This is a genomic window from Streptomyces sp. NPDC013187, from assembly GCF_042899705.1.
In the GTDB taxonomy this organism is placed as follows: Bacteria; Actinomycetota; Actinomycetes; order Streptomycetales; family Streptomycetaceae; genus Streptomyces; species Streptomyces hawaiiensis_A.
The window spans coordinates 1-57671 of sequence record NZ_JBIBAF010000022.1 but is presented as its reverse complement, the minus strand read 5'-3'; the positions used below and the strand labels follow the sequence as shown (position 1 = coordinate 57671).

Genomic DNA, 57671 nt, shown 5'->3' with positions numbered 1-57671 from the left:
GGTCAGTGTGCTGCCCACCGTGCACCCCGTGGCCCTCGGCGAGCAGGCAGCGCTGCTGCACCACACGAGCGACGGCCGTTTCACGCTCGGTGTCGGACGCGGCGGCCCCTGGGTCGACCTGGAGGTGTTCGGCGCGGGCCTGGAGGCGTACGAGCAGGGGTTCCCGGAGTCCCTGGAGCTTCTGGTGCGGTGGCTGCGCGAGTCGTCCGTGGCGGCCGACGGGGAGCGCTTCCGCTTCCGTGAAGTCCCGGTCGTGCCGCGGCCGTCGGAGGCTCTGGCGGAGGGCGCGGGGCCGGAGCTGGTCGTCGCCTGCACCTCACCGTCGAGCGTACGGCTCGCCGCCGAGCGGGGCCTGTCGATGCTGCTCGGGATGCACGTGGGGGACGAGGAGAAGGCCGAGATGGTCGCGCTGTGGCGGCAGCACGCGCGGGCCTGCGGCCGGTCGCCGGAGGAGATCCTGGGCGCGTCGCATGTGTCGGCCGGCGTCTGCCAGATCGCGGACCGGCGGGTCGACGCGGCGGAGACGCTGATGAAGGCGATGCCGGGCTGGCTGAAGCAGGGCCTGGAGGCGCATGTCACGGTCGACGGGCGCGCGCGCCGGATGCGCGATCCACTGGCCTACACCGAACTGCTCTGCGGGCTCCACCCGGTGGGCACCCCGCGGCTGTGCGCGGACCGGCTGGCGGCGACCAGCGAGCGAACGGGCATCTCCCGCTTCGCGCTGCTCGTCGAGGGCTCCGGGGACCTGGCGGCGACCGAGGAGAACGTGCGGCGGCTGGGCGCCGAGGTGCTCCCCCAACTCGTCTGAGAGCGCGGTGGCTTCCTGGGGGCTTGCCGCTCCGGTACAGAACCGCACCTCCCGCGTACGGAGCGGCAAGCAAGTGGCGCCGCGTCAGCAGTCCCGGAACTCGGGAGACTGGTTCAGCACCTGACTGCGAACCGAGGTGAAACGGTCCAGCTTCTCGTCGACCGAGGAGTCGAGCGGGAACACGGCCACCCGGTGGCAGTTCTGGAAGGCCAGGCGCACACCGAAGTGCCGTTGCAGCGCGCCGCGTATCGCGTCACTCGCAAACGCACGCAGCAGCTGACCGCGTGCCTGCTCGTCCGGCGGGGGCGTCTGGTTGTCGGCGAACGCGCCGCCGTCCACCTTCAGCTGGGCCACCAGTGAGCTGATCATCTCCCACGCATAGGGCAGGGAGGTCCGGACGCAGTCGACGAATTCCGCTTCGTCGACCTCGCCTCGCTCGGCCTGTTCGAGTAGGGCCGGTGAGACGTCGAGCGACATGAGTTCTCCTCTCGCACCCCCGCCCGGCGGGCAGGGGTTGCCGGACAGATAAGGGAGTTCGCGACACCGGACACGCTGCGTACACGCACCGCGACCTCCCGTTCATACGGTAAGCAACGTACGGTGACGGCACCAGGAAGATGCGCAGATGAGACACTCCCGATGAGCACACCATGCACACAATCGGCCATTACCGAACACGTGTTTTCCAGGGCGAATCGCGTCGACAGGTGCCCGTCGAGTAGCGTTGCCGACCATGCGTCTCGTCATTGCCCGCTGCTCCGTGGACTACGCCGGGCGGCTCACCGCCCACCTTCCCTCGGCCCCGCGCCTGATCCTGGTGAAGGCGGACGGCAGCGTCTCGATCCACGCCGACGACCGGGCCTACAAGCCCCTGAACTGGATGTCGCCGCCGTGCACTCTGAAGGAGGGCACCGGCGAGGAGGAAGGCGTCTGGACCGTCGTCAACAAGGCGGGCGAGAAGCTCATCATCACGATGGAGGAAGTCCTCCACGACTCGTCGCACGAACTGGGCGTCGATCCCGGCCTGATCAAGGACGGCGTGGAAGCGCACCTGCAGGAGCTGCTCGCCGACCGTATCGAGACACTCGGCGACGGCTACACGCTGATCCGCCGCGAGTACCCGACGGCCATCGGACCGGTCGACATCCTGTGCCGGGACGCCGACGGCAAGACCGTCGCCGTGGAGATCAAGCGGCGCGGTGAGATCGACGGCGTGGAACAGCTCACGCGTTACCTGGAGCTCCTCAACCGCGATCCCCATCTGGCCCCGGTGCGCGGTGTCTTCGCGGCCCAGGAGATCAAGCCCCAGGCCCGCGTCCTCGCGACCGACCGCGGCATCGGCTGCCAGGTGCTCGACTACGACGCGCTGCGGGGCATCGAGGACGACAAGCTGCGGCTGTTCTGACAGCCGGCACGAAAGCGAACAGACGAGCAGGGCCGGGTCCGTGGAACGGACCCGGCCCTGCTGTCGGGTGCGGGTGTCAGATCACCGTGTCCGGGCCGCTCGGCGTGCCCGTGGTGCTCTGCGGTGCGCTCGCCGTGGTGCTCGTGGGAGCACTGGGCGCCGGGCCGCTGGCCGAGTCGGAGGTGGACGGGCTGGTCGTCGGCGGGGTGGTCGTCGGCGTGGGCTGCCCGGTGTCCGTCGGAGTGGGCGTCGGCGAGGTCGGTGTCGACGAGCTCGTCGGCGGCTTGGTCGAGGAGGCCGGCGGCTTCGGCGAGCTCGGCTTCGGAGAGGACGGCGGCTTGGTCGAGGACGACGGCGGATCCGACGGCGACGCGGAGTCGCTCGGCTCCTGCGAACCGCTCGGGGAGGCCGTCGGCGTCGGGTCGTCCGACGTGCCGAGGGTGCCGTCCGGGCCCGGATCCGTCGGGCGGGCCGGCACCCCGCCGGTGCCGCCGCCGCCGTCGTCCTCCGGCCGGTCGGCGCCGAGGCTGTCGTCGCTGACCCCCTGACTGGCGGACGGGTTGACGCCGACCTGGCCGGAGGGCGGGTTCTTGTCGTTGTCGGAGGTGGCGCCGAGGGTCACCACCGTGCCCAGGACGGCGACGAGCAGGGCGCCGGCTCCGGCGGCCACGAGGTTGCGCCGGGCCAGGCCCTTCAGGCCGCCCCGGGCCGCCCGGGAGGGCCCGGGCGCGGTGCGGTGGGTGACCAGGGCCGGGGAGGGCGGCTGCTGGAGCGTGGGGAAGGGCGCCGGAACACCGCCGGGCGGGGACGCCGACTCCTCGTCACGGGCGTCGGGCACCTCCTCCCCCGCCGTCGGCCCGAGCCCGATCGGGGTACCCGAGCGGTCGGCGACCAGAGCGAGGGCACGGCGGCCGGCGACGGTGCCGCGCTTGTCGGCGAGGGCGCCGCGCAGGCCGATGGAGGCATCCAGTTCGGCGCGGGCCCGGTCGAGCTGCCCCGCGCACAGGGCGAGGACGCCGAGCTCGTGGTGGAAGTAGGCCTCTTCGGCGACGTCCCCGGCGAGCCGCGCCGCCTCGGCGCCGGAGCGCAGGGCCCGCTCCCAGGCGCTCCAGTGCAGTCCGGCGGCGAACGCGGGGGCGGCGGTGCGGGCCAGGTGCACGGCCGCGCTCTCCTCGCCCTCGGCGGGCGGCAGGGTGGCGGGTCCGAGGAGGGCGAGGGCGGCGAGGACCGCGTCGGCCTCGGCGCACACGCGCTCCGGGGTGACCGAGGGGTGCCCGGCCCACCAGGAGTAGTGCTGGGCGGCGCTGCGGGCACCGGCCTCGGTCTCGTCGGCGTACCCGGCGGCCTCCAGCTGGGCCGGCACGCCGGCCGCGAGGCGGTAGCGGGAGCCGACCGGGGAGACCAGACCGCAGGCGGCCAGTTCGCCGAGCGCGGCGTCCGCGTGGGTGTCGCCGACCAGGGCGGGCAGATGCGCCTGGTGCGGGACCTCGCCGCCGAGGGCGAGCGCGAACCGCAAGGTGGCGCGGGCGGAGGCGCTCAGCCGGGAGGCGAGCAGCGGCGCGGGCGCGGCGGCCTCGCCGAGCGCGGGCAGCGGCACGTCGTCGCCGAGGTCGTAGGTCTCGGCGCTGTCGGCCGGCGGCGCGTCCTCGAAGACGCCGAACTCGTCCACGGCACTGGTGCCGGCGCGCAGCCGGTCGCGCTGCCGCAGCAGGGCGCCGGCCTGCACGAAGCGCAGCGGCAGGCCCTCGGACTCGAACCAGAGGTCGCCGGCCCAGTTGGACTCGTCCTCGGTGAGGGTCCGGCCGACGGCGTGCTCGAGCAGGTCGAGCCCTGCCGCGCGCTCCAGCCCGCCGAGGACGACCTCCTCTACGGCGGCGGTGGAGGGGGCCGGCACGTCCGGGGTGGCGCCGAGCAGGAAGGCGCACTCGGGGGTCGCCTCCAGCAGCTCGTCCAGCGCGGCGCCGCCGAACTCCAGGTCGTCGAGGACGACGACCGCGCCGATCTCGCGGACGTGGGTGAGCAGTTCGTCCCGGTCCGGGCGGTGCAGGGGGGCGCTGTACACCGCCTGGAACAGGCCGTACAGCAGGTCCTCGGCGGTGCGTCCGAAGCCGTTGAGTCGGACGACGCCGTCGGGGGCGAGATCGGAGCAGTCCTCGGCGACGAGGTCGAGGAGGCGGGTGCGGCCGGAGCCGGGCGCGCCGGTGAGGCGGGTGGAGCGGCCGCGGGCGAGCAGGCGCACCAGGCGCTCGCGCTCGTCCTGGCGGGCCAGCAGTGGCAGGACGGGCTGCGGGGGGCCCGGCGGGACGGGCGGGCGGGCCGCGCGATCGGCCTCGGCGCGCTCGGCCGCGGTGAGCTTCACGGGCCTGGCGGGCCGTTCGGTGGGCGGGCAGGCCTCTATCTCGCTACCGTCGACGGGGTTGACCGTCAGCAGGAAATCGCCGGCGACGAGCTGCACGGTGCGGGCGAGCGCCGGCGCGTGCTGGGCGAAGTCGGGTGCGAGGGATTCCCTGGGAGGGCGCTGGCGCGGCGCCGGGCCGTCGCCTTCGTGGCCGTACTCCTCGGGTCCCTGGTTGTCAGGATCCATAGGTCCCCCCAAAAGCGTGTGTGTGCTTGGAAAAGCCCCTCCCGGCCTTGCTGCACACCGCGCTGTCGCTTCTGGTCCGGTCCCGCTCGAAGGGTGTCAAGGCAGCGGGCAGCCGAACCCTAAACCTTCGCACAGTATCTACGACAGTCCGGGGTACCGCTCCGTCCGTAACGTCACGGTCTCGTGAGGATTGTGCGCGTCGCACGATGGGGCGACGTACGTCCGGGTCTCCCCGGTCGCCCGGCTCACACCCGTACGAGCCGTCACACGCGGGGAAGCGTCTCCACTCCGATGCCTCCCTCGATCGCCAGGATCCGGTGCAGGCGGGTGGCCACCAGCAGGCGCTGCATCTGCGGCGGTACGTCGCGCAGCACCAGACGCCGGCCGCAGCGGCCGGCCCGCCGGTGGGCCCCCATGATCACACCCAGTCCGGTGGCGTCCCAGGAGTCCAGTTCGGACAGGTCCAGCACCAGGTCCCCGACTCCGTCGTCGACGGCCGAGTGCAGGACCGTACGGGCGTCCGCCGCGCTCCGGACGTCGAGGCGGCCCCCGACGACCAGCTCGGCGTGGTCGCCCCTGATGTACATATGCGCTCCCCGTGCGTGCGAATCGTGCTCCGCGTTCTGGATGTGGGTGATGCAACCTCTGACTGTGTGGAGGAGTCAGAGGTTGCTTCTTGTAAGCGAACCGATACCGAATTCACCCTGGGGTGTGATGAGCCCGGGGCATGTGCGGTTTCAGTGCTTGTAAAAGCCCTGCCCGCTCTTGCGTCCGATGTCACCGGCGTCAACCATCCGGCGCATCGACTCGGGGGCCGCGAACTTCTCGTCCTGGGACTCGGTGTAGATGTTGTTCGTGGCGTGCAGCAGGATGTCGACGCCGGTCAGGTCCGCCGTCGCCAGCGGGCCCATGGCGTGGCCGAAGCCCAGCTTGCAGGCCAGGTCGATGTCCTCGGCGCTCGCCACGCCGGACTCCTGCAGCTTCGCGGCCTCGACGACCAGGGCGCAGATGAGACGGGTCGTCACGAAGCCGGCGACGTCGCGGTTGACGACGATGCAGGTCTTGCCGACCGACTCGGCGAACTCCCGGGCGGTGGCCAGGGTTTCGTCGCTGGTCTTGTAGCCGCGCACCAGTTCGCACAGCTGCATCATCGGCACCGGCGAGAAGAAGTGCGTGCCGACGACCCGTTCCGGGCGTTCCGTCGCCGCCGCGATCTTGGTGATCGGGATGGCGGAGGTGTTGGAGGCGAGGACCGCCTCGTCCTTCACGATCTTGTCGAGCGCGCGGAAGATCTCGTGCTTGATCTCGAGCTTCTCGAAGACGGCCTCGACGACCACGTCCGCGTCCGCCACGGCGTCCAGGTCGGTGGTCGCGGTGATACGGGCCAGGGCGGCGTCGGCGTCGTGCGCTTCCAGCTTGCCCTTGGCGACGAACTTGTCGTACGACGCCTTGATGCCGTCGGTGCCCCGCGTCAGTGCCTCGTCGGTGACGTCACGCAGAACCACCTCCCAGCCCGCCTGTGCGGAGACCTGGGCGATGCCGGATCCCATGAGGCCGGCTCCGATGACGGCGAGCTTCCCTGCCACTGTGCGACTCCCCTGACGCGCTGCTTATGTCTGCCTCTCGGGCGGACACTAGCGCTCGTGAGGGGCTGTGTGACCAGTAAGTAATGCGCGTCACGTCTCACATGACGGACGTCACACCACCAGGGGTCATTCGCCGCCTCGGACGGCGTAGTTGAGCACCTTCTCGCCCAACAGCTCCTCGATGTCGTCGAGAACGACGAGCATCTCCCGCGACACTTCGTCCGGGTTGCGCCCCTTGACCATCTCGCGGCCGATCGCGACGAAAAGGGTGCCGTGGACCCAGCAGATCTGACCGGCGATCAGCCCGGGCAGCGGGTCGCCGGCGGTGGCGCCGGTCTCCTCGCGGAGGGTCGCCTCCAGGTTCTCCTGGAGTTCCTGCTGCATGCTCCACAGCCGGGAGCGCAGCGGTGGCGCCTCTTCGATGCAGCGCATGAAACGGTCGTAGCCCTCGATGAGGCCCATACGGGGCGAGACGGCCTCGATCTCGGCGCGCAGCTCGCGCAGCACCGCCCGGGTGGCCGACTCCCCCGTGTCCCGGCCGCGCACCCAGCGCGAGAGCCGGTCGACGACGCCCTGCGAGCGGTCGAAGAAGAGGTCCTCCTTGGCCGGGAAGTAGTTGTAGACGGTGTTCACGGAGACGTCGGCGGCGTCCGCCACCTCGGCGATCGTCACCGTCACGAACCCGTGCTCCAGGAAGAGCCCGGTGGCGATGTCCGAGATGCGCTGCCTGGTCTCGCGCTTCTTCCGTTCCCTGAGCCCCTCAGCCATGTCCGAATCCTAACTTCCCTGGAGGCTCTGAAAAGTTGGGGTCATTGCAAACTTTAAGAGACTCTGTTTTTCTGGGGTCATGGCAATCATCAGTACGGCCGGGCTGGCCCGTACCTTCCTGACCAAGAACGGCCCCGTGGAGGCCGTGCGCTCGATCGACCTGACCGTCCGCGAGGGCGAGATCCTCGGCTTCCTCGGCCCGAACGGGGCCGGCAAGACGACGACCCTGCGGATGCTGACGACCCTGCTGGAGCCGACCGGCGGGGCCGCCACAGTCGCGGGCCACGACCTGGCCACGGACCCGGCCGGGGTGCGGCGGGCCTGCGGCTACGTGGCGCAGTCCGGCGGCGTCGATCCGCAGATCAGCGTGCGGGAGGAGCTGGTCACCCAGGGGCGGCTGTACCGGCTGACCAGGGCGCAGGCCGTCGAGCGCGCCGGGGAACTGGCCCGCGACCTGGACCTCACCGGGCTCCTCGACCGCAAGTGCGGCGCACTGTCCGGCGGTCAGCGGCGGCGGCTGGACATCGCGATGGCGCTCACCCACCGCCCGAAGGTGCTGTTCCTCGACGAGCCGACGACCGGTCTCGACCCCGGCAGCCGCGCCGACCTGTGGGAACTGGTGCGCCGGCTGCGCGACGAGCACGGCACGACGGTCTTCCTGACCACGCACTACCTCGACGAGGCCGACGCCCTCTCCGACCGGCTGGTCGTCGTGGACCACGGCGTGGTCGTCGCCGAGGGCACCCCGAGCGCGCTGAAGCTGCGGTACGGCGGCTCGCTCGACGCCTCGCTCCAGGACACGTTCCTCGCCATCACCGGCCGCAGCGCCGCGCCGGCCGACGCCGCCCCCGTAGCCGTATAGGAGTCCGGGAATGCTGCTGCACGACACCGCCCTCGTCTACGGGCGCTACCTCCGCCAGTCACTGCGCTCGCGCTTCGCGCTGCTCTTCGGCGTGCTCATGCCGCTGCTGTACCTGCTGTTCTTCGGCCCGCTGCTCACCGACCTGCCGCTCGGCGCGGGAGGCAGCTCCTGGCAGGTGCTCGTCCCGGGCCTGCTGCTCCAACTCGGCCTGTTCGGGGCGTCCTTCGCGGGCTTCTCGATCATCATCGAGAAGGGGCACGGCGTGGTCGAGCGCATGCGCGTCACCCCGGTCAGCCGGCTGGCCCTGCTGCTGGGCCGGGTGCTGCGGGACGCCACGGTGTTCGTCTTCCAGGCCGTGCTGCTGGTGCTGGCGGCGGTGGCGATGGGCCTGCGGGCACCCCTGGCCGGGGTGCTGATCGGCTTCGCCTTCGTCGCCCTGCTCACGCTCTCGCTGGCCGCCCTGTCGTACGCGCTGGCGATGAGGATGGACACCCCGCAGAGCTTCGGCCCCGCGATCAACGCGCTAACCATGCCGTCCATGCTGCTGTCGGGCCTGATGCTGCCGATGACCCTGGGGCCGGCCTGGCTGGACGCCCTTTCGCACCTCATGCCGTTCCGCTATCTGGTGGACGCGGTGCGGGACGCCTACGTCGGCAGCTACGCCACACCCCACATGCTCTACGGCGCGCTGGTGGCCGTCGGTCTCACGGCGCTGTCCGTGACAGTGGGCACACGCGTGTTCCGAACCGCCTGACCCTAACTACGCTGGCCACATGGTCAATCTGACGCGCATCTACACCAGGACCGGCGACCAGGGCACCACCGCTCTCGGCGACATGAGCCGGGTCGCCAAGACCGACCTGCGGATCTCCGCGTACGCCGACGCCAACGAGGCGAACGCGGTGATCGGCACGGCGATCGCGCTGGGCGGTCTGGACGAGGAGCTCGTCAAGGTCCTCACCCGCGTCCAGAACGACCTGTTCGACGTGGGTGCGGACCTGTCGACGCCGGTGGTGGAGAACCCGGAGTTCCCGCCCCTGCGGGTCGAGCAGTTCTACATCGACAAGCTGGAGGCGGACTGCGACCGCTTCAACGAGCAGTTGGAGAAGCTCCGCTCCTTCATCCTCCCCGGCGGCACCCCGGGCGCGGCCCTGCTCCACCAGGCCTGCACGGTCGTACGCCGGGCGGAACGCTCCACATGGGCGGCGCTGGAGGTGCACGGAGAGGTGATGAACCCGCTGACGGCGACCTACCTCAACCGCCTCTCCGACCTGCTGTTCATCCTCGCGAGGACGGCGAACAAGCAGGTCGGAGACGTGTTGTGGGTGCCGGGCGGGGAGCGTTAGAAGCGCCCCGAAAGGGGCGCGGGGCTGATGTCGATCTGCGGCTCCGCCGCGTGGGCGCGACAAGCCACGACTCACCGGCAGCCGAGGAACCGGCCTATCGTCGCACCCTCTCCTTGTCGATCTGCTTCTCGGCTTCCCCCGCGGGAGCCTTCCGCGGCCAGACCAGGTAGCTCAGCGCGACCAGTCCGTGGATCCCGGCCGCACGCCAGGCCACGTAGCGCCAGCTCTCCAGGGAGGTCACGCGGCTCGGGTCGTCCACATACCAGATCGCCAGCTGGAGGAGCACGGTCGCGACGGCGGCGCCCACCAGCGTGCCCAGCCAGACCTTGCCCTCGTACCGGGCCCGGGCCATGCCGTACCGCGGTGGGCCGACCGGCTTCGGGGCGCCGCCCAGCCGGTGGGCGGCGTGGCCGTCCAGCCACTTCACCGTGCGGTGGCCGTGCCCGACGGTGTAGCCGATGTACAGCGCGGCCAGGCCGTGCGTCCAGTTCGGCTCGGCACCGTTCTTCAGGTCCAGCGCGGTGGCGACCAGCAGGACGACCTCCAGCAGCGGCTCGCACAGCAGCAGGCCGAGGCCCAGCCGTGGCATGCGCAGCAGGTAGCGGGCGCCCAGGCCGGCCGCCAGCAGCACCCAGAAGCCGATCTCGCAGGCGGCGATCAATGCGACGATCACGGTTCGCTCCTCTCGGTCACCTCCTCAGGCTCCCGTGCGGCGCGCCCGGAATCGTCGTCGCGACTGACGAAACCGCAGTACATCGAAGGATGCAGCCGGGGACCCTCCGCGGGGATCACGCGCGGGGCGCGACGGCCGTGTTGGATGGTGACATGGCCGTACGACTCCCCCGTCCCCGCCGTTTCGACGTCCACGTCGCGCTGGGCGGCCTGCTCGGCGGGTTGCTGCTGTGGGGCGTGGGCCTGGCCACCCGGCCGCACACCGAGGCGTATGTGCTCCTGCCCGGGCCCTGGCCGGTGCTGCTGCCGCTCGTCGTCATGGCGGGCTGCGAGCTGCTGCGCCGGAGCGCCCCCCGCACCGCTCTGCTGATCGGCACGCCCGCGATCGTCCTGGACACCGTCACCCAGGGCAACCTGGTCACGATCCTGATGTACACCGACCTGATGTACGCGGCCGTGCTGTACGGCCCGCCCGCGTCGGCCCACCGCATCCCGCGGATCACCGGGCTGCTCTCGGTGGCCGCCGCGGTGGTGCCGTTCGCGGTCTGGCGCGAGCCCGAGGCGCTGCTGATCGGCGTGATCACCGGCCTCGTGTCCTTCGGCCCCGCCGCCACCGGCCTGATCGTCCGTACCCACCGCGACGCGGCCGAGGCGGCCCGGCTGCGCGCCGAACAGACCGCGCTGCTCGCCGAGATGGACCGCACCCAGGCGGTCACCGCCGAACGGGCCCGGATGGCCCGCGAGCTGCACGACATGGTCGCCAACCACCTGTCCGCGATCGCCATCCACTCCACCGCGGCGCTGTCCCTCGACGATCCGAAGACCTCTCAGGAGGCGCTTAAGGTCATCCGCGAGAACAGCGTGGAGGGTCTCGCCGAGATGCGGCGGCTGATCGGCATCCTGCGCGACAGCAGCGGCGACGTGGAACCGTCCGCCGCTCCCACGCTCGACGGTCTCGGTGCGCTGGTGGACGGCGCCCGCACCAACGGCCTCGACGTCACCCTCGACGCCGAACGGAGCGAAGTGCCCGCCCCCGTCGAGCTCGCCGCTTACCGCATCGTGCAGGAGTCGCTGACCAACGCGCTCAAGCACGCCGCCCCGGGCCGGGTCACCGTGTCCCTCGCCCGGCGGGACGGCTCCCTCGTCGTCAGCGTGACCAGCCCCTACGGGGACCGGGACGCCCCGCGCGCCCCCGGCTCCGGCGCGGGTCTGGTCGGCATGAGAGAACGGGTGGCCCTGCTGGACGGCACGTTCGAAGCCGCCCCCGAGGACTCGCCCGACGGCAAGATCTGGGTGGTACGCGCCACCCTCCCCGTCAGCCACAGCCTCGAAGGAGACACCGCATGATCCGCGTCCTGGTCGCCGAGGACCAGTCCGCCGTCCGCGCCGGGCTCGTCCTCATCCTGCGCAGCGCGCCCGACATTGAGGTGGTCGGCGAGGCGGCGGACGGCGAGCAGGCGGTGGCGCTGGCCCGCGAGCTGCGGCCGGACCTGGTGCTGATGGACGTTCAGATGCCGCGTCTGGACGGGGTGTCGGCGACGCGGCAGGTCGTCTCCGAGCGGCTCGCCGACGTGCTGGTGCTGACCACCTTCGACCTCGACGAGTACGTCTTCGGGGCCCTGCGGGCGGGTGCGTCCGGCTTCCTGCTGAAGAACACCGAGGCGGGCGAGCTGCTGGAGGCCGTGCGGACGGTGGCGCGCGGGGAGGGGCTGATCGCGCCGGCGGTGACGCGGCGGCTGATCGCGGAGTTCGCCGCGAAGCCCGCCCGGGAGCCCGCGGCCGATCCGGCGGTGCTGGAACAGCTGACCCGGCGGGAGCGCGAGGTGCTGTCCTGTCTCGGCCGGGGTCTGTCCAACGCGGGCATCGCGGAGCGGCTCGACATGGCCGAGGCGACCGTGAAAACCCATGTCAGCAGGCTGCTCGGAAAGCTGGGGCTGCGGAGCCGGGTGCAAGCCGCCGTGCTGGCGCAGGAGTTGGGCGTCTGAATCGAGTTCGGTGCGTGGTGGTCCAGACCTATTGACCGGTGGTTCAGACCTTTCTATTCTCACCGCACCATGAGTGGGCGTGAGGCTCAGTCACGCCCCCACAACTCCATCAAGGAGGCGCAGCATGCGCTTCAGACACAGAGCCGCGGCAGGGTTCGCGACCCTGTTGCTCCCCTTCGCCGGCCTCGTCGGCCTGGCGAGCCCGGCCCAGGCGGCCACATCCGCCACCGCGACCTACGCCAAGACCCAGGACTGGGGCTCCGGTTTCGAGGGCAAGTGGACGGTGAAGAACACCGGCACCACGACCCTCAGCTCCTGGACCGTCGAGTGGGACTTCCCCTCCGGCACCTCCGTCACCTCCTCCTGGGACGCCGACGTCACCTCCTCCGGCACCCACTGGACCGCGAAGAACAAGTCCTGGAACGGCACCCTCGCCCCCGGGGCCTCCGTCACCTTCGGGTTCAACGGTTCCGGCTCCGGCTCCCCCGCCCACTGCAAGCTCAACGGCGGCAGCTGCGACGGCGGCACCACGGAGCCCGGCGACAGCACGCCCAGCGCCCCCGGCACCCCGACCGCCTCCGGCATCACCGATACCTCGGTGAAGCTGTCCTGGTCCGCCGCCACCGACGACAAGGGCGTCAAGAACTACGACGTCCTGCGCGACGGCGCCAAGGTCGCCACCGTGACGACGACCTCGTACACGGACACCGGCCTTACCAAGGGCACCGACTACTCCTACTCCGTCCAGGCCCGTGACACCGCCGACCAGACCGGCCCGGTCAGCGGCTCCGTCCGCGTCCGCACCACCGGCGGCACCACCGAGCCCCCGCCCACCGGCGACAAGGTCAAGCTCGGCTACTTCACCGAGTGGGGCGTCTACGGCCGCAACTACCACGTCAAGAACCTCGTGACGTCGGGCACGGCCTCGAAGATCACCCACATCAACTACGCGTTCGGCAACGTCAAGAACGGCCAGTGCACCGTCGACGACACCTACGCCGCCTACGACAAGGCCTACACGGCCGACCAGTCCGTCAGCGGCACCGCCGACACCTGGGACCAGCCGCTGCGCGGCAACTTCAACCAGCTGCGCCAGCTGAAGGCCAAGTACCCGCACATCAAGGTGCTGTACTCCTTCGGCGGCTGGACCTACTCGGGCGGCTTCGGCCAGGCGGCGCAGAACGCGGCCGCGTTCGCCAAGTCCTGCAAGGCCGTCGTGGAGGACCCGCGCTGGGCCGACGTCTTCGACGGCATCGACATCGACTGGGAGTACCCGAACGCCTGCGGCCTGACCTGCGACACCTCCGGTCCGGCGGCCTTCAAGAACCTCTCGCAGGCCCTGCGGAACGAGTTCGGCCCGAACTACCTGGTCACCGCGGCCATCACCGCCGACGGCTCCTCCGGCGGCAAGATCGACGCGGCCGACTACGGCGGCGCCGCCCAGTACCTCGACTGGTACAACGTGATGACGTACGACTACTTCGGCGCCTTCGACAAGGACGGTCCGACCGCCCCGCACTCCCCGCTCACGTCCTACCCGGGGATCCCGCAGGCGGGCTTCAACTCGGCCGACGCGATCGCCAAGCTGAAGTCGAAGGGCGTCCCCGCCAAGAAGCTCCTCCTCGGCATAGGCTTCTACGGCCGCGGCTGGACCGGCGTCACCCAGTCGGCCCCGGGCGGCTCGGCGACCGGCGCCGCTCCGGGCACGTACGAGGCGGGCATCGAGGACTACAAAATCCTGAAGAACTCCTGCCCGGTGACCGGCACCATCGCCGGCACGGCGTACGCGCACTGCGGCGGCAACTGGTGGTCGTACGACACTCCGGCCACGATCGCCGGGAAGATGACCTGGGCGAAGAACCAGGGGCTAGGCGGCGCGTTCTTCTGGGAGTTCAGCGGCGACACCGCGAACGGAGAGCTGGCGAACGCCATCGACAGCGGCCTGAAGTAGGCCGGATCACAGGAAAGTTCGAAGGGTCGTAGACCCTAGGCGACATTGACGCTCCCCCCAGACTTCGTCCGGGGGGACCCCCACCCAGCGGGTGAACGTGCCTACGCCACGTTCACCCGCTGTCCGGGCGGGGCTGCCTCCAGCCACGCCAGAAAACCGGTCAGCGCGTCTTCGCTCATCGCGAGTTCCAGACGCGTGCCCCGGTGCACACAGGCCAGGATCACATGGTCGGAGAGGAGCGCCAGCTCCTCCTCGCCCTCCGGCACCCTGCGGCCGGCCACCTCGATCGCGGACCGCTCCAGGACGCGGCGCGGACGCGGCGAGTACGAGAAGACGCGGTACCACTCGACTCGGTCACCGTTGTACCGGGACACCCCGTACGCCCAGCCCTTGCCGTTGGTGTCTCCCTCGGCCGGGGCGTCCCAGCGCATGCTGGCGTCGAAGGTGCCGCCCGACCGCTGGATCAGCCGGCGGCGCAGGCCGAAGACGAACAGGCCCACCACCACGAGGGCCACCACGATTCCGCACACAGTCAGAGCGAGGACCATCGACACCGACCTCCTCGTCTCCTAGGTAACGGAACGTAAAAATCACCCACATCCGCCTCAGCCGCGGCCGGGCCCGGATCTCTCCGGTACCCAGCCGCGGCTGAGTGACATCATCACGCGGCGGACAGGGTCAGCGCGCCGCCGTCGCAGCCCGCAGACGGACGTCAGCGCGGCGCTGGGCCTCCGCGTCGTCCTCCGCCTTCGCGCGCTCGAGCTCCTGCTCCGCGCGCTGGACATCGATCTCGTCCGACAGCTCGGCGACTTCCGCCAGCAGCGAGAGCTTGTCGTCCGCGAACGAGATGAATCCGCCGTGCACAGCGGCGACGACCGTCCCGCCCTCACTCGTGCGGATGGTCACCGGGCCCGACTCCAGCACACCGAGCAGCGGCTGGTGACCGGGCATGACGCCGATGTCGCCGGACGTGGTGCGCGCGACGACCAGGGTGGCCTGGCCGGACCAGACCTCACGGTCGGCCGCGACCAGCGCGACGTGCAGCTCAGCAGCCAAGGGTGGCTCCTCGGGTCACCACCCGGCGGGAGTGCCGGGTGTTGGTTACAAGTCTAGTAGGCGTGAATGAGGGGGCGGGACGAACCCCGCCCCCTCATGACTCGAGCGCTGCCCGGGTCAGGAGACGCCCAGCTCCTTCGCGTTCTTCTTCAGGTCCTCGAGACCACCGCACATGAAGAACGCCTGCTCCGGGAAGTGGTCGTACTCGCCGTCGCAGATCGCGTTGAACGCGGCGATCGACTCGTCCAGCGGCACGTCCGAACCGTCCACGCCGGTGAACTGCTTGGCGGCGTGGGTGTTCTGGGACAGGAAGCGCTCCACGCGACGGGCACGGTGGACGACGAGCTTGTCCTCCTCGCCGAGCTCGTCGATACCGAGGATCGCGATGATGTCCTGCAGGTCCTTGTACTTCTGCAGGATGTTCTTCACGCGCATCGCGGCGTTGTAGTGATCCGCCGAGATGTACCGCGGGTCGAGGATGCGGGACGTCGAGTCCAGCGGGTCCACGGCCGGGTAGATGCCCTTCTCGGAGATCGGACGGGACAGAACCGTCGTCGCGTCGAGGTGGGCGAAGGTGGTGGCCGGGGCCGGGTCGGTCAGGTCGTCCGCGGGGACGTAGATCGCCTGCATCGAGGTGATCGAGTGACCACGGGTCGAGGTGATGCGCTCCTGGAGGGTGCCCATCTCGTCGGCCAGGTTCGGCTGGTAGCCCACCGCGGAGGGCATACGGCCGAGCAGGGTCGACACCTCGGAACCGGCCTGGGTGAAGCGGAAGATGTTGTCGATGAAGAACAGCACGTCCTGCTTCTGGACGTCACGGAAGTACTCCGCCATCGTCAGGCCGGCCAGGGCCACGCGCAGACGGGTGCCCGGGGGCTCGTCCATCTGACCGAAGACCAGGGCGGTCTTGTCCAGAACGCCGGACTCTTCCATCTCCGCGATGAGGTCGTTGCCCTCACGGGTGCGCTCGCCGACGCCCGCGAAGACGGAGACGCCCTCGTGGAGGTTGGCGACACGCATGATCATTTCCTGGATCAGCACGGTCTTGCCGACACCGGCACCACCGAACAGACCGATCTTGCCGCCCTTGACGTACGGGGTGAGCAGGTCGACGACCTTCAGGCCCGTCTCGAACATCTCGGTCTTCGACTCGAGCTGGTCGAACGCGGGGGCCTTGCGGTGGATGGACCAGCGCTCGCCGTCGTGGGTCTCGTCGCTGTTCAGCACCTCACCGAGGGTGTTGAACACCTTGCCCTTGGTGAAGTCGCCGACCGGGACGGTGATGCCCGCACCCGTGTCGGTCACCGGGGCCTGGCGGACCAGGCCGTCGGTGGGCTGCATGGAGATGGCGCGGACCAGGCCGTCACCCAGGTGCTGGGCGACCTCGAGGGTCAGCGTCTTCTTCTCGCCGGCCAGCGCCGGGTCTGCGACCTCGACGTGAAGGGCGTTGTAGATCTCCGGCATCGCGTCGACGGGGAACTCCACGTCGACGACCGGGCCGATGACCCGCGCGACGCGGCCAGTGGCCACGCCAGCAGGAGCGGTCGGCTCAACAGTGGTGGTCATTTGTCAGTCACTCCCCGCGGTCGCGTCGGCCAGGGCACTGGCGCCACCGACGATCTCGCTGATTTCCTGGGTGATTTCGGCCTGGCGGGCCTGGTTGGCAAGCCGGGTGAGCGTCTCGATGAGCTCTCCGGCGTTGTCGGTGGCCGACTTCATCGCGCGCCGCGTGGCGGCGTGCTTGGAGGCAGCCGACTGGAGCAGCGCGTTGTAGATGCGGCTCTCGACGTAGCGCGGCAGCAGGGCGTCCAGGACGTCCTCCGCCGAGGGCTCGAAGTCGAACAGCGGGAGGATCTCGCCCTTGGCGGGCTTGGCCTCCTCGGCGACCTCGTCGAGGCTGAGCGGCAGGAGCCGGGCCTCGATCGCCGTCTGCGTCATCATCGACACGAACTCGGTGTAGACGATGTGGAGCTCGTCCACGCCGCCCTCGGCCGTCTCCGTCTCGATCGCCTCGATCAGCGGGGCCGCGACCTTCTTGGCGTCCGCGTACGAGGGCTCGTCGGTGAAGCCCGTGAACGACTCCGCGATCTTGCGCTCGCGGAAGTTGTAGTGGGCGACACCGCGGCGGCCGACGATGTAGCTGACGACCTCCTTGCCCTCGGCCTCGAGCTTCGCCGTGAGCTTCTCCGCGGCCTTGATGGCGTTGGAGTTGAAGGCACCGGCCAGACCGCGGTCGCTCGTGAGGAGCAGGACCGCGGCGCGGGTCGGGTTCTCCGGCTCAGTCGTGAGCGGGTGCTTGGTGTTCGATCCGCCGGCGACCGCCGTGACCGCCCGGGTGAGCTCGGTCGCGTACGGGGTGGAGGCCGCCACCTTGCGCTGCGCCTTGACGACGCGCGAGGCGGCGATCATCTCCATCGCCTTGGTGATCTTCTTGGTCGCGGTGACGGATCGGATGCGACGCTTGTAGACCCGGAGCTGGGCTCCCATGAGTCAGGTCCCTTCCGTCGTCACTTACCGGCAGCCGGGGTGTCCTCGCCGAGCAGCTTGCCGTCGGAGGTCTCGAACTGCTTCTTGAACTCCACGATGGCCTCGGCGACGGCCTGGAGGGTGTCGTCGGACATCTTGCCGCCCTCGCGGATGGAGGTCATCAGGCCCTGCTCCTTGCGGTGCAGGTACTCCAGCAGCTCCTTCTCGAAGCGGCGGATGTCGGCGACGGGGACGTCGTCCATCTTGCCGGTGGTGCCGGCCCAGACGGAGACGACCTGGTCCTCGGTGGCCATCGGCTGGTACTGCGCCTGCTTCAGCAGCTCGACCATGCGCTGACCGCGCTCCAGCTGCGCCTTGGACGCGGCGTCCAGGTCGGAACCGAAGGCGGCGAACGCCTCCAGCTCACGGAACTGGGCGAGGTCCACGCGCAGACGGCCGGAGACCTGCTTCATCGCCTTGTGCTGCGCGGATCCACCGACTCGGGAGACGGAGATACCGACGTTCAGCGCGGGGCGCTGACCGGCGTTGAACAGGTCCGACTCCAGGAAGCACTGGCCGTCGGTGATGGAGATGACGTTGGTCGGGATGAACGCCGAGACGTCGTTGGCCTTCGTCTCGACGATCGGCAGACCGGTCATCGAGCCGGCACCCATCTCGTCGGAGAGCTTCGCGCAGCGCTCCAGCAGACGGGAGTGCAGGTAGAAGACGTCACCCGGGTAGGCCTCACGGCCCGGCGGGCGGCGCAGCAGCAGCGACACGGCGCGGTAGGCGTCGGCCTGCTTCGACAGGTCGTCGAAGATGATCAGGACGTGCTTGCCCTGGTACATCCAGTGCTGGCCGATGGCCGAACCGGTGTACGGCGCCAGGTACTTGAAGCCGGCCGGGTCGGACGCCGGGGCGGCGACGATGGTCGTGTACTCCAGCGCGCCGGCCTCTTCCAGAGCGCCGCGCACACCGGCGATGGTGGAGCCCTTCTGGCCGATGGCGACGTAGATGCAGCGGACCTGCTTGTTCGGGTCGCCCGTGCGCCAGTTGTCACGCTGGTTGATGATGGTGTCGACGGCCAGGGCGGTCTTGCCGGTCTGGCGGTCACCGATGATCAGCTGACGCTGGCCACGGCCGATCGGGGTCATCGCGTCGACGGCCTTGTAGCCCGTCTCCATCGGCTCGTGCACCGACTTGCGGACCATGACGCCCGGGGCCTGCAGCTCCAGGGCGCGACGGTCTTCGGTCTCGATCTCGCCGAGGCCGTCGATCGGGTTGCCGAGGGGGTCCACCACGCGGCCGAGGTAGCCCTCGCCCACCGCGACGGAGAGAACCTCACCGGTACGGGAGACCGGCTGACCCTCCTCGATACCGCTGAACTCGCCGAGGACGACGCAGCCGATCTCGCGCTCCTCGAGGTTGAGGGCGAGACCGAGGCTGCCGTCCTCGAACTTCAGCAGCTCGTTGGCCATGACCGAGGGCAGACCCTCGACCTTCGCGATACCGTCGCCGGCGAAGGTGACCGTACCGACCTCCTCGCGCGAGGCCGCGTCCGGCTTGTACGCCTGGACGAAGTTCTCCAGCGCGTCCCGGATCTCCTCCGGCCGGATCGTGAGCTCCGCCATCTGGGTTCCCTGCTCTCCTTGTTGGGCCCGAAGTTTCACTTTGGGGGTCTGGGGGCGACCCCCAGGATTCTTCTGCACGGCCCAACCAGGGCCGTCGTAAGTACGTACTGCCTATTGAGTTGCTGCTCAGCCGGTGAGCCGGCGGCCTGCGTCCTCGATGCGGTCCGCGAGGGAGCCGTTGATGAGCTCGTCACCGACCTGCACCCGGATTCCGCCGAGGACCTCGGGGTCCACGTCCAGGTTCAGGTGCATCTTGCGGCCGTAGAGCTTCGCGAGGGCGGCGCCCAGGCGCTGCTTCTGCGGGTCGCTCAGCGGCACCGCCGAGGTGACGATGGCCACCATGCGGTCCCGGCGCTCGGCGGCGAGCTTGGACAGGGACTCCAGTCCCGACTCCAGGCTACGTCCCCGCGGCGCGGTCACAAGGCGCGTGACCAGACGCTCGGTGACCGGCTGGGCCCGGCCGCCGAGCAGGCTGCGCAGCAGCTCGCCCTTGGCCGAGGTGGTGGCCTTGCGGTCGGTCAGCGCGGCACGCAGATCCATGCTGCCGGAGACGATCCGGCCGAACCGGAACAGCTCGTCCTCGACGTCGTCGAGCTTGCCGGCCTGCTGCGCGGCGGTGAGGTCGGCGGTCGCGGCCAGCACCTCCAGCGCGTCCACCAGGTCGCGCGACTGCGACCAGCGGGAGCGCACCATGCCGGCGACCAGGTCGGCGGCCGGGCCGCTGACCTGGGTGCCGAGCAGACGCTGGGCCAGCTCGGCCTTGGCTTCTGCGGCCTGCGCCGGGTCGGTGAGGACCCGACGCAGCGACACCTCGCGGTCGAGCAGCGCGGTGACGGCGGCCAGCTCGTCGGCGAGCGAGCCCGCGTTCACGGACGTCGAGTCCGTCAGCGCGTCGAGACGCTCACGTGCGGCTGCCAGGGCCTCGCGGCTCGCTCCGTTCATCGTCCGGCCTCGGCCTTCTCCTCGAGCTCGTCGAGGAACCGGTCGATCACGCGGCTCTGGCGGGCGTGGTCCTCGAGGGACTCCCCGACGAGCTTGCCGGCCAGGTCGGTGGCGAGCTTGCCGACGTCCTGGCGCAGCGCGGAAGCGGCGGCCTTGCGGTCGGCCTCGATCTGGGAGTGACCGGCGGCGACGATCTCCTCGCGCTGACGCTGGCCCTCGGCCCGCATCTCGGCGATGAGCGCGGCACCCTGCTCCTGCGCCTCCTGGCGCAGGCGCGCGGCCTCGTGCCGGGCCTCGGCGAGCTGTGCCTTGTACTGCTCAAGGACGCTCTGGGCCTCGACCTTCATGGTCTCGGCCTCTTCGATACCGCCTTCGATCGCCGCGCGGCGCTCCTCCAGAACCTTGTTGATGTTCGGAAGCAGCTTCTTCCAGAAGAAGAAGAACACGATGGCGAAGGCGATGGTGCCGATGAGCAGCTCGGGGCCCGGAGGAACGAGCGGGTTCTGCTCTTCCTCGGCCGCCAGCTGCACCAGGTTGGCGATCACATCAGTGCCTTTCGTCGAAACGTGTCGGTAGGGAAGTCTTACTTCGTACCGAACACGAACGGCATGACGATGCCGATGAGGGCCAGCGCCTCACAGAAGGCGAAGCCGAGGATCTGGTTGGCGCGGATCAGGCCGGCAGCCTCGGGCTGACGGGCAAGAGCCTGGGTGCCGTTACCGAAGATGATGCCGACGCCGATGCCGGGGCCGATAGCCGAGAGGCCGTAACCGACGGAACCGATGGAACCGGAGACAGCGGCGAGGGTCTCAGTGGCAGCCATGCTGAATCTTCCTTCTCTTAACGGACCGGTGGGGGTTGGCCACCGGACGACGGGGGGTGGTGGGGCTCAGTGGTGCTCGGCGAGAGCGCCCTGGATGTACGTGCAGGCGAGGAGCACGAAGACGTACGCCTGGACTGCCTGCACGAAAAGCTCGAAGCCGATCATGGCGATCGTCATCACGAAGGAGACACCGGCCGCCGGGACCATCCAGCTGTTCAGCAGGTACCAGGAGGCGACGGTGAACATCACCAGCATCAGGTGACCGGCGAACATGTTGGCGAAGAGTCGCACCGCGTGCGTGAAGGGCCGGACGAGCAGGTTCGAGAAGAACTCGATGACCATCACGAGCGGCAGCACCGGGCCGAGCGACTTGTCGTAGCCGGTGACGTTCTTGAAGAACCCGACGAAACCGTGGCGCTTGAAGGTCAGGGAAACCCACGTCACGTAGACGATCGCGGCCAGGACCGCCGGGAAGGCGATGATCGACGAGACCGGGAACTGCGCGAGCGGGATCACGGACCAGATGTTCATGATCCAGATGAAGAAGAACAGCGAGACCATGAACGGGACGTACTTCTCGCCCTCGCGCTTGCCGAGGGTCTCGTAGACGATCCCGCGGCGGACGAAGTCGTAGCCGGCCTCACCGACCATCTGCAGCTTGCCCGGCACCACCTTGGCCTTGCCGAAGGCCGCGTAGAAGAAGCCGATGATGACGATGGTGGTGATGATGGCGAGCAGCATCACCTTGTTGAACTCGAACCCTCCAACCGTCGCAATCGGCTTGAAGAGGAACGAGTGCAGGCCCGGTGCCGGAAAACCACACCCGTCGGACATGATCCGACAGCTCCAGTCAAAGGCGAGCTGGGTCTGGTCAGCACTCACCGCGGGCTCCTTCGGTGTGACGCATGGGTTCGGCAACCTCGTTGTGTCGGCGCGGCGCGCAGCCGCGGGTCGGCACCGGACTGGTGTTACGGATGTGAGGGCGGCTGGGGGGCATCGAGCCTCGCGTTCGAGCAGGCGTCAGCTCAGATGCCCGCGCCCGCGATGCCGCAGTTGGCACCGGACGATAGCAGGAGTTCTTACTGCCCTTTATCGCGCCCCTACTCGTCACGACGACGGCCCGGTCTTCTCGGGCTTCTCGCTCTTCTCGGAGTCCGGGTCGATGTAGAAGATCTTGGCCTTCATGTGCGCACGGGCCTGCGCAGCCATCCACACGACAGTCGCGATGACGAGCCCGAGGGCGAACGTCTTCGGGTTGAAGAGGGAAGTGTCCTTGAAGACAGCAGCGAAGATCAGAAGCAGCAGCAGCTGAGCGCCATAAAGCATCAGCCCCATGGCCTGGAACAGCTGCGGGAGCGTTTTTGCCGTCCACTGGAGAACGTAGAGACCGATTCCCATGAAGAGGATGGCCAGTACGGTGCCGACGGCCGCTCCGATGGCTCCCTTACCTCCGGCCACCGCGCCACTGACGGCGACCACGACCACACCGGCAGCGGCTGTGGGCACAGCGCACTGCAAGAGGTTCCGGGCGTCATTGGACGGCATGGCGGCAACTCCGCTTTCGCAGGGGGCAGGGGTGTCGTCATGGACGAGCGTAGTCCCGGGCTGAGTGGAGACCTCACGCCAATGGACCGTCGCACTGCGGTCCTTCGGCTCTATCCGGGGGTTCTCGTGAACCGTATCACAAACTATTTGATGCAGTCTTTACCTGGAGGTGTGCGGACTGTCACACATGAGAGTGAACCTGCGCGTCTGAGCGGGAAGCGCGCCGAGATGTCTGATATTGGGGCGCTTCGCACCCCCATCACAACCCCACGACTTGGCAATGCTCTAGTCAGATTCTTACCTTGTCCCCGCCTTGCGCCGGTCGGCCAGCCGCGAACGGGGGCCGATGGCGGTCGCCCCGTTGACGCCGGCGACCCCGGAAACCACGGGCGGGCGGCTCTCGGTGCCGACCGGGCCGTGCTGGTCCGCCGCGGACGCCGGCGTCGAGGCCTCGGGTGAGAGGGCCGCGACCGAGCCGCGGCGGCGGTAGCGCGGTGGCACGAAGCGCTCCATCCACCGCGGGGCGCGGGGCGTGAAGCGCGGCAGCAGAAGCAGGATCAGACCGATCGCGCTCAGGAACACCACACCGAGCACGATCCACATGGACGCCGAGTTGACCGAGTAGGCGAGGGCGCCGAAGGCGATCAGCGCGGACCAGAAGTACATGATGAGCACCGCGCGGCTGTGCGAGTGGCCGATCTCCAGCAGCCGGTGGTGCAAGTGGCCGCGGTCGGCGGCGAACGGGGACTGGCCGCGCCAGGTGCGGCGCACGATCGCCAGGATCAGGTCGGCGGCCGGCACCGCGATGATCGTCAGCGGCAGCAGCAGCGGGATGTAGACGGGGACCGTCTGGTGCACGGCCTCCTTCTCGGAGCCCACGTACAGGTTGAGCGCGTCCGGGTCGACCTGGCCCGTGATGGAGATCGCGCCGGCCGCCAGGACCAGGCCGATCAGCATCGAGCCCGAGTCGCCCATGAAGATCCGGGCCGGGTGCATGTTGTGCGGCAGGAAGCCCAGGCACATGCCCATCAGGATCGCCGAGAAGAGTGTGGCGGGGGCGGCGGCCTCGATGCCGTACGAGTACCAGATGCGGTAGGCGTACAGGAAGAACGCCGTGGCCGCGATGCAGACCATGCCGGCCGCGAGGCCGTCCAGGCCGTCGACGAAGTTGACCGCGTTGATGGTGATGACGACCAGGGCGACCGTGAGCAGGGTGCCCTGCCACTGGGTGAGCGCGACCGAGCCGACGCCGGGGATCGGCAGCCACAGGATCGTCAGACCCTGCACGACCATCACGCCCGCGGCGATCATCTGGCCGCCCAGCTTGATCAGGGCGTCGATCTCGAACTTGTCGTCCAGTACACCGATCAGCCAGATCAGGGCCGCCCCGGACAGCAGCGCCCGGGGTTCGTTCGACGTCTCGAAGACCTGGTTGAGGTTGGTGAGGTGGTCGGCGACCAGCAGGCCCGCGCACAGGCCGAAGAACATCGCGATACCGCCGAGGCGCGGAGTGGGCTCCCGGTGCACGTCACGTGCCCGGATCTCCGGCATCGCTCCGGCCACGATCGCGAACTTCCGTACCGGCCCTGTCAGCAGATACGTCACCGCGGCCGTGATGCAGAGCGTCAGGAGGTATTCACGCACGGGCTTCCCCACAGGTCTCGCTGGCCATCTCAGCCCCACACCCTAGCGATGCGCGCATATGGGTGGGGACTTCCGGGTAGCGATGATGGTTGCACGAGTGGCTGTGCACCCTGATGCGCTTACCCCGGCTCACGCCGGATACGGCGGAAATCCACCGGCCAGCTCCCGCACTTCTTCACGCGCTCTTGAGGGATCCGTCACGCCCCGGAGCACCCCGGCGAACAGTGCGGCGATCCGGACCATCTCCGCCTCGCCCATGCCCTGCGTGGTGACCGCGGCCGTGCCGAGCCGCAGACCCCGGGCGTCACCGTGCGGCAGCGCGCAGCAGTCCATGACCAGGCCGGCGGCGGCGAGACGGCCCCGGGCGGTGCGCCCGTCGACGCCGAGCGGCGCCGGGTCGGCGGTGATCAGGTGGGTGTCCGTGCCGCCGGTGGTGACGACCAGGCCCGCGGCGGCCAGCCGGGCCGCCAGAACCCGCGCATTCGCCACCACCTGATGGGCGTACGCGGCGAACGCCGGTGTTGCCGCCTCCCCGAACGCGACCGCCTTCGCGGCGATGGTGTGCATCTGCGCACCGCCCTGTGTGAAAGGGAACACGGCCCGGTCGACCCGCTCGGCCAGCTCCGCGCGGCACAGGATCACACCGCCGCGCGGGCCCCGCAGCACCTTGTGGGTGGTCCCGCAGACGATGTCCGCGTACGGCACCGGATTCGGCGCCGCTCCCCCGGCGACGAGCCCGAGTGGGTGCGCGGCGTCCGCGATGAGGTAGGCGCCCACCTCGTCGGCGACCTCGCGGAAGAACGCGTAGTCGAGATGGCGGGGGTAGGCGATCGAGCCGCACACGATCGCCTTGGGCCGGCGGGTGCGGGCCAGGGTGCGCACCTGCTCGTGGTCGATGAGCCCGGACTCGGCCTCGACGCCGTAACCGACGAAGTCGAACCAGCGGCCCGAGAAGTTGGCGGGCGAACCGTGTGTGAGATGGCCGCCGTAGGGCAGGCCGAGGGCGAGGACGGTGTCGCCGGGGCGGAGCAGGGCGGCGTAGGCGGCGAGCACCGCCGAAGAGCCCGAGTGCGCCTGGACGTTGGCGTGGTCGGCGCCGAACAGCTCCCTGGCCCGGTCGACGGCGACGCGTTCGGCGACGTCGACGACCTCGCAGCCGCCGTGGTGCCGCGCGCCCGGGTAGCCCTCGGCGTACTTGTTCGCGAGTGGCGACCCGAGGGCGGCCAGCACGGCCGGGGAGCTGAAGTTCTCGGCGGCGATCAGCTGGAGCGTGGTCGACTGCCGCTCCCGCTCCCCGAGCAGGATGTCGGCGAGTTCGGGGTCCTGGCGGCGCAGGACGTCGGCCTCGATGGCACGGGTGACCGTCATGGTGGGCTCCGGGCGACGTGTTTCCGGGCGGTTCGCCTCCGGGCGCCTGAGTCCTTCGGCTCACTCGCCGTGGTGACGTAGGACCAATGTAGGCCCGGGCCCTGCCGAGCGCTCGGCTGTTACGTCTTTGCGGGGACGCCCGTGAGCGCCGTGACCACCGGATCGAGGGCCTGGTGTATCTCGTCCCCGATGGACCGGAAGAACGTCAGGGGGGCGCCGTACGGGTCGTAGACCTCGTCCGCCTCGGCCGTCGGCGCCAGCAGCCACCCGCGTAGAGCGGCCGCGGCGCGGACCAGCGCACGCGCGCGGGTGACCACGCCCTCCTCCAGGGGCGGCAGGGTCGCCGGGTCGATGGCCTTGACCAGGCGGGTGAACTCCTTGAGCGTGAAGGTGCGCAGGCCGGCGGAGTGGCCCATGGAGATGACCTGCGCCCGGTGGTCCCGGGTGGCGGTCAGCACCAGGTCGGCGCGGATCACGTGCTCGTCGAGGAGCTCGCGCCCGGTGAAGCCGGAGGCGTCGGCGCCGAAGTCGGCCAGGACGGTCTCCGCGTGGGACTCCATGGGCGCGCCCTCGTGGCCCCAGGTGCCCGCGCTCTCCACGATCAGCCCGCCGCCCAGGATGCCGAGCCGCTCCCGCACCGCATGGCGGGTCAGCCGCTCGGTGATGGGCGAGCGGCACACGTTGCCGGTGCTGACGTGGAGGATCCGGAAGCTGTCACGCGGAAGCCCCACGAACGTCGTCGTGATCTCCGCCGCGCTTTCCCCGTTGCCTATGCCACGCCCCGATCCAGGGGCCGTCAATTCGCCACCTCGAGGTCGGGTACGACCTTTCGCAGCTCGTCCGCCGAGATGGCGCCCGCGCGCAGCAGCAGCGGCACCTCACGGGTCACGTCGACGATCGACGAGGGCACGATGCCGGGGGTCGGGCCGCCGTCGAGGTAGACGGAGACGGAGTCGCCGAGCATCTCCTGCGCGGCGTCGCAGTCCTCCGGCGCCGGGTGGCCGGTCAGGTTGGCGGAGGAGACGGCCATGGGGCCGACCTCGGTCAGCAGTTCGATGGCGACCGGGTGCAGCGGCATGCGCACGGCAACGGTGCCACGGGTGTCCCCGAGGTCCCACTGCAGGGACGGCTGGTGCCGCGCGACGAGCGTCAGCGCGCCCGGCCAGAAGGCGTCGACCAGCTCCCAGGCCAGCTCGGAGAAGTCCGTGACGAGGCCGTGCAGCGTGTTCGGGGAGCCGATGAGGACGGGCGTGGGCATGTTGCGGCCGCGGCCCTTCGCGTCGAGCAGGTCGGCGACCGCCTCCGAGGAGAACGCGTCGGCGCCGATGCCGTACACCGTGTCCGTCGGCAGCACCACGAGCTCGCCACGGCGGACGGCGGACGCTGCCTCGCGCAGACCGGTCACACGGTCGGTCGCGTCGTTGGTGTCGTATCGCCGTGCCATCTTTAGCTGGCCTCCTCGTACACGTGCTGCTGGGATGAAGTCCACGAAGTCCACGAAATCCGCGGGAACCGCGGGGTGCCCGGTGTGCTCACGGCAGGGCCTTGCGGGCCGTGGCGAAACGCGGGCGGTTGTTCAGGTCCGGATGGTCGGCCGCGTCGGTCCAGCCGCGGTCCTCGGCGAAGATCCACGGCACCTGGCCGCCCTGGGTGTCGGCGTGCTCCACGACCACGACGCCGCCGGGGCGCAGCAGCCGGTGCGCGGTGCGCTCCAGGCCGCGGATGAGGTCGAGGCCGTCCTCGCCGGAGAAGAGGGCCATGTCGGGGTCGTAGTCCCGCGCCTCGGGGGCGACGTACTCCCACTCGGTGAGCGGGATGTACGGCGGGTTGGTGATGACCAGGTCGACCTGGCCGTCCAGGTCGGGGAAGGCGGTGAGCGCGTTGCCCTGCCGCAGGTCGACCCTGGACCCCTCGACGTTCTTGCGGGTCCACTTGAGGGCGTCCTCGGACAGCTCCACGGCGTGCACGCGCGAGCGCGGCACCTCCTGGGCGAGGGCGAGCGCGATGGCGCCGGAACCGGCGCACAGGTCGACGATGCACGGCTCGACGACGTCCATGGCCCGTACGGCGTCTATGGCCCAGCCGACCACGGACTCCGTCTCGGGCCGCGGCACGAACACCCCGGGGCCGACCTGGAGTTCCAGGTAGCGGAAGTAGGCGCGCCCGGTGATGTGCTGGAGCGGTTCGCGGGCCTCGCGGCGGGCGATGACCTCCCAGTAGCGGGCGTCGAAGTCGGAGTCCCTGACGGAGTGCAGCTCGCCGCGCTTGACGCCGTGCACGAACGCGGCGAGTTCCTCCGCGTCGGTACGCGGCGAGGGCACGCCGGCGTCGGCGAGCCGCTGGGTGGCCTGGGCCACCTCCGCGAGCAGCACGCTGCGGGGGCTTGGGGGTCGCCCCCCAAATGACTGCTGCACGCAAGTCCTCCGTATTACTCGTACGTGATCACTCGTACGTGCTCGTACCTGCTCGTGCCTGCCTTACGCGGCCGCCAGCTTCGCCGCGGAATCCGCGTCGACGCAGGCCTGGATCACCGCGTCGAGGTCGCCGTCCAGGACCTGGTCCAGGTTGTACGCCTTGAAGCCGACGCGGTGGTCCGAGAGGCGGTTCTCCGGGAAGTTGTACGTACGGATCTTCTCGGAGCGGTCGACCGTGCGGACCTGGCTGCGGCGGGCGTCGGCGGCCTCCCGCTCCGCCTCCTCCTGCGCCGCTGCGAGCAGCCTGGAGCGCAGGATACGCAGAGCCTGCTCCTTGTTCTGCAGCTGGCTCTTCTCGTTCTGGCAGGAGGCGACGACTCCGGTCGGGATGTGCGTGATGCGCACGGCGGAGTCGGTGGTGTTGACGGACTGTCCGCCGGGCCCGGAGGACCGGTAGACGTCGATGCGGAGGTCGTTCGGGTTGATCTCGACGTCGACCTCCTCGGCCTCGGGCGTGACGAGCACACCGGCCGCGGAGGTGTGGATACGGCCCTGGGACTCCGTCGCGGGCACGCGCTGCACCCGGTGCACGCCACCCTCGTACTTCAGGCGCGCCCAGACGCCCTGGCCGGGCTCGGTCGCGCCCTGGCCGCCCTTGGTCTTCACGGCGACCTGGACGTCCTTGTAGCCGCCCAGCTCGGACTCGGTGGCGTCGATGATCTCGGTCTTCCAGCCGACGCGCTCGGCGTAGCGCAGGTACATGCGCAGCAGGTCGCCGGCGAACAGAGCGGACTCGTCGCCGCCCGCGCCCGCCTTGATCTCCAGGATGACGTCCTTGTCGTCGCTGGGGTCGCGCGGGACGAGCAGCAGGCGCAGCTTCTCGGTGAGCTCCTCGCGCGCCTTCTCCAGCTCCTTGACCTCGGCGGCGAACTCCGGGTCGTCGGCGCCCAGTTCACGCGCGGTCTCGATGTCGTCGCCCGTCTGCGTCCAGGAGCGGTACGTGGCGACGATGGGGGTGAGCTCGGCGTAACGCTTGTTCAGCTTGCGCGCGTTGGCCTGGTCGGAGTGGACCGACGGGTCGGCGAGCTTCTTCTCCAGGTCGGCGTGCTCGGCGACGAGTTCCTCGACGGCCTCGAACATCTTGGGCTCCTGTGCGGGACGGGGGTGAAGGGCGGGCGACCAAAAACGCCGGTCCCGGAGCGCCCGGTGAGGGGGCGCGTCCGTGGACCGGCGATTCGGAGCTCGCTACTTCTTGGAGCCGGCGGCCTTGCCGAAGCGGGCCTCGAAGCGGGCCACACGGCCACCGGTGTCGAGGATCTTCTGCTTGCCCGTGTAGAACGGGTGGCACTCGGAGCAGACATCGGCGCGGATGGTGCCGGACTCGATGGTGCTGCGGGTGGTGAACGACGCGCCACAGGTGCAGCTGACCTGCGTCTCGACGTACTCGGGGTGGATGTCGCGCTTCAAGGTGTCTCCTAGTTTCGGGAGGGCGCCGGGTCGCCGCCGCGGGGTGCGGGAGCGTGAACCGGGGCCGACGTACCAGTCTGCCAGGACTGGGGCCTACTCCCAAAACCGGGGGTTGTCGTTGTTTGTTCCCCGCGGTGAGAGTGGGTTCGCCTTTGCGGGTGCCGCCCGGTCGCCGCGGGCGGGTGCGCGTCCTTTGGGGCTGGTCGCGCAGTTCCCCGCGCCCCTCAGGGGGGCGCGACCCTCAGGAGCCGCTCACCACGCCCTTGGCTTCCCCTGTCGCGTTGCCCTCCGTCGCGCTCTTCGGGATCGGCCTGTCGTTCTGGAGGGCCTTCCAGATCTCGTCGGCCTTCTTCTTCTGGAGGAGGACGCGGTTGGGGTCGGCCGGGTCGTAGGCCACCGGCATCGTGACCATGTGCATGTGGGACGGGCTGATGCCCTGGAGGCCGCTCGCGAAGGAGGCGAGCTTGTTGACCGAGCCCAGGTCGGAGTCGGTCGTCACCGTCTTCGTCGCTGTCTCCGCGAGGTCGAGCAGCCTCTTCGGGTTCGAGAAGACGCCGACGTCCCTGATCTGGTTGACCAGAGCCTTGATGAACGCCTGCTGGAGCTGGATGCGGCCGAGGTCGGAGCCGTCGCCGACGCCGTGCCGGGTGCGGACCAGGCCCAGGGCCTGCTCGCCGTCGAGCGTGTGGGTGCCCGCCTTCAGCTTCAGATGGCTGTCGGGGTCGTCGATGCTCTTGGTCGTGGTGATCTCGACGCCGCCGAGGTCGTCGATGAGCTTCTGGAAGCCGGCGAAGTCGACCTCCAGGTAGTGGTCCATGCGCAGGTCGGTGATCGACTCGACGGTCTTCACGGCGCAGGCGGCCCCGCCGGTGGAGTACGCGGAGTTGAACATCACGCTCTGGGCGGCGGGGTGGTCGTCGCCCTTGGTGTCCGTGCAGGACGGGCGGTCGATCAGGGTGTCGCGCGGGATGGAGACGACGCTGGCCTTCTTGTGGCCCTTGTAGATGTGCACGATCATCGCCGTGTCGGAGCGGGCGCTGCCGTCGTCGGTGCCGCCGCCGAGCTTCTTGTTGCCTCCGGCGCGGGTGTCTGAGCCGAGGACGAGGATGTTCTCGGAGCCGTTGTCGGCCTTCTTGGGCCGGTTCGTGCCGAGAGCCTGGTCGATGTCGACGCTCTTGAGGTTGCCGTTGAGCTTGAAGTACAGGTAACCGGCTCCGGCGCCACCCAGCACGACGATGCCCGCGGTGGTCCAGGCCGTGATCATCAGGCCCTTGCGGCGTCTCGGGGGCTTGCGTCGCCGGCCCTTGCCGCGGTGACGCGCTCCGCTGATGCCGTTACTTCCCGGTATGCCCGGATCCGGCGTGCTCTCGGCAGACATGTACTCCTCAGCTCTTCTACGGTCGCTTACCCCCTGCGGTCAGTGCCAGGCATGGCCGGAAAAGAACCTTCCTCGCACCATCGTCGCTCCACCTGGTCAGACGGAGAAACTCGGGAAAGGGTTGCACAACGGACTGTGCCCACCGCGTAGGACGGTGGGCACAGCGCGTGTTCGGCACAGCGGGACCTACCCCGCTCACCTGCAATTTCAGCCGAAGATGTCGTACTGCTTGAAATCGGTGCCTACGGACTTCCGTGTGGCAAAGATCTCGCTGGTCCCCTTGCCGGTTCCGGCGTAGAGGTAGAGCGTGCCGCCGGGGGTGCGGGCGAGGAAGTCGGCCTTGCCGTCGCCGGTGACGTCACCGGGCGCGTCGAAGGCGTTGTACCCGCCCCACGTGCGCACCTTGACCCGGGCCGAGAACGCGCCCGAGCCGGCCTTGCCGGTGCCCTTGTACAGGTAGAGGTAGCTGCCGGACTCGCTGCGGGCGATCAGGTCGGTCTTGCCGTCCCCGTTGAAGTCGCCCTTGCCGCGCACGGAGTTGTACTGGTTCCAGCCGGAGCCGACCTTCACGCGGGACGCGAAGGTGCCGTTGCCCTTGCCCGGGTAGATCCACATGACGCCCGCCGAGTCGACCGACAGCATGTCGGGCAGGTAGTCGCCGGTGACGTCACCGGGGGTGATGATCCGGGTGCGGGTCTTCCAGTTGTCGGCGATCTGCTTGGTGGACCAGGTGCCGCTGGAGATGACGTAGTGCGTCCAGAAGACGTCGCCGTCGCTGCTGCGCCGGTAGACCAGGTCTTGGTAGCCGTCCCGGTCGAGGTCGGTCTGCAGGACGAGGTTGACGCCGTTCCAGCTGCCCCAGGACTCGCGGGCGGCGAACGACGTGCCGTTGGAGTCCTTGGAGTAGCCCGTCTTCGTCGAGGCGTTGCGCACCCACAGGTCGGCCTTGTGGTCACCGCTGATGTTGGTGTCGTCGAGGCGCGGGTAGGCGGCGCCCACGTAGGTGCTGACCTTGCTGAAGACGCTGTAGGCGCCCTTCGCGACGCAGTCGGTCACACCCCAGGACACGACACCGACGATCCGGTTGTTGACGACCAGGGGGCCGCCGGAGTCGCCGTTGCAGGCCGAGACGGTGCCGGTGTCGCTGCCGGTGGCGGGCTTGCCCGCGCAGACCATGTGGCCCTTGACGAAGTCCGCGCCGTACGCGCCGGAGCACGTCGTGTCGGACTGCATGGGCAGCGTGGCCGTCTTCAGCGTCTCGGAGATGTCGTCGCTGGTGGAGCTGGTGCGGCCCCAGCCGTAGACCTTGGCGCTGGTGCCGGCCTTGTACGACGTGGTGTCGCCGGACGTCGTCATCCGGATGGGGGTGGCCTTGACCGGGACGGGCAGGGTCAGCACCGCGATGTCGTTGTCGATGGTCGTCGCGCTGTACGACGGGTGGTTCCACTGCCGCCAGACGCCGGTGACGGTGCCCCCGTGCAGGTCGGTGCCGTCGGCCGAGGGCAGCTGGGAGGTGCCGGTGACGACGGCGCCGTTGGCGTTCCAGTTGTAGCCCTTGACGCAGTGCGCGGCGGTCAGGATCTTCGTCGGCGCGACGACGGCGCCGCCGCAGAAGAAGCCGATGTCGTCACTGGTGCCGGAGGTGCCCCGGTCGTCGTAGTAGTGGAGCTGCGCCATCCACGGGGCCGTGCTGATGGTGGTCTCGTTGCCACCGATGATCTTCGGGTCGATGGTGCCGGTGCTGGTGCCGGTGCTCGCGCTGAGCGAGGCCTTGCTCGTCTTGCCCGCGACGTCGTCACCGGCCATGGCGCCCGCGACACGCTTCTCCAGCTCGGCGAGCGACGGCGAGCTGACGGCGGGCTTGACCGTCGGCTGCGGCAGCGGGGTGGCCGCGTCGGCGGACGTCGTCAGCAGCGCGCCGGCCACGGCGGCGGCGACACCGGCCGCGGCGACGGGCAGTGCTATGCGTATGCGGCGTCTGTGCCGACCGCCCCCGGGCATGGGTGTACCCACGAATGTCCCCCCTCGGGATCACAAGTTCGAAGAGAGCGTGATCCTACCCGCACACGAGCAGCACAGAGGGCCGCCCCCCGTCCGGGGAGCGGCCCTCTTGTGCAGTCCTTACCTCGGCTGACTACCTCAGTCGCCGTTGCCCGGCGTCGGGGTGGTCTTCTGGATCTGCATCAGGAACTCGGCGTTCGACTTCGTCTGCTTCATCTTGTCGAGCAGCAGCTCGACCGCCTGCTGCTGGTCGAGGGCGTGCAGCACCCGGCGCAGCTTCCAGACGATGGCGAGCTCGTCGGGGGCGAGCAGGATCTCTTCCTTGCGGGTACCGGACGCGTCGACGTCCACCGCCGGGAAGATGCGCTTGTCGGCGAGCTTCCGGTCGAGCTTGAGCTCCGCGTTGCCGGTGCCCTTGAACTCCTCGAAGATCACCTCGTCCATGCGGGACCCGGTGTCCACCAGGGCGGTGGCGAGGATCGTCAGCGAGCCGCCGTCCTCGATGTTGCGGGCCGCACCGAAGAAGCGCTTCGGCGGGTACAGCGCCGTCGAGTCGACACCACCGGACAGGATGCGGCCGGAGGCCGGGGCGGCGAGGTTGTACGCACGGCCCAGACGGGTGATCGAGTCGAGCAGCACGACCACGTCGTGGCCCAGCTCCACCAGGCGCTTGGCGCGCTCGATGGCGAGTTCGGCGACGGTGGTGTGGTCCTCGGCCGGGCGGTCGAAGGTCGAGGAGATGACCTCGCCCTTCACCGACCGCTGCATGTCGGTGACCTCTTCCGGACGCTCGTCGACGAGGACGACCATCAGGTGGCACTCGGGGTTGTTGTGCGTGATCGCGTTGGCGATCGCCTGCATGATCATGGTCTTGCCGGTCTTCGGCGGGGCCACGATCAGACCGCGCTGGCCCTTACCGATGGGCGAGACCAGGTCGATGATGCGGGTGGTGAGGACGCCCGGGTCCGTCTCCAGACGGAGGCGGTCCTGCGGGTACAGCGGCGTCAGCTTGTTGAACTCCGGCCGCCCACGCCCGGATTCGGGCGCCATGCCGTTGACGGAGTCCAGGCGCACCAGCGCGTTGAACTTCTCGCGCCGCTCACCGTCCTTCGGCTGACGCACGGCACCGGTGACGTGGTCACCCTTGCGCAGGCCGTTCTTGCGGACCTGGGCGAGGGAGACGTAGACGTCGTTCGGGCCGGGCAGGTAGCCGGAGGTGCGGATGAACGCGTAGTTGTCGAGGATGTCCAGGATGCCCGCGACCGGGATCAGGACGTCGTCCTCGTTGATCTGCGGCTCGGAGGCGATGTCGTCGCGGCCGCGACGGCCACGGCGGTCGCGGTAACGGCCGCGACGGCCACGCCGGCCACCCTCGAAGTCATCGTCGTCCTGCTGCTGTCCCCGGTCCTGTCGGCCGCCGCCCTGCTGGCTCTGCTGCTGGCCGCGCTGGCCGCCGCCCTGCTGGTCGTCGCCCTTGCCGCCGCGGCGGTCGCGGTCCCGGCCACCGCGGTCACCGCGGTCGCCGCGGTCACCCCGGTCACGGCGGTCGCGACGACGGCCCTCGCCGCCGTCACCGGCGTCGGACTTGGCCTCGTTGTTCTGGGACTGCTGCTGCGACTGGGCCGGCGTCTCGGCCTTGGTGTCGTTCTTCGCCTCGGCGACGACGGTCTCCGCGGCGGAAGCCGGGGCTCCGGCCTCGGCGGTGGCCCGGCGGCGACGGCGCTCGGGCGCCTCGTCTCCCCCGCGCTCGCCCGCGCTCGCGCGGGAGGGGCCGCCGGCCGGCTGGCCGGGGATCTCGATCTGCTGCTGGGCCACGGCCTTGTCGGCCTTGTCCGCGGGGGCCTGGGAGGCCTCCTTCGCGTCCGCCTTCTTGTCCGCCTTCTCGGCGTTGTCGCCCGTACGGGTCCGCGAGGTGGCGCGGCGCTTGGGCTTGGTCTCGGCGGGGGCGTCGGCCTTCGCGGCCGGAGCGGCGCCGCCGGACGCCTGCGCCTCCTTGATGACCTCGATCAACTGGCTCTTGCGCATACGCGCCGTGCCCCTGATACCGAGGCCGGAGGCGACCTGCTGCAGCTCGGCCAGCACCATGCCCTCGAGGCCGGTACCGCGGCGCCGCCGGGAGCCGGCACCGCTGGCAGGCGCGGAGGCGTCCGTGGCGGGCGCGGCAGCGGTCTCCTCGACACGTGCGCCCATCAGATCGGTGGTGTCGCTCACGAAGGGTCCTTCCCTGGAGCGGACGTCGGCCTGTCTGGCTCGGCGACCGTTTGTGCTGTCCGACTTCGGTTCGTGTGGTGTGAACCGTGCCGGGGCGGTGGTCCGCCTAAGCGGCGGAGGAATCTGGTGATGGCGCTTCCTTGAGCCGTGGCACCCAGTGTCAGTGTCACGCGGCGTGGTCGCACCGGTTCCGGAGCATGCCCTGCGCCCCGCTCAGTGTCCTCGTACGGCGTACGGTCCGACGTACGGAGCACAGTGCGGCTTGGGGGGCTCCCGGAAGAATGTCTGTCCCGGACGGGGACACGAGGCACCTCGCCATGGTGGGGTCGGGTGCAGACTTGAGGTTAACACTACCGGATCCAACAAACATTCCCCCTCTCGAAATCCGGTAACCGAGGCTTTTCAGATGTCACCGGAGGTCGCGAGCGGCAGCACGCTCGCGCCCTGCTGATCGAGACGCAGCCGGTTCGCGGCCCACTCCGCGCCCGCCAGGGCCTCGACCTTGTCGGCGGTCTCCGCGTCGGCGAGCGCCATGACCGTGGGGCCGGCGCCGGAGATGACCGCGGGGATGCCGTCGCCCCGCAGCCGCTCCACCAGCGCCGCGCTCTCGGGCATGGCGGGGGCGCGGTACTCCTGGTGCAGGCGGTCCTCGGTGGCCGGCAGCAGCAGTTCGGGGCGGCGCGTCAGGGCCTCGACGAGCAGGGCCGCCCGGCCTGCGTTGGCGGCAGCGTCGACGTGCGGAACGGTGCGCGGGAGCAGGCCGCGCGCCGTCTCCGTGAGTACCGGCTTTCCGGGGACGAAAACCACCGGAACGATGGAATCGGCGGGGTCCATCCTGATCGCGCGCGCCGCGCCGCCCTCCATCCAGGACAGCGTGAAGCCGCCCAGCAGGCACGCCGCGACGTTGTCGGGATGACCCTCGATCTCGGTGGCGAGTTCCAGCAGCGCGGTGTCGTCGAGCTTGGCGTCGGCCCCTATGGTCACGGCGCGGGCGGCGACGATGCCCGCGCAGATGGCGGCCGAGGAGGAGCCCAGGCCCCGGCCGTGCGGAATGCGGTTGGCGCAGACGATCTCCAGGCCGCGCGGCTGTCCGCCGAGCAGGTCGAAGGCCGTGCGCAGGGAACGGACGAGCAGGTGCTTCTCGTCGCGCGGGAGCGTCTCGCTTCCCTCACCCGCGATGTCGATGTGCAGCCCGGAGTCGGCCACCCGGACGACCACGTCGTCGTACAAGCCCAGCGCGAGGCCGAGGGCGTCGAAGCCCGGGCCGAGGTTGGCGCTGGTGGCGGGGACGCGCACCCGGACGGCGGCGGCGCGGAACGCTGGACCGGCCATCGCTCGATGACTCTCCTTGAGCTGCGGTGATTGTCGAATGACGTGCAGTGGACATTCGATGACGTACGAGAACCCTGGAGGCCGCTGCCGGCCGGGGTGGCCGGCCGCTGCCCGGCCGCGGAGACGGCGCGGCACCGCGCTCATGCGGAGGCATATGCGGCGGGCGGGTTCAGTACAGCCTATCGAAGGAAGGTTCTGTGGCGACATAGGGCGCACAGGAGGCGCACGATGCGTGTCGTAAGCCCCCTATGCACCCCCCGTAGGGAACTCCCCGGGGCAAGCGCCGTCTTACGCCGGACCGTGTCGGGCGGTGCACCGGCGCTCGGTGCGACGCCGCAGGTCAGGCCAGACCGAGGCGCTCTGCCGCGGCCGCCGAGTCGACGGGCACGGTGACCGGCTGCGGGGCACCGGCGACCGCCCAGTCGGGGTCCTTCAGCCCGTTGCCGGTGACGGTGCACACGATCCGCTGGCCCGGGTCGACCTTGCCCTGCTCGGCGGCCTTCAGCAGACCGGCGACGGACGCGGCGGACGCCGGCTCGACGAAGACGCCCTCCTGGGACGCCAACAGCCGGTAGGCGCGCAGGATCTCACGGTCCGTCACCTCGTCGATGAAACCGCCCGACTCGTCGCGCGCGGCAAGCGCGTACTGCCAGGAGGCCGGGTTGCCGATGCGGATGGCCGTGGCGATGGTCGAGGGGTCCTTGACGACCTCACCGCGCACGATCGGGGCGCTGCCGGAGGCCTGGAAGCCCCACATCCGCGGCGTCCGGGTCGCCACCTTGTCGGCGGCGTACTCGGTGTAGCCCTTCCAATAGGCCGTGATGTTGCCCGCGTTGCCGACGGGCAGGACGTGGATGTCGGGCGCGTCGCCGAGCATGTCCACGATCTCGAAGGCGGCCGTCTTCTGACCCTCGATACGGACCGGGTTGACCGAATTGACCAGCGCCACGGGGTAGTTGTCGCTCAGGCCGCGCGCGAGCGTGAGGCAGTCGTCGAAGTTGCCGTCGACCTGGAGGATCTTCGCGCCGTGCACGAGGGCCTGGCCCATCTTGCCCAGCGCGATCTTGCCCTGCGGCACGAGCACGGCGCAGACCATCCCGGCCCGCACGGCGTACGCGGCGGCGGAGGCCGACGTGTTGCCGGTGGAGGCGCAGATGACGGCCTTTGCGCCTTCCTCCTTGGCCCGGGTGATGGCCATGGTCATGCCGCGGTCCTTGAAGGACCCGGTCGGGTTCGCGCCCTCGACCTTGAGGTGGACCTCGCAGCCCGTGCGCTCGGAGAGCACCTGCGCGGGCACGAGGGGCGTACCGCCCTCACGGAGCGTCACGACCGGCGTGCTGTCGGAGACGGGCAGCCGGTCCCGGTACTCCTCGATGATTCCGCGCCACTGGTGGGTCATTGCTGGTTACTCTCCTTCAACCCGCATGATGCTGGCGACACCACGCACGGTGTCGAGCTTGCGCAACGCCTCGACGGTCCCGGTGAGGGCCGCGTCGGACGCACGGTGCGTGACGACGACGAGGGAGGCCTCGCCGTCCTTCCCCGACTGGCGAACCGTATCGATCGAGACTCCGTGCTCGGCGAAGACGGTAGCGACCTGGGCGAGAACACCCGGTTTGTCGGCCACGTCGAGGCTGATGTGGTACCGCGTGACGACGTCGCCCATCGGGGACACCGGCAGCGCGGCGTAGGCGGACTCGCCCGGTCCGGTCGCGCCGTTCAGCCGGTTGCGGCAGACGGCGACGAGGTCGCCGAGCACGGCGGAGGCGGTGGGGGAACCGCCCGCTCCGGGGCCGTAGAACATGAGCTGCCCGGCGGCGTCGGACTCGACGAACACGGCGTTGTAGGCGCCGCGGACGGAGGCCAGCGGGTGGCTCAGCGGGATCATGGCCGGGTGCACGCGCGCGGTGACGGACGCGCCGTCCTCGGCCCGCTCGCAGATGGCGAGCAGTTTGATGGTGCAGCCCATCTCCTTCGCGGAGGCGAAGTCGGCCGCGGTCACCTCGGTCATGCCCTCGCGGTAGACGTCGTCGAGGCGCACGCGCGTGTGGAAGGCGATGCCGGCGAGGATCGCGGCCTTGGCGGCGGCGTCGAAGCCCTCGACGTCGGCGGTCGGGTCGGCCTCCGCGTACCCCAGGGCGGTGGCCTCGTCGAGGGCCTCCTGGTATCCCGCGCCCGTCGAGTCCATCTTGTCGAGGATGAAGTTGGTGGTCCCGTTGACGATGCCCATGACCCGGTTGATCTTGTCGCCGGCGAGGGACTCGCGCAGCGGCCGGACCAGCGGGATGGCACCGGCGACGGCGGCCTCGTAGTAGAGGTCCTTGCCGTGCTCCTCGGCGACCGCGTGCAGGGCCGCCCCGTCCTGGGCGAGCAGCGCCTTGTTGGCGGAGACCACGGAGGCGCCGTGCTCGAAGGCGGTGGTGATGAGGGTCCTGGCGGGCTCGATGCCGCCGATGACCTCGACCACCACGTCGATGTCGCCGCGTTTGACGAGGGCGGTGGCGTCGGTGGTGACGAGCTCGGGGGCGATGCCCTCGCGCACCCGGTCGGGCCGCCGTACGGCCACGCCGGCGAGTTCCACCGGGGCCCCGATGCGGGCCGTGAGGTCGTCGGCGTGCGTCGTCATGATGCGCGCCACCTCTGAGCCGACCACTCCACAGCCCAGCAGCGCCACCTTCAGCGGACGCGTACGCATCATCCGACCTCGTTTCCTCTTTACCGTCTACGGTGGAACCAGTCTCACTCACCGGACGGGAGTTTCTGCCCCCGGTCCGGATCGTGAGATGTCTATTTCATTTTCGCGGGGGCGGCAGACAGGAGATCTTCCGCCGCCCGCTTGCTTCGGCTTTCGCCCATGTGCCGTTCGGGCTCTCTTGTCGTTCAGCCGACGTCGAGACGCAGCAGGTCCTCCTCCGTCTCGCGACGCACGATCACCCGCGCCTCACCACCGTCGACGGCGACGACCGGCGGGCGCAGCACGTGGTTGTAGTTGCTGGCCATGGACCGGCAGTAGGCGCCGGTGGCCGGTACGGCGAGGAGGTCACCCGGTGCCAGGTCGGACGGCAGGAACGCGTCCTTGACCACGATGTCCCCGCTCTCGCAGTGCTTGCCGACGACACGGGCGAGCATCGGCTCGGCGTCCGAGGTGCGCGACACCAGCGCGACGCTGTACTCGGCGTCGTACAGCGCGGTGCGGATGTTGTCCGACATGCCGCCGTCGACGGAGACGTAGGTCCGCAGCCCGTCGAGGGGCTTGATGGTGCCGACCTCGTAGAGCGTGAAGGCGGTCGGGCCGACGATGGCGCGCCCCGGCTCGACGGAGATCCGCGGCGTGCGCAGCTTGGCGGCCTCGCACTCCCGGGTGACGATCTCGGTGAGCGCCTTGGCGATCTCGTGCGGCTCGCGGGGGTCGTCGTCGCTGGTGTACGCGATACCGAGGCCGCCGCCGAGGTCGATCTCGGGCAGCTCGACGCCGTGCTCGTCGCGGACGGCCTTCAGGAGCGAGACGACCCGGTGCGCGGCGACCTCGAACCCGGACATGTCGAAGATCTGCGACCCGATGTGGCTGTGGATGCCGACCAGCTCGAGCCCGTCGAGCTGCAGGGCCCGGCGTACGGCCTCGGCGGCCTGCCCGCCGGCCAGCGGGATGCCGAACTTCTGGTCCTCGTGGGCCGTGGCGATGAACTCGTGGGTGTGGGCCTCGACGCCGACGGTGATGCGGATGAGGACCTTCTGCCGCGTGCCGAGGCTCTGCGCGATGTGCGCGACGCGGACGATCTCCTGGAAGGAGTCGAGAACGATGTGCCCGACACCGGCCTCGACCGCCCGGGTGATCTCGTCGACCGACTTGTTGTTGCCGTGGAAGGCGATGCGCTCGGCGGGCATGCCGGCGGACAGGGCGGTGGCCAGCTCGCCGCCGGAGCAGACGTCGACGTTCAGCCCCTCCTCGTCGAGCCAGCGCACGACGGCACGCGAGAGGAACGCCTTGCCGGCGTAGAAGACGTCGGCGTCGGCCCCGAAGGCGGTGCGCCAGGCACGCGCGCGGGCCCGGAAGTCGGCCTCGTCCAGGACGTAGGCCGGGGTGCCGTACTCCTCGGCGAGCCGGGTGACGGGAATGCCGCCGACGGTCACGACCCCGTCCTCGTCACGCGTGACGGTCTGGGCCCACACCTTGGGGTCCAGGGCGTTGAGGTCGGCGGGCGGGGCGGAGTAGTGCCCCTCGGGGAGGACATCTGCGTGACGGGGCCCGGCGGGGTGTGCGGAACGGCTCATGATCTGTTCGTGTCTCTCAGAGATGGTCGGGTGCGTCGATGCCGAGCAGGGACAGGCCGCCGGCCAGCACCGTCCCGGCGGCTTCGGCGAGCGCGAGCCGGGCACGGTGGGCGGCCGAGGGTTTCTCCTCACCGAGGGGCAGCACGGCGGGGAGCAGGGGCATCGCGGCATCGGCGACGGTGACGAGGTGCCGGACCAGGCGGTCGGGGGTGTGCTGCGTGGCGGCGGCGGCGAGGACGCGGGGGTGGTCGCCGAGTACGGCGGTCAGCGCTTCCGCTGCGCTCACGGGACCCGGCTCGGAGTGGAAGCCGAGGTCGGCGGCGTTGCGCAGGAGGGCCCGGGTGCGGGCGTGGGCGTACCGGACGCGGAAGAGGGGGTTGCTCTCCCGCTGGACGAGGTGGGCGCCGGGAATCTTGGGCCGGTCGTGGGCGGCGGGGTGCAGCAGGGCCCAGCGGGCGGCGTCCCGGCCGAGGGGCAGGGGGTCCGCGGGGGCGGGGACGGGGTGGACGGTGACGGACCGGTCGGGGATGACGCGTGGCCCTGGGGTGACGATGTCCGCCCCGAGGACGGACTTCCACGCCGGGTCGGGCCGGCCGCTGCACGAGACCCGGACGATGTCCCCCTGGCTGCGCGCCAGACGGGCCACGACGTCCGCGACCACGACGGCACGCACCTCGGCCCGGCAGTAGATCTTGAGGGCGGTCCCGCTGAACCCGTTCGTCGTGTGCCCGTAGCGCCGCCCGCGCCGCAGGACCTCGTCGACCAGGTCGCCGGAGGCGGTGCTGTGCAGGCTGACGTTGAGGAAGCCGGGCCCGGTGACCACGACGTCGGCGAACCGCTGCTCGTCGAGGAGCCGCGCCCGCAGGACCTCGGCCACGTCACGCGGCGGCCGCCCTGCCGCGCGGGCCAGCTGGAGGGCGATGTTGGTGGCGTAGTCACCACGGCCCCCGGGGCCCGGCGGAGCGACCACGGCCCGCTCCGGCACGGTCACGCTGAGCTCGCCCTCGTCGACGGCACGGCGCACGGCGTGCAGCACGGTACGGGAGAGCTCGGCGGGGGTCACGGGACAAGCGTATGGGAGGAAGGGGGTGGGTATGCGAGCCGGTTTCCGTACGGTCCGGGATATGGACGCCGAGCTGTGTTGTGGGGTGGGGGCTGCCCCGGGGGGCTGTCCCGGGGGCTGTCCCGGGGGTTGGGCCGGCGGTGGTGGATGCGTCCGGCGTTATTGGGGCCTGCTGTGGTGGATGCGTCCGGCTTTTTTGGTGCCTGCGGTGGTGGATGCGTCCGGCGTTTTCGGCCTGCGGTGGAGGACGGTGCCCGGCGTTTGGGGCCTGCGGTGGAGGACGCAACCCGGCGTTCGGGGCCTGCGGTGGAGGACGGTGCCTTGCTGACCTGCGCGGTTGGACGCTGCACTGCTCTAGGACCTGCGCCGGTGGACGCTGCACTGCATTCAGGAGTGGAGGCCACAGGGCGTTCGGGGCCTGCGATGCGGCGGCTGCGGCGGCTGCGGCGGCTGCGGCGGCTGCGGCGCAACCCGCCTACGGCACAGCGGGAAGATCCACTTCCTGCCCCTGTTCCCTCTGTTCCCTCTGTCCCCTCACCGGTGCATTCGTTTGGGCACCACCGCCGTCGGCGTCGGGGCCGCCGCCACGCTGCCGGCCCCCACCTCGGGCCCGCTCCATCAACTGGCGCACCATGAGGACCAGTTCGGCGGGCTCGAAGGGTTTGGCGAGGAAGGCGTCGACGCCCACTTCAAGTCCGGCCTCGATCTCGTGGTGGCCGCAGGCGCTGACGATGGCGAGGGGCGTGTCGCGGGTCCGCGGGTCGGCCCGGAGGCGAGCGGCGGTCCGCAGCCCGTCCAGCCGGGGCATGACGACGTCGAGGGTCACGACATCGGGCCGCACCTGATGGACGACATCGAGACACTCGGCACCATCGGCCGCGGTCACGACCTCCAGCCCCTCAAGCTCGAGGTTGACCCTGATCAACTGCCGGATGACCTTGTTGTCGTCCACAACAAGCACCCGGCCCGACGCGCCTGGCACAACTCGAGAGTAGGTCGGCCCCGGCCATCGCGTCCGGGTTTTCCCCACTTCCACCCCGCACGAGCGACCCGCACCCCCCGCCCCGACAGCGGAAACCCGTTCATGACCACCCCGAGGGAGCTGGTAGTGTTCTACCCGTCGCCGCGAGCAACGCGACGAACACGCCCCCGTAGCTCAGGGGATAGAGCAACGGCCTCCGGAGCCGTGTGCGCAGGTTCGAATCCTGCCGGGGGCACCCTGTATTAGGTGCCCAAAGACCCCGTCACCAGCGGAAACGCTGAGGCCGGGGTCTTCGCGTATGTGCAGGCATGTGCGGGCCGAAGCGGCCGTATGTCGAGGGCTGTGGACGAGGCGTGGACGGGATCTTGAGGCATCGCCGCAGGTGAAGTACGCAAAACGACGGGAGCCCGCAGTAGCCGGGGGGGGACGCCCGGCACCACACTGCGGGGCACGGACTCAAGCCTTGCTCCAGGCCTGGCGATGGCGAGCGACGCTGTACACCTGCTCTACCTGCTCGGTGGTCAGCATGCCTGAGAGCGGGGCCAGAGCCGAGACTTGGCGCTCCTGATACACCCGGACGTCGAGTTGTGTGGCAACCACTTTGAGGTCGGTGACGCCGACAAAGACAAGCACTGGCTCAACCGGCACGGGGAAGTCGCAGTATCGCTCAAGCACCCGAACGACTCGCTTGGCCTCCGCTCGGCTTTTACGTGCGTAGGGCGCCGGCTTTCCGTGATCGACTTTCACAGCATCGTCGCCGACCCATACCGCCTTGTTGTGGTGGTGCTTCGTATTGATGCTGAACACCCCGCCAGGCCCGATCAACAAATGATCGACATCCACATTGTTGGCGAGCGGGATGGAATGCAGGACCCGCCACCCGCGACGCGCCAAGCGGTTCAGTTCTGCTCCCACTCTCCTCTCCCCCGCCAGACCCTTACGCCACGAGTCCCACTCCGTGGGGCGTCGCAGCAATAATGAGACGACTCGCTCGATGAGGCCGGGGCCGGACTCGGCGAGCAGATCACGGAGGGATTCCCCGGGACGGTTGGTGGACAGGTCGTCTGCCGGCGTCAGAGGGGGCAGCATCGGGCGGGCTTCGGCCACAGGCCCCTCCTGTGGCGAGACCGGCTCAGGACTGTTCCGTAAGTGGTGTGTCAACACGGCGATCACGTCGTCGCGATACTCGGCGACCAGGACCGTGGTGTCCCCCGTCCTCACGTCCGCCCAGCCGACAGCAGTGCCATCCGGCAGGTTCGCGTACAGGCGTTCATGTCCGTACCGCTTCCAGCGCGTGACCTTCAGCTCCACGAGCCCCCCTCGTCTGATCTCGACTCGAAGCATCGCAGCAGGTAGGGCACAAAACGAGAGAGGCCCCGGACAAGATGCCCGGGGCCTCGGTGGAGTGCAGCGCGCCTCACTCGTATTCGCGAAGCAGGTCCTCGATACGCCGGTTGGCGACGTCCTGCCGCCCGTCGAGGCACTTCGCGTAGCGGGTCAGCAGGACCTCCACGCTGTTGCCGGCGCGCTCGGCAACTTCGGTGGGATCGACTCCAGCATTGAGCCACGTCGACAGCGCCGAGTGCCGGAGGTCGTACGGCCGACTCGCGAGCGGTGAGGCCGCGACGGCCGGCGGAAGCGCGAGGAGCCGAGCTTCCTGCCACACGCGGTAGTAGGTCGAGGACGGGACGACCGAGCCCTTCTCACTGAAGAAGAGCCGTCCGTCGTCCGCCGTGCCGAAGGTGGCCAGGTGCTCGCGGAGCACGGCTACGAGGTGAGGCGGGATCGGCACCCGCCTCACGTCCTCGGTCGGCCGGTTCTTCAGCCCGCGGTCGTCATGGGTCTCCCCCGAGTCGGTCCACTGCTTGCCGACAGACGGACGGGTCCGGTGGAGCAGCGCCGAGCCCCAGCCTTGCTCGGGAAGCTTCAGGTCCGTCTCGACGAGGCCGACCGCTTCCGCTGGCCGCAGGCCACCGAAGTACATGGCAGCGAACAGACCCACGAGGCGACGACCACGAGCACGCCGGTACCCGCCCACGTAGGAAACCGCCGCTAGGAGGTTCCGTGCCTGCTCCGGATTGGCGACAACCCGAGGATCAACCTGATTGGACACCTTCGGCTTCTGCCAGCGGACAGCCGTGATGGGGTTCTCCCGCAGCTCCCCCAGGTCGACGGCGTAATTCGCGGCATTGACGAGTGTCCGACGCTTGCGCCGCACGGTCTCCGCCGCTGCCGCCGTGCCGTCGAGCTTGAGCTTCAGCGAGTCGAGGACCGTGCGAGCCGTGGCCGCTTCAGCGAGATCGGCGAGCGGCCGGGATGCCTTGGACACCCAGTGGAGAACGTTCCGCACGTCGTCCGGGACTTCCCGGTCATCGGGCCCCGGCAGCACGAAGGCCCAGTTGCGTAATGCTCTGCGGATCTCCTCGTCGGATGGTCGTCCGGCGCGCTCGTCGAGGAGTTCCAGCGTCACGCTGGTGAGGGCTTCATTGATGCCGTCCCGTGTGTTGGGGGCGGCATGAGGCCATTTCATGGCGAGGTACCTAAGAGCGAAGGCGTACCACGACACGGCCGACTTCTTCTCTTCCATTGAGGCCGGAAGTCCCGACTCCGTGTCGAACTCCTCGCCGTCGCGCATGGCACGCATGAGCTTCGTGCGGTAGTGGTCGGCGAGCGCCTTGGTGCGGAAGGACTCCGAAAACACACCGCCTGCGACAGACCAGCGGACACCGTACGAGGGCGTCTTGGTGTCCCGCTTGCGGACGCCCCAGACCTTTACGTCGAGAGACTTCACGCCGCCTCCTCCAGCTGTCGCAGCCATGTGTTGAAGTCACTCCGCCAAACCCGCAGCTCTCCGTTGGGCAGCTTGAATGCGGCCGACCCGTACCCCAGTTCTCGCCAGCGGTAGAACGTCCGACGGGAGACACCGCCCAGCTCATCCAGGACTTGGCGAACGGTCATCAGCTCGTCGCGACGGGCGTCCATGTCGGTTCTCCTTCCGTTCCGGGGGCGGGTTCGAGGGAAGCGGCCAGCCATTGCTCACCGGTGCTGAGGCCGGTTCCGGCGAAGACCCAGTGGGCGAGGACGAGCGTGGTTTCGCCGTCCTGGGGAGCTGCCGTGGCGGCCTGTGCGCGGCGCCAATCAGCGCGCGCGTCGCGGAGGGCGCCGAGGGTGGTGGAGTAGCGGCGGGACTTGGTGGAGAAGTGGCCGCGGAAGCCGAGCATGTGGGCCCAGACGCGCAGGCGGAGGTGTTCGAGGTCTTTGCGTGCGCCGAGGGTCCAGGCCGTCCGGATCATGCGTCGGGCGTGGTCGGTGATCCGGGTCTGTGCCAGTTCGGCGAGGAAGCGGATCGGCCGGTTCAGGGTGCCGGTCGCTGTCTCGGCGCCTTTGGTGGCGTACTTGGCGATGTACGCCGCCACGGCCCGTTCGGTCAGCTCCTGGCCGCCGTCGAAGTCGGCGGAGCGGATGGTTCGCACGTCGAGCTGACGGCCGAAGGCGAAGGTGTGGACGCGGCCGTCGACGTGCGGTCCGTTGACGCGTGTGGCGGTGACGGCGGCCTGGATTGCGTCGGTCAGCAGCTCGGGGGATGCCCAGGCCGGAGGGGCCGTGTCGCCGCCCTCCGGGCCGTCGAGGCGGATGACCGCGTGGAAGTGGACGGCGCCCCGCTTCTGGTACTCGGCGACCTTAGCGAAGGAGACACGTGCGTGATCCCGAAATGTGCGCTGGGTGAGTCCGGCGCGCTTGGCGATCTCACGGCGCAGGTAGATCGAGAAGCGCCGCCAAAGGGCTCCGGCGTGGGCATTCCAGAGCACGGCCGCTTCGTAGTTGTATGCGTCCGGCTCGAGGGGCGTACCGAGGGCCGGGTCTGTGTCGTCGTGCCGGACACCGCAAGGACAGGGCCGCCCGCTGGAAGGGCGGTTGTGGACCGGGCCGAAGCTCGGTGCGGTGAGGGTGGCGAAGACGCGCGGGTGCTTGCCGACCCGTTCGGCGGTGCCCTTGCCGCCACGGAGTCCGGCGGTGATCAGGTGGAAGGTGTCTCGGCGGTAGACCTCCGCGCAGGCCGCGCAGCGGGTGGCACGGCGGTTGTTGCAGCGGACGAGGAGACTTCCGGCGGGCAGGGAGGACGAGTCGAGGTGGTTCAGGACGCGCCCGATCTCTCCGGTCGTCCGGTCGACCGCGTACTCGGTTCGGTGGCCGTCGAGGCGCACGGGGTTCGTGCACCCGCCCAGGCCGGAGAGTTGGCGGGCCAGCTCGGGCATGGTGCCGAGGGAGGCCAGCATGGAGAGTTCCGCCAGCGGGGGCGGAGTCTGCCGGGTGATGATGGGTCTTCCTTTCGGCTGTTTCGGCGGTTGGGAGGGACGGCCCCGGGGCGGCGGGATGCTTGGCGGCGTTTGCCGCCCCGGCGGCCGGTCAGCGCTTGTTCGCGCCGGTGACGAGGGAGCGCAGGACCACGGCGGCGATAGCCACGGACGTAGCTGTCGGCGGCGAGGATGACCGGTTTGGCGATCAGCACGGCTTCGGTCAGACGGTTCTGTCGGGTCAGCTCGGCGGCGCGCTTCAGCGCGCGGAGCGTGGACGGGCGCAAGGGGGAGATTCCTCCGGGTCAGGTGAGTTGGGTGGTGATGGCTTCGGCGAGCGGCATGGGCACACCGAGCCGGGCGCGAAGGGTCGAGGTGTCGATGTCGGTCCCGCTCCGGGCGCGGTGTTCGTCAGCGACCTTGCGGGCGAGGGTGACGAGCGCGGGCGGTATCGGGGATGGAGGCCGCGGAGCTGACTCCGGTGCAGTGGCTGGCAGTTCGGGCGCAGCCGTGGGCGGCTCGATGTCTGCGGCGGTCGGTCCCGGCGCCTGTGCCGTCGAAGGCGGTTCCGGTGCCGTCGCCGGGTCCGCGCTGGGATGCGCTGCTCCGTGAGCGAGCAGCGTGCCGCCGAGGAAGGCGACCGCGGGCCAACCGGCGACGAGGATGCGGAGCCAGGCCGGTACGTACCAGGTCGAGCAGACCGGCGGTGGCGACGTTGGCGCCGAGGGACGCCGTCAGTGCGACGAGGAACCAGCACCACCCGGCCGTCTTCGACTCACCGGAGCGCAGGCGCCGCCAGGCCGCCACCAACAGCAGGTCGACGGAGACCGGATAGGCCCACGCCTTCCAGCCGTCCTGTCCGGCAGCGAGCGCCAGGTCATGCAGGTGAGCGAAGGACAGCGCGGCGGCGATCACCGCTTGAACGAGCACGGCGTCCACGCGGACGGGCAAGGCGCGCACGGCAACTCCTTCCAGTTCCGGGCATGGGCGGGGTAGGGACTTGGCGCGGGACGGCCGCGCCGACCGTGGGAGCGGGTCGGTTACTCGGTGATCGGCCGAGGAGTGGCCAGAGGGCCGGACTCCTTCACCGGCACCGGAGGGGCGTAGGGCCGGAACGGCGCGAGCGCCGGAACGTCCGGGGCCAGGTGTGCCGTCTCGCGGCAGGTGGCCGCAGCGTCGGCGAGGGACAGGTGAGGGGTGCGGATGCGGGACCAGCCGCCGGACGTGTCGCCGACGACGGCGAGGCCGGGCAACTCGGCGGCGATGGCGCAGGCGGCCAGGACAGCCTCAGGGGCGATGTCACCGAGCGCCATCTTCGCGGACGCTTCGTCGTTCACCCGGTGGCACACCCGGCCGGTGAGCTGAGCCCGGAGCATGGTCGCTCCCTTGCCCAGCTCCGCCCCGAAGCGCTGCCCGCAGACCTCCAGGTAGATGCCAGCCGCACGGCCGAGCTGAGCGAGCCGGATGAGCTGAGTGACCATCTCGTCCCGTCGCTCCTCCTCCTTCCTCGTGGCGACGAGGAAGAGTTCCGCCACTTCGTCGACGAACAGCACGATGGGAGCCGGGCGTTCGTCCTCCGGCAGGCCCCAGACGTCCGAGGTGATCAGCTCATCCGGGGTACCAGGGGCGACGCCCTGCCGTGCTTTGATCAGGTCGTATCGGTCCTCCATTTCCTTGACGAGCACGGGCAGCAGCTCGGCCGCCTGCTCCGGGTCGGTCGCCAGTGCCGAAAGCCGGGGAGCGAACGGCGCAAGCTCCACACCGCGCTTGCAGTCGATCCCGACCAGGACCACCGGCTGAGCGGCCAGCCCGGCAAGCAGGTTCCGCAGGAACATGGACTTGCCGGACAGCGTGGCGCCGAGCACGAGTTCGTGGGGTACGGCCCGGTAATCCCGTACAAAGGCAGTCGCGTCCTCCCGCAAAGCCACCGGCACGCGGAGCGGACCAACTTCGGTCCGGCGCGGCATCCTTACCTTGCGCAGGACGTCGAAGCCGACCAGCCGCAGTTCCACGACACCGGGCTTGACGTCCCGCACGTACACGGCGTGAACGCCCCAGGCGTGCCGGAGCCGTTCGGCCGAGGGCGCCACGTCCGCCGGTTCCTGGCCCGGAGCCAGCCGCAGCCGGAGCCGCAGGCCGGTCGAGGTGGGCCGGATCATGCCTCGGCGAGGAGGCACAGGCCGGACCTCACGGCGAGTCGTGGCCTTGACGGCCAAGGCCCGCCACCGGGGCGGCTCAACCGTCAGGCCACACGCGTCCATGGTGGAGGTGTACGAGGCCAGCAGCCGGGCCACCGAGACGGGCAGCCCGACCGTGGCCCAGTACGCCGCCGGATGGGCATGCCGGGCGTAAGCCGCGCCGCCTATCGCAGCGAGCGACCCGCCCAACTCGGCCCAAGTCACCAGGTCGGTCACGACGATCAGCCCGCGTGCTCCATCGGGAAGGCGCCAGGAGCAACGGCGGTCGCCCGGTAGGCGATGCCATGCCGCTGCTGCCCGTTGAAGACGCTTTCCCACGGCCGGGCGATGAGCCCCGGCAGCGAGACCGGGGCCCCAACGTTCAAGCCCTCCGTCACACCGCTCTCGGGGACGGTGACCTGGATCAGCGACGACTCACCCTCGTCGATGTAGACGACGCCGACCGTCATCAGCGCCTCACCGCTCACGGCGTCCTTGGCGATCTCACCGGTCTGCCGGTCACGCACCTTCGGCGCCGGCGCTTCGGTGAGCAGGATCGTGGCGGCCGAGGCCTCAATACGGATCACACGCAAATACGGATCACACGCACAGAGATTCTCCTTGTCGATCAACCAACTCGCCACCTGACAAGTTGACTTAGCAAGTCCGAAGCTACGGATGCCAGGTTGACTTGTCAAGCGACTAGGGCGGGCGCAGCATGTAGTCAGAGCACGCAGGAGGGGCGCGTCATGAACAGGAAGCACCGCGCTCAACAGCAGCCATCCTGGGGTCCACACACTCCCCAAGAGCCGACACCATCGTCGAGGACCTGGCAAGGACCACAACAAGGGCCACCGCCAGGTCATCCACCCGACCAGAAGGACACGGCACCCCCGCCGAGGAAGCGGCACCGCGTCTTCTTCTGGGTCTTCCTGGCAGTCCAGATTCTCTTTCTGATCTTTGTGATAGTCGGCGCCTCAACCGGTAGCGGCACCCCCGAAGAGTGCCGTGGCCTGACAGGCGAGGAGCTGGAGGTGTGCGAAGCCGCGGGTGATGTCGGAACCACGATCGGAGTAGGGCTCATCATCGGCCTGTGGGTAGCCGTCGACTTCATCTTGGCACTCACGTATGTGATCTACCGGCTGGCCAGCCGAGGGTCACGCTCCTGATGATGCAGGGCCACGTCAGCCACGCCGGCGTGGCCCTACCGGCCCGTGTCAGGTGAGTCGATAGGTGTCTTCCAGCTCCTGGCGGTCGGCAGGAAGCAGCACGTCAGAGACTTGCAGCGCCTGCCCAGAGGCGTCACACGCGACGACCAGGACACTGAGGGCCGGAATGCCATCCGGCAGGTCCAAGAGCTCGGCCTCGGCGCGCTCGGGCAATCGAGCCGACACTCGTTCCGTCACATGGTCCAAGCGGACTTTCTTACGCGCCTCCAGGTGCTTGCGCACACTGCCGGTCAGGACCTGAGGGCTCGCCAGCTCGGTGTCCTCCGCCAGGACGGCGGGGAAGTAGGACGAGACCAACTCGACCGCCTCACCCTCCTCCTCAACGAGGAAGCGGCGCATGAGAACTTTGGCTTTCTTCGGCAAGCCGAGCGCTGAGGCGACTCGCGCCGGGACAACGACTTCAGCGACTTCCACGAGGCGTCCCGAGGTCTGGGACTCATCGCGCTCCAGAGCCTCCCGCCCCCGCCGGTCTTTCTGCTCGACCGCTTCCGGCCGGTCCCGAACGATCGTGCCGTACCCCTGTCGGGACTCCAGCCAGCCGTCACGCTTCAGCAGTTCCAGCGCCCGTACGACGGTGGGGCGGGACATCCCGAAGGACTGCACCAACTGGTTCTCACTGGGCACCCGAGTGCCAGGCGGGTACGTGCCGTCCTCGATGCGACGCTGGATCGTCTGCGCCAGGCACACGTACTTCGGTGGCTCCACTTCATACGCCATGAACGCCGCCTGTCGTGATTGGCCAAGTCAACTGGTCAACCAGACTAGCGAATCTTCGATTGTCGAAGTAGAAGTGGAGCGAACTCTTACCTTCCGGGCCAGGCATCGGCCACCACGAAGGAGACGACGGTTCCGCCGAAGCGGCTCGGTGCAGCGTGCCACGACTCGGCCAGCGAATCGACCAGGAGCAGTCCACGCCCGTGGGCGTCGTCGGCGTCGGGGTGCCTCAACCGCACGTTCGCCGGGAAGCCGGGGTTGTGCACGTCGACCCGGAGCGAAGTCCCCTCACGGAACCACTCGACCCACACAAGCCAGGGTTCGTCCGACCGGCCGTAAGCGACGGCGTTGGTCACCAGCTCCGAGATCATCAACGCACAGTCGTCGACGGAGCAGGCCGGGTTGTACGGGGCGATGAACTTGCGGAACCAGCGACGAGCCCGTGGCACAGACTCAGCGACGGGGTGCAAGGTCATCGCACCGAGACGCGGTGACTCCTCAGACGGGTAGCGGTCGATCATGTAAGCCATCAGGTGCTCACTTCCTGCCGCTACCGTCGCAGTCGAGGCAGCGCCGCTTTGATGTGGCACGGGTGCGATCGGCGGCTGCGGCAAGCGCCAGGGTCGTTCGTGAGCCGACGCGCTTCCAGCCGCGCCCCCGGCAACCCCGGCAACGTAAGTGCGTGCCCTGACCCGGCCGCTGACTCGTCACACCGCGCCTCCCCCCAGTGAAGTGGCCTTAGCCACTTTCTGGATAGTGGCATTAGCCACTTGGGTGACGCAAGCGATTCGCCGTAACTGGCCCCCTCAGGTGAGGGGGTAGCCCTGCTCGAACGCCCAGCGATGCGGCGGGTAGGTGGCCTCAGCGAACTCCAACGGCCGGTCCTGGAGGTCGAAGACGACGTGGTGCACGATCAGCACGGCGGAGTTGGCGGCAAGTTGAAGGTCCTCGGCCTCTTCCTCAGTCGCCGCACGCGCACACATGCGATCTTCCGCGTAACCCCCCTGCCGCCCGGTCAGGTTCTCGACGTACAGCAGCGTCCCCTCTTGGATCCGCTCCGGCTCCAGAAGCTTCGGCGCACGTTGACCGACATCCGGAGCGAACCACGAGGTGGAGAGCGTGATCGGCCCGTCCTGGTTGTTGGTAACCCGCCGCCGGTGCACCGCCCGACGATCCTTGACCAGGCCCAGCGCCTCAGCGACGTGATCCGGCGCCTCCAGCCAACCGGCAGAGGTGATCACGGCGTACTCACCAGGCGTGTAGATCTTCCCGGTCTGCCGAGCGCGCCCGTACAACTCACGAGCCCGCCGGTTGACTTCGAGGCTCCGCACGTACGTGCCCGACCCCTGACGCTTCTCGACAAGCCCTTGATGACTCAGCGCCTCCAACGACCGCGCGGCCGTGGGCCGGGAAACCTTCCAGTCCGCCGCCAACTGCCGTTCTGACGGCACCTCATCACCTGGTCGCAGGTCACCCCGAAGAATCTGATCACGGATGTAGTGCGCGATCTGGAGATACTTCGGCTGAGCCTCCTCGATCTGCGGCATCAGTCCTCCTCACCCAAGGCGAGCCCCAGGCGAGTAGTCGGGCACCCCGCTACCGAGCTGAGGCCTGCTTCTCGATACAAGTGGCTATGGCCTCTAGCCACTATAGGGTGAGTGGTCAACCCCCTACCCCGTAGGCTGAGACGCATGACGCGGTTGATCGTCGCAGCAGGAGGAGGGGGCGACGCAGTCGCCGCCGCAATGATTCACGCCGCCCTCTACGGCGACGAGGACCAGGCGGTGATCCTCACGTACGCGTGGGACCGCCTCCTGATCGACCCGGTTCCGGGTCCCCGAGGGCCAGACAACTTCACCGGCCTCCAGCCCCTCACCCCAGCAGCCTGGGCAGTGCCGGCCGAAGCCCGCCCGATCGCTCCGGCAGGCTCGACTCTCCCCCGACTCGCAGCAGAGTTCCGGCACACGTTCGCGCTGATCGATCCGCGCTATGGGGTCGAGGGCGTCACGCGCCAACTCGAAGAACTAGTGGACCACTTGTCACCAGTGTCGATCGACCTCCTGGACGTGGGCGGCGACATCCTCGCCCGCGGCGATGAGCCGACACTGAAGAGCCCTCTTGCCGATGCCCTCACCCTCGCCGCATGCTGCCAGGTGAATGCTCCCGTCCGACTCCTGGTGGCGGGAGCTGGTCTCGACGGCGAACTCCCTCTCGAAGAACTGCGCGGCATATTCGGCCCACTCCTCCACACCCTCACTGCGAAGGACGTCGAGCCGATTGGCTCGGTCCTGGAATGGCACCCCTCCGAGGCAACCGGCATGCTCGCGGCAACAGCCCGAGGCGTACGCGGCACCTGCGAGATGCGAGACGCCGGCCTCCCAGTGCCGCTTACTGCCGAGGGACCGACGGTCCATGAGGTCGACCTGGACGAGGCGCTGACCCGCAACCAGTTGGCCCGAGCCATCCTGGCAACCGCCACCCTGGACGAGGTCGAGGCGCACAGCCGCGAAATCTGCGGCTACTCGGAAATCGACTACGAGCGCAATAAGGCCGCATGGCTCAAGGACCAACCACCGGTACAGCTCGACTCAGATGCCGTACTGGCTCAGGTCGACCAGTTCGAAGCCGAGGCCCGGGACCGCGGAGTCACCCACACGACATTCCGCCGCATCACTGAGGCCCTGAACCTCAACGGCTCCCTGCGCGAGGACCTGCGCCAGCTGCTCATCAACAGCCGCCCGAAGCATTACGACGCTCCCTTGTGGCGCATCACAGCCACTACTGAGTAACAACCTTCTTCACGGGTTCAAGGCGGCTCGCTCCGCTCACCGCGCGCGGCCCGGCCCCCGGCCGGACCTGCGCTCTTGTCTCCGCCCCGCTCCAGCCCGGCCGGCGCCCGGGCCGCGCACTTGACGGCTTTAGCCCAGCTTTAGCCGCCTCCCGGCCGGGTTCCCCCGTCGAGCAAGACCAAGGGCACTCAAGTATTCCTGACGCTGCCTCACCTCAACAGCTGAGAAACAGCATTCGCTAGTCCGTTGAATTTCAAACGACACGCTCCACCACCGTTCGACTTAATGGACAACCATGACTAACCTGGAAGGAGGAACCCCAATCGGCACACCGGGGTCGCGCCGGGGTCGCACCGGACAGGAAATTATCATGCGCACCCACATGTCCTATCGATCTGCGGTCCAATTGCTCGACGGACGAAACAGTAAGCTCTTGAAACTGATTGATCAGGCAACGGTTGCATTGCTAGGAGCTAGCGCGATACCCACTCACGGAGCGACGCTAGCTCTTTTCGGCCTGCGAAACGAGGCCATTCGTTTGGGGCGCGAGAAAATCACCGAGATCCGCGATCGACGCCACAGATGGTCCGATCCAGATAGAACTGATCGCCTCGTCGCCGCACACGCCATCCTCGTAATAACGAATTATTTTGAAGCTCTAACAAGATCTGAGCTTCCCATCGATGTGGAAGATTTGCAGCTCACGGACCAAGAGAAAGTGATACTGTCCTCACCAGGGGCTCTGCAGGAATCGCATGGGGACCTGCTCCGCGCCCTTACGGAAGAAGCAGTACCAGTTCCCACGCCAGCCCGCTCACATGAAGCTGTCCTCGGGGATCTGCGCTCCTTCTACGGTCAGCTATGCGAACGTCTTATCACGTTCATCGACGGCCTAGCGGTAGTTGAACAACTAACGGAAACCGATTTTGACGCGCTTCGCGAAACAATCAGGTCTTCGGTTCCCGAAGCAGCGGTGCGAAGGTACCAGGAAGATTTTCTGAAACTCGCCGCCGATTGCCCAGTCTTCGCTCTGTGGGCCAATCTAAATAACCATCAGGCCACTCGTGAAGCAATTCGAGAACTGAACAGTGAGACCGCTAGGCGGCTATCGTCAATGTTCAGCGCCATTGAAGGCGTGGCCGCCGGCTTGAGCGGTGTCGAAATTCTGCTCAGCGAAGCTCGCGTCGGGAGTCATGCGTACGCTGCTACGGCGCTAGCTATCCGAGCAGCGAGCGAGCTTGAATGGCCGATCGTTAATGCGCGATTGCTCGACGCTCACCCACAGGTGCAGTTCCCTAAGTTGAGAGAGGGATACATTAATCCTGCCGGGAGAATAACTGATCAACTTTCCTCTGATGATCTAGGAGATGATTCCTGGTGGGATGGTCAACCTCTGCACAGCACTCTAGAGCCATCTCTTGCTGGTCTACTAACAGAGGCATACGACGCGCCAATAGTCGTCCTCGGGCAGCCGGGGGCTGGAAAATCTCTTCTTACTAAGGTCCTTGCGGCGAGACTTTCGCAAGCCGGCATACTAGCCATTCGGGTCGAGCTACGGCACGTAGACGCAAATGCGCCTATTGAACGTCAGATCCGTAACGGCATCGAACAAGCAACCAATGGGGAACAAACGTCCTGGCCAGAACTTGTACGCGCATACCATCAGGCGAAACGGCGTGTTGTGCTCTTGGACGGGTTTGATGAGCTTCTGCAGGCGACTGGAGTAAACCGTTCAGATTACCTAGAACTCGTCCAAAATTTCCAGCAGAACGAAGCGGCATTTGGTCGTCATACAGCGATACTTATAACCAGTCGAACCGTAGTGGCCAGCAGAACTCGATTCCCAGAAGGGACCGTAGTGCTACGCCTAGACCCCTTTACGGACGACCAGATCAGCCAATCGATTACTACCTGGAACGACATAAACCGCCCCTTCTACAGCAAGACGCGCCTCAAGCCCATTCCAATGGAGGTAATTCTGCGTCACCGCACTCTTGCCGAGCAGCCACTGCTCTTGCTGATGTTGGAGCTATACGACGCTGATGACAATTCCCTTCAGAAAGAGAAGTCGGACTTCGACATCTCTGATCTATACGAGAAGATGCTTATTCGATTTTCTAGAAGAGAAGTTATGTCTAGAGGTGGCGCCTCAAAAGACAGCCATGCCTTGCAGCGTGCAATTGAACAAAAACTCCAGCAGTTGAGCATTACGGCAGCGGCTATGTTCAATCGAGCCCAGCAGTGGGTGAACGCAGTCGAGCTTGAGGAAGACCTCAGCCAACTCTATCCCACGCAGACAGAAGAAGTGAGAGATACGCTGCACGAGCCTCTAACCAAGACAGATTTGACTGTGGGCGGCTTCTTCTTCATACACAAGTCCTCGGCTGAAGGCCTTACCCGGCGTCGCACATACGAGTTCATGCATGCGACTTTCGGAGAGTACTTGATGGCGCGCGGAGTGTGGAGGTCCCTAGAGTATTTGTTGGCCACTGCACAATCTCAGTCACGAGTATTCTCCATCACTGAGTCTCCTCGTCGGCTAAACGATGATTTTCTCTACGCCCTTCTCTCTTTTGAGCCGCTTTCGGCTCGCGAGCCGGTAGTTGACTTCCTGCGTCGCTGCGTAGAAAGATTCTCCTTGGAGGACCGATCCGAACTGCGGAAATTCCTCATTTCTCTCTTTCGGGTTTCACTTTTTGCGCAACCCAGAAACGACTTCGCGGGATATGAGCCTGTTAGAAGAAGGTCCACTACCGCCCGTTTGGCTATATACAATGCCAATTTGCTGCTATTGGCGACCCTCTTGGAAAAGTCGCCGGTGCAGTCGGACGATCTTTTTGTAGGCTCCGAAGGTGACGAGCCGTGGGTACAGCACACCCGCCTATGGCAGTCACAGTTCACCACCCATGACGCCTGGATGGGTTTCGTGCGCATCCTTAAAGTGAACCGACTTTGGAAAGATGATCGTCGGGTGCTAGAAATCAGTGCGCCAGACCGAAGAATAGAAGCACCCGTAACTATCGGCGGTGATGATGGTTGGCCCTTTACGCTTCCGGTGACGCCAGAAGAGCCCGTTGTGGTCAAGATGTACGATGGGCTGGATCTGCTGTACGAGGCTGACTTTCTATCTGATCCACAAGCCCAACTGCTACTCGATATCGCTGAACCCATGACTGGTATCGATCCGGAAATTCTCTCGCTCACTGTGGTGGAGACCGATGGTCGGCTCCTCAGCCCGGCAAGAGCGCTACTAGAACTTCTGGCAGCAATCTCGAAAAATGGTAAGCATGAGATCCGCGAGAAGGTCTATCGGCGATGTCTGCCATCCATTAGGTTCTACGAATCTATAGACAGACCCGCCTATCTGACGCTGATACTCAGCCTCCTTTCTTCGGATGTTGAGCACATCTCGCCAGAATTCACCATCGCCTTCTGTATAGAGATCTCTTCTAAATGCTCTCACGGCCATCACAAAGACGAGATCGCAAAGCTCCTAAGGAACATCGAGCCGGAGGCGGTAGAACGCGTAGAGCATGCCTTGGAAGGTATGCGTAACCAGGTTAATTCCGGGCCACAATCCTCTGTCGTCAAAGAAACATAGACTTTGCACTTGGCCTCGCCAGCTGGATGAGATCACTAGGGAAGCAGCCTCCCAGGCGCCAATCGCACCCCTGCACCCAAGGGTAGCTACCGCCATTAGAGCACCAACACCTCCCAAGCTAATCTCCAAAGTGCACCCCACTGGGAGTCCTCATCGAGCTGGCCATAAGATCTGGCTCTTCAAAAGCAAAAGCCAACAGCGTGGGATCCGGCCCATGGGTGACAACACCCCTCAGACGCCCGCCGGGCCGTGACCTCACCCCGACCCAGCAAACCATCAGCCGAGCGCTGGCCACGGCAGGGCA

Annotated in this window: 51 protein-coding genes, 1 tRNA gene and 1 pseudogene (1 of these 53 running past the window's edge); 11 read left to right on the top strand and 42 right to left on the bottom strand. The window is 68.6% G+C overall.

Annotated features, from left to right (window positions below):
* On the top strand, positions 1–808 hold the 3' portion of the coding sequence (locus ACFY5B_RS35460) for an LLM class flavin-dependent oxidoreductase (protein ID WP_389977984.1). 221 nt of this gene lie to the left of the window's left edge; the window shows 808 of its 1029 coding nt (coding positions 222–1029); its start codon lies beyond the left edge, outside the window; the stop codon is at positions 806–808.
* Positions 809–892: 84 nt separating this feature from the next.
* Here the strand turns inward: ACFY5B_RS35460 and ACFY5B_RS35455 are convergent, their stop codons facing one another.
* On the bottom strand, positions 893–1285 hold the full coding sequence (locus tag ACFY5B_RS35455; RefSeq protein ID WP_389977981.1) for an SCO5389 family protein: 393 nt from the start codon (positions 1283–1285) through the stop codon (positions 893–895).
* A gap of 256 nt (positions 1286–1541) precedes the next feature.
* Between ACFY5B_RS35455 and nucS the strand changes: the two genes are divergently transcribed.
* Positions 1542–2213, top strand: a complete 672-nt coding sequence (gene nucS / locus ACFY5B_RS35450; protein WP_030854272.1) for an endonuclease NucS — start codon at positions 1542–1544, stop codon at positions 2211–2213.
* A gap of 76 nt (positions 2214–2289) precedes the next feature.
* Here the strand turns inward: nucS and ACFY5B_RS35445 are convergent, their stop codons facing one another.
* The 4 genes from ACFY5B_RS35445 to ACFY5B_RS35430 form a co-directional block, all read right to left on the bottom strand.
* A complete protein-coding gene (locus tag ACFY5B_RS35445; protein ID WP_389977977.1) occupies positions 2290–4797 on the bottom strand; it encodes an ATP-binding protein in 2508 nt (835 codons plus the stop codon).
* 263 nt (positions 4798–5060) lie between these two features.
* The gene (locus tag ACFY5B_RS35440) at positions 5061–5384 is read right to left on the bottom strand and encodes an STAS domain-containing protein (RefSeq protein WP_344458811.1); all 324 of its coding nucleotides are present in this window, start codon (positions 5382–5384) and stop codon (positions 5061–5063) included.
* A gap of 150 nt (positions 5385–5534) precedes the next feature.
* On the bottom strand, positions 5535–6383 hold the full coding sequence (locus ACFY5B_RS35435) for a 3-hydroxyacyl-CoA dehydrogenase family protein (protein WP_104784683.1): 849 nt from the start codon (positions 6381–6383) through the stop codon (positions 5535–5537).
* 126 nt (positions 6384–6509) lie between these two features.
* Complete coding sequence (locus tag ACFY5B_RS35430) at positions 6510–7151, bottom strand: TetR/AcrR family transcriptional regulator (RefSeq protein ID WP_389977972.1); 642 nt, start codon at positions 7149–7151, stop codon at positions 6510–6512.
* A gap of 79 nt (positions 7152–7230) precedes the next feature.
* Between ACFY5B_RS35430 and ACFY5B_RS35425 the strand changes: the two genes are divergently transcribed.
* The 3 genes from ACFY5B_RS35425 to ACFY5B_RS35415 are packed head-to-tail and all read left to right on the top strand — an operon-like array spanning position 7231 to position 9359.
* Positions 7231–8013, top strand: a complete 783-nt coding sequence (locus ACFY5B_RS35425; RefSeq protein WP_389977969.1) for an ABC transporter ATP-binding protein — start codon at positions 7231–7233, stop codon at positions 8011–8013.
* 10 nt (positions 8014–8023) lie between these two features.
* On the top strand, positions 8024–8767 hold the full coding sequence (locus ACFY5B_RS35420; RefSeq protein ID WP_107455429.1) for an ABC transporter permease: 744 nt from the start codon (positions 8024–8026) through the stop codon (positions 8765–8767).
* Between the two features lie 19 nt (positions 8768–8786).
* Positions 8787–9359 (top strand): cob(I)yrinic acid a,c-diamide adenosyltransferase, encoded by a 573-nt coding sequence (locus ACFY5B_RS35415; RefSeq protein ID WP_107455430.1) that lies wholly within the window; start codon positions 8787–8789, stop codon positions 9357–9359.
* A 94-nt stretch (positions 9360–9453) separates the two neighbouring features.
* Here ACFY5B_RS35415 and ACFY5B_RS35410 read toward each other — a convergent pair whose 3' ends face one another.
* Positions 9454–10032, bottom strand: coding sequence for a hypothetical protein (locus ACFY5B_RS35410; protein ID WP_389977965.1), 579 nt, complete (start codon positions 10030–10032; stop codon positions 9454–9456).
* A gap of 152 nt (positions 10033–10184) precedes the next feature.
* Here ACFY5B_RS35410 and ACFY5B_RS35405 point away from each other — a divergent pair, with 152 nt between their 5' ends.
* The 3 genes from ACFY5B_RS35405 (at position 10185) to ACFY5B_RS35395 (ending at position 13967) form a co-directional block, all read left to right on the top strand.
* Positions 10185–11378, top strand: coding sequence for a sensor histidine kinase (locus tag ACFY5B_RS35405; protein WP_389977962.1), 1194 nt, complete (start codon positions 10185–10187; stop codon positions 11376–11378).
* Positions 11375–12016, top strand: a complete 642-nt coding sequence (locus ACFY5B_RS35400) for a response regulator (protein ID WP_389977959.1) — start codon at positions 11375–11377, stop codon at positions 12014–12016. The genes ACFY5B_RS35405 and ACFY5B_RS35400 overlap by 4 nt, the downstream gene beginning before the upstream one ends.
* 124 nt (positions 12017–12140) lie before the next feature.
* On the top strand, positions 12141–13967 hold the full coding sequence (locus ACFY5B_RS35395) for a glycosyl hydrolase family 18 protein (protein WP_389977956.1): 1827 nt from the start codon (positions 12141–12143) through the stop codon (positions 13965–13967).
* 101 nt (positions 13968–14068) lie between these two features.
* Here the strand turns inward: ACFY5B_RS35395 and ACFY5B_RS35390 are convergent, their stop codons facing one another.
* The 26 genes from ACFY5B_RS35390 to ACFY5B_RS35265 form a co-directional block, all read right to left on the bottom strand.
* Complete coding sequence (locus ACFY5B_RS35390) at positions 14069–14515, bottom strand: DUF2550 domain-containing protein (protein ID WP_389977953.1); 447 nt, start codon at positions 14513–14515, stop codon at positions 14069–14071.
* A 130-nt stretch (positions 14516–14645) separates the two neighbouring features.
* Complete coding sequence (locus tag ACFY5B_RS35385) at positions 14646–15023, bottom strand: F0F1 ATP synthase subunit epsilon (protein ID WP_033312984.1); 378 nt, start codon at positions 15021–15023, stop codon at positions 14646–14648.
* Between the two features lie 117 nt (positions 15024–15140).
* The gene (atpD, locus tag ACFY5B_RS35380; RefSeq protein ID WP_389977950.1) at positions 15141–16589 is read right to left on the bottom strand and encodes a F0F1 ATP synthase subunit beta; all 1449 of its coding nucleotides are present in this window, start codon (positions 16587–16589) and stop codon (positions 15141–15143) included.
* Between the two features lie 3 nt (positions 16590–16592).
* On the bottom strand, positions 16593–17510 hold the full coding sequence (locus tag ACFY5B_RS35375) for a F0F1 ATP synthase subunit gamma (protein ID WP_389977947.1): 918 nt from the start codon (positions 17508–17510) through the stop codon (positions 16593–16595).
* 20 nt (positions 17511–17530) lie between these two features.
* Positions 17531–19120: a F0F1 ATP synthase subunit alpha gene (gene atpA / locus ACFY5B_RS35370; RefSeq protein ID WP_389977944.1), complete on the bottom strand. Its 1590-nt coding sequence runs from the start codon at positions 19118–19120 to the stop codon at positions 17531–17533.
* Positions 19121–19246: 126 nt separating this feature from the next.
* A complete protein-coding gene (locus tag ACFY5B_RS35365; RefSeq protein ID WP_389977942.1) occupies positions 19247–20062 on the bottom strand; it encodes a F0F1 ATP synthase subunit delta in 816 nt (271 codons plus the stop codon).
* Positions 20059–20607 carry a F0F1 ATP synthase subunit B gene (locus ACFY5B_RS35360; RefSeq protein ID WP_389977940.1) on the bottom strand — a complete coding sequence of 183 codons (549 nt, stop codon included), beginning with the start codon at positions 20605–20607 and terminating at the stop codon, positions 20059–20061. The genes ACFY5B_RS35365 and ACFY5B_RS35360 overlap by 4 nt, the downstream gene beginning before the upstream one ends.
* 38 nt (positions 20608–20645) lie before the next feature.
* Positions 20646–20885: an ATP synthase subunit C gene (locus ACFY5B_RS35355; protein ID WP_053670587.1), complete on the bottom strand. Its 240-nt coding sequence runs from the start codon at positions 20883–20885 to the stop codon at positions 20646–20648.
* Between the two features lie 66 nt (positions 20886–20951).
* Entirely contained in the window at positions 20952–21719 is a 768-nt protein-coding gene (gene atpB / locus ACFY5B_RS35350; protein WP_344459162.1) for a F0F1 ATP synthase subunit A, read from the bottom strand.
* A gap of 273 nt (positions 21720–21992) precedes the next feature.
* A complete protein-coding gene (locus ACFY5B_RS35345; RefSeq protein ID WP_389977938.1) occupies positions 21993–22430 on the bottom strand; it encodes a hypothetical protein in 438 nt (145 codons plus the stop codon).
* A 297-nt stretch (positions 22431–22727) separates the two neighbouring features.
* Positions 22728–24074: an MraY family glycosyltransferase gene (locus ACFY5B_RS35340; RefSeq protein ID WP_389977936.1), complete on the bottom strand. Its 1347-nt coding sequence runs from the start codon at positions 24072–24074 to the stop codon at positions 22728–22730.
* A 129-nt stretch (positions 24075–24203) separates the two neighbouring features.
* Positions 24204–25442: a serine hydroxymethyltransferase gene (gene glyA / locus ACFY5B_RS35335; protein WP_389977933.1), complete on the bottom strand. Its 1239-nt coding sequence runs from the start codon at positions 25440–25442 to the stop codon at positions 24204–24206.
* Between the two features lie 119 nt (positions 25443–25561).
* Complete coding sequence (locus ACFY5B_RS35330) at positions 25562–26242, bottom strand: protein-tyrosine-phosphatase (RefSeq protein WP_344458794.1); 681 nt, start codon at positions 26240–26242, stop codon at positions 25562–25564.
* A complete protein-coding gene (locus tag ACFY5B_RS35325) occupies positions 26239–26886 on the bottom strand; it encodes an L-threonylcarbamoyladenylate synthase (RefSeq protein ID WP_030854964.1) in 648 nt (215 codons plus the stop codon). Before ACFY5B_RS35325 ends, ACFY5B_RS35330 begins: the two co-directional genes overlap by 4 nt.
* Before the next feature lie 88 nt (positions 26887–26974).
* On the bottom strand, positions 26975–27814 hold the full coding sequence (gene prmC, locus ACFY5B_RS35320) for a peptide chain release factor N(5)-glutamine methyltransferase (protein WP_389977929.1): 840 nt from the start codon (positions 27812–27814) through the stop codon (positions 26975–26977).
* A gap of 105 nt (positions 27815–27919) precedes the next feature.
* Positions 27920–28996, bottom strand: a complete 1077-nt coding sequence (prfA, locus tag ACFY5B_RS35315; RefSeq protein WP_389977926.1) for a peptide chain release factor 1 — start codon at positions 28994–28996, stop codon at positions 27920–27922.
* Positions 28997–29101: 105 nt separating this feature from the next.
* Positions 29102–29323, bottom strand: a complete 222-nt coding sequence (gene rpmE, locus ACFY5B_RS35310) for a 50S ribosomal protein L31 (RefSeq protein WP_003992975.1) — start codon at positions 29321–29323, stop codon at positions 29102–29104.
* Positions 29324–29564: 241 nt separating this feature from the next.
* Positions 29565–30701, bottom strand: a complete 1137-nt coding sequence (locus tag ACFY5B_RS35305) for an LCP family protein (protein ID WP_389977922.1) — start codon at positions 30699–30701, stop codon at positions 29565–29567.
* Between the two features lie 207 nt (positions 30702–30908).
* Entirely contained in the window at positions 30909–32702 is a 1794-nt protein-coding gene (locus ACFY5B_RS35300; protein ID WP_389978131.1) for a trypsin-like serine protease, read from the bottom strand.
* Between the two features lie 138 nt (positions 32703–32840).
* Positions 32841–34913: a transcription termination factor Rho gene (rho, locus tag ACFY5B_RS35295; RefSeq protein WP_389977919.1), complete on the bottom strand. Its 2073-nt coding sequence runs from the start codon at positions 34911–34913 to the stop codon at positions 32841–32843.
* Positions 34914–35315: 402 nt separating this feature from the next.
* Entirely contained in the window at positions 35316–36245 is a 930-nt protein-coding gene (thrB, locus tag ACFY5B_RS35290; protein WP_362039946.1) for a homoserine kinase, read from the bottom strand.
* A 340-nt stretch (positions 36246–36585) separates the two neighbouring features.
* Positions 36586–37644 carry a threonine synthase gene (gene thrC / locus ACFY5B_RS35285; RefSeq protein ID WP_351629938.1) on the bottom strand — a complete coding sequence of 353 codons (1059 nt, stop codon included), beginning with the start codon at positions 37642–37644 and terminating at the stop codon, positions 36586–36588.
* Positions 37645–37650: 6 nt separating this feature from the next.
* Positions 37651–38943: a homoserine dehydrogenase gene (locus ACFY5B_RS35280; RefSeq protein ID WP_389977915.1), complete on the bottom strand. Its 1293-nt coding sequence runs from the start codon at positions 38941–38943 to the stop codon at positions 37651–37653.
* Positions 38944–39125: 182 nt separating this feature from the next.
* Entirely contained in the window at positions 39126–40517 is a 1392-nt protein-coding gene (lysA, locus tag ACFY5B_RS35275) for a diaminopimelate decarboxylase (protein WP_389977912.1), read from the bottom strand.
* A gap of 16 nt (positions 40518–40533) precedes the next feature.
* Positions 40534–41580, bottom strand: coding sequence for an ArgS-related anticodon-binding protein NrtL (nrtL, locus tag ACFY5B_RS35270; RefSeq protein ID WP_389977909.1), 1047 nt, complete (start codon positions 41578–41580; stop codon positions 40534–40536).
* Positions 41581–42055: 475 nt separating this feature from the next.
* Positions 42056–42562: a response regulator gene (locus ACFY5B_RS35265; RefSeq protein WP_389977906.1), complete on the bottom strand. Its 507-nt coding sequence runs from the start codon at positions 42560–42562 to the stop codon at positions 42056–42058.
* A 163-nt stretch (positions 42563–42725) separates the two neighbouring features.
* Between ACFY5B_RS35265 and ACFY5B_RS35260 the strand changes: the two genes are divergently transcribed.
* A tRNA-Arg gene (locus tag ACFY5B_RS35260) sits at positions 42726–42797 on the top strand.
* Between the two features lie 221 nt (positions 42798–43018).
* Here ACFY5B_RS35260 and ACFY5B_RS35255 read toward each other — a convergent pair.
* From ACFY5B_RS35255 to ACFY5B_RS35210, 10 genes and pseudogenes are all read right to left on the bottom strand, one after another.
* Entirely contained in the window at positions 43019–43906 is an 888-nt protein-coding gene (locus tag ACFY5B_RS35255; RefSeq protein WP_389977903.1) for a nuclease-related domain-containing protein, read from the bottom strand.
* 73 nt (positions 43907–43979) lie between these two features.
* A complete protein-coding gene (locus ACFY5B_RS35250; protein ID WP_389977900.1) occupies positions 43980–45353 on the bottom strand; it encodes a tyrosine-type recombinase/integrase in 1374 nt (457 codons plus the stop codon).
* Entirely contained in the window at positions 45350–45544 is a 195-nt protein-coding gene (locus ACFY5B_RS35245; protein WP_389977897.1) for a helix-turn-helix transcriptional regulator, read from the bottom strand. Before ACFY5B_RS35245 ends, ACFY5B_RS35250 begins: the two co-directional genes overlap by 4 nt.
* Positions 45520–46839 carry a replication initiator gene (locus ACFY5B_RS35240; protein ID WP_389977894.1) on the bottom strand — a complete coding sequence of 440 codons (1320 nt, stop codon included), beginning with the start codon at positions 46837–46839 and terminating at the stop codon, positions 45520–45522. Before ACFY5B_RS35240 ends, ACFY5B_RS35245 begins: the two co-directional genes overlap by 25 nt.
* Before the next feature lie 323 nt (positions 46840–47162).
* Positions 47163–47817 (bottom strand): annotated as a pseudogene (locus ACFY5B_RS35235) (DUF2637 domain-containing protein).
* A gap of 80 nt (positions 47818–47897) precedes the next feature.
* Positions 47898–49271, bottom strand: a complete 1374-nt coding sequence (locus ACFY5B_RS35230; RefSeq protein ID WP_389977891.1) for an FtsK/SpoIIIE domain-containing protein — start codon at positions 49269–49271, stop codon at positions 47898–47900.
* A 5-nt stretch (positions 49272–49276) separates the two neighbouring features.
* Positions 49277–49627, bottom strand: coding sequence for a hypothetical protein (locus tag ACFY5B_RS35225; protein WP_389978128.1), 351 nt, complete (start codon positions 49625–49627; stop codon positions 49277–49279).
* Positions 49628–50251: 624 nt separating this feature from the next.
* Positions 50252–50980, bottom strand: a complete 729-nt coding sequence (locus ACFY5B_RS35220; protein WP_389977888.1) for a GntR family transcriptional regulator — start codon at positions 50978–50980, stop codon at positions 50252–50254.
* An 86-nt stretch (positions 50981–51066) separates the two neighbouring features.
* Positions 51067–51507, bottom strand: a complete 441-nt coding sequence (locus ACFY5B_RS35215; RefSeq protein ID WP_389977885.1) for an ATP-binding protein — start codon at positions 51505–51507, stop codon at positions 51067–51069.
* Between the two features lie 276 nt (positions 51508–51783).
* Positions 51784–52524 (bottom strand): GntR family transcriptional regulator, encoded by a 741-nt coding sequence (locus ACFY5B_RS35210; RefSeq protein ID WP_389977882.1) that lies wholly within the window; start codon positions 52522–52524, stop codon positions 51784–51786.
* Between the two features lie 144 nt (positions 52525–52668).
* On the opposite strand from ACFY5B_RS35210, the gene ACFY5B_RS35205 reads away from it, so the two are divergent.
* Both ACFY5B_RS35205 and ACFY5B_RS35200 read left to right on the top strand, forming a co-directional pair.
* On the top strand, positions 52669–53766 hold the full coding sequence (locus ACFY5B_RS35205; RefSeq protein ID WP_389977879.1) for a DUF1152 domain-containing protein: 1098 nt from the start codon (positions 52669–52671) through the stop codon (positions 53764–53766).
* 370 nt (positions 53767–54136) lie between these two features.
* Entirely contained in the window at positions 54137–57367 is a 3231-nt protein-coding gene (locus tag ACFY5B_RS35200) for an NACHT domain-containing protein (protein ID WP_389977876.1), read from the top strand.
* Positions 57368–57671: the final 304 nt, after the last annotated feature.

Bases quoted from the DNA above. Each gene is read 5' to 3' on its own strand.
- ACFY5B_RS35455 (WP_389977981.1), bottom strand. From the start codon at position 1,285: ATGTCGCTCGACGTCTCACCGGCCCTACTCGAACAGGCCGAGCGAGGC.
- nucS (WP_030854272.1), top strand. From the start codon at position 1,542: ATGCGTCTCGTCATTGCCCGCTGCTCCGTGGACTACGCCGGGCGGCTC.
- ACFY5B_RS35445 (WP_389977977.1), bottom strand. From the start codon at position 4,797: ATGGATCCTGACAACCAGGGACCCGAGGAGTACGGCCACGAAGGCGAC.
- ACFY5B_RS35440 (WP_344458811.1), bottom strand. From the start codon at position 5,384: ATGTACATCAGGGGCGACCACGCCGAGCTGGTCGTCGGGGGCCGCCTC.
- ACFY5B_RS35430 (WP_389977972.1), bottom strand. From the start codon at position 7,151: ATGGCTGAGGGGCTCAGGGAACGGAAGAAGCGCGAGACCAGGCAGCGC.
- ACFY5B_RS35425 (WP_389977969.1), top strand. From the start codon at position 7,231: ATGGCAATCATCAGTACGGCCGGGCTGGCCCGTACCTTCCTGACCAAG.
- ACFY5B_RS35420 (WP_107455429.1), top strand. From the start codon at position 8,024: ATGCTGCTGCACGACACCGCCCTCGTCTACGGGCGCTACCTCCGCCAG.
- ACFY5B_RS35415 (WP_107455430.1), top strand. From the start codon at position 8,787: ATGGTCAATCTGACGCGCATCTACACCAGGACCGGCGACCAGGGCACC.
- ACFY5B_RS35405 (WP_389977962.1), top strand. From the start codon at position 10,185: ATGGCCGTACGACTCCCCCGTCCCCGCCGTTTCGACGTCCACGTCGCG.
- ACFY5B_RS35400 (WP_389977959.1), top strand. From the start codon at position 11,375: ATGATCCGCGTCCTGGTCGCCGAGGACCAGTCCGCCGTCCGCGCCGGG.
- ACFY5B_RS35395 (WP_389977956.1), top strand. From the start codon at position 12,141: ATGCGCTTCAGACACAGAGCCGCGGCAGGGTTCGCGACCCTGTTGCTC.
- ACFY5B_RS35390 (WP_389977953.1), bottom strand. From the start codon at position 14,515: ATGGTCCTCGCTCTGACTGTGTGCGGAATCGTGGTGGCCCTCGTGGTG.
- atpD (WP_389977950.1), bottom strand. From the start codon at position 16,589: ATGACCACCACTGTTGAGCCGACCGCTCCTGCTGGCGTGGCCACTGGC.
- ACFY5B_RS35375 (WP_389977947.1), bottom strand. From the start codon at position 17,510: ATGGGAGCCCAGCTCCGGGTCTACAAGCGTCGCATCCGATCCGTCACC.
- atpA (WP_389977944.1), bottom strand. From the start codon at position 19,120: ATGGCGGAGCTCACGATCCGGCCGGAGGAGATCCGGGACGCGCTGGAG.
- ACFY5B_RS35365 (WP_389977942.1), bottom strand. From the start codon at position 20,062: ATGAACGGAGCGAGCCGCGAGGCCCTGGCAGCCGCACGTGAGCGTCTC.
- ACFY5B_RS35355 (WP_053670587.1), bottom strand. From the start codon at position 20,885: ATGGCTGCCACTGAGACCCTCGCCGCTGTCTCCGGTTCCATCGGTTCC.
- atpB (WP_344459162.1), bottom strand. From the start codon at position 21,719: ATGTCCGACGGGTGTGGTTTTCCGGCACCGGGCCTGCACTCGTTCCTC.
- ACFY5B_RS35345 (WP_389977938.1), bottom strand. From the start codon at position 22,430: ATGCCGTCCAATGACGCCCGGAACCTCTTGCAGTGCGCTGTGCCCACA.
- glyA (WP_389977933.1), bottom strand. From the start codon at position 25,442: ATGACGGTCACCCGTGCCATCGAGGCCGACGTCCTGCGCCGCCAGGAC.
- ACFY5B_RS35325 (WP_030854964.1), bottom strand. From the start codon at position 26,886: ATGGCACGGCGATACGACACCAACGACGCGACCGACCGTGTGACCGGT.
- prfA (WP_389977926.1), bottom strand. From the start codon at position 28,996: ATGTTCGAGGCCGTCGAGGAACTCGTCGCCGAGCACGCCGACCTGGAG.
- ACFY5B_RS35305 (WP_389977922.1), bottom strand. From the start codon at position 30,701: ATGTCTGCCGAGAGCACGCCGGATCCGGGCATACCGGGAAGTAACGGC.
- ACFY5B_RS35300 (WP_389978131.1), bottom strand. From the start codon at position 32,702: ATGCCCGGGGGCGGTCGGCACAGACGCCGCATACGCATAGCACTGCCC.
- thrB (WP_362039946.1), bottom strand. From the start codon at position 36,245: ATGGCCGGTCCAGCGTTCCGCGCCGCCGCCGTCCGGGTGCGCGTCCCC.
- thrC (WP_351629938.1), bottom strand. From the start codon at position 37,644: ATGACCCACCAGTGGCGCGGAATCATCGAGGAGTACCGGGACCGGCTG.
- ACFY5B_RS35280 (WP_389977915.1), bottom strand. From the start codon at position 38,943: ATGATGCGTACGCGTCCGCTGAAGGTGGCGCTGCTGGGCTGTGGAGTG.
- lysA (WP_389977912.1), bottom strand. From the start codon at position 40,517: ATGAGCCGTTCCGCACACCCCGCCGGGCCCCGTCACGCAGATGTCCTC.
- ACFY5B_RS35255 (WP_389977903.1), bottom strand. From the start codon at position 43,906: ATGCTTCGAGTCGAGATCAGACGAGGGGGGCTCGTGGAGCTGAAGGTC.
- ACFY5B_RS35245 (WP_389977897.1), bottom strand. From the start codon at position 45,544: ATGGACGCCCGTCGCGACGAGCTGATGACCGTTCGCCAAGTCCTGGAT.
- ACFY5B_RS35240 (WP_389977894.1), bottom strand. From the start codon at position 46,839: ATGCTGGCCTCCCTCGGCACCATGCCCGAGCTGGCCCGCCAACTCTCC.
- ACFY5B_RS35220 (WP_389977888.1), bottom strand. From the start codon at position 50,980: ATGGCGTATGAAGTGGAGCCACCGAAGTACGTGTGCCTGGCGCAGACG.
- ACFY5B_RS35215 (WP_389977885.1), bottom strand. From the start codon at position 51,507: ATGGCTTACATGATCGACCGCTACCCGTCTGAGGAGTCACCGCGTCTC.
- ACFY5B_RS35210 (WP_389977882.1), bottom strand. From the start codon at position 52,524: ATGCCGCAGATCGAGGAGGCTCAGCCGAAGTATCTCCAGATCGCGCAC.
- ACFY5B_RS35205 (WP_389977879.1), top strand. From the start codon at position 52,669: ATGACGCGGTTGATCGTCGCAGCAGGAGGAGGGGGCGACGCAGTCGCC.
- ACFY5B_RS35200 (WP_389977876.1), top strand. From the start codon at position 54,137: ATGCGCACCCACATGTCCTATCGATCTGCGGTCCAATTGCTCGACGGA.